A 57,671-nucleotide genomic window follows, 5' to 3' on the forward strand; every position below is an offset into this window, starting at 1 on the left:
TTAAAGAAGCACCTCCTATTAAACCTCCATCTACGTCAGCTTGAGAGAAAATTTCTTGAGCATTGTCAGGTTTAACACTTCCTCCGTATAAAATAGAAAGGTCTTGAGCAACTTCATTTCCGTAGCGTTCTATAATCGTTTCTCGGATATATTTGTGCATTTCTTGTGCCTGTTCAGGTGTGGCTGTTTCTCCTGTACCGATAGCCCAAACGGGTTCGTATGCTAAAATTATATTTTTCCAGTCAGAGGCATTTAAATGAAATAAAGCATCTTTTAATTGATATTCAACCACATTAAAATGCTGTTTGTCTTGGCGATGTTTTAATTCTTCTCCAAAACAAAAAATAATTTTCATTTTATGTTTTAGAGCTGTATTTACTTTATTTGCCAATAAAGCATCTGTTTCATGAAAATAAGCGCGACGTTCAGAATGTCCTAAAATAACAGTTTGAACCCCGATATTTGTTAGCATGTCGGCTGATATTTCGCCTGTAAAAGCTCCTCCTTCTGCCTGATGCATGTTTTGTGCAGCTACTTCTATGGTGGTTTCGTTGGTTTGTTGTACGGCTTGAGCTAAGTTAACAAAAGTAGGAGCTATGATTATTTTAGCGTCTGTTTCTGGAAGGTTTGTAATTAAATCAGCTATCAACTCATTTGTTTGCTTAGCATTTTTGTTCATCTTCCAGTTGCCAGCTACTATTTTTTGTCTCATGTTATATTTGTTAGTATTTTGAAAATACAAAGATATGTTTTTTAATAAGTTAAATATCTTTTAATATTGTATGATTTTATTTGTTTATAAAGTTTTTAAAAGAGTATTGATTTTTTCGTTATCTTTTTCAATTGCTCTGTATAAAACCACTTTGCCCTTTTTGTTTAAAACGATGTATCGAGGAATCCAATCTAGATTTATTGATTTACCGAAATTTCCTTTCATGTTTTCTCCTACAAATAATTGATCTCCTATTAGTTCATGTTTTTCGATTCCTGTTTTCCATGCTTCTGGAGTTTTGTCAAAAGAAATGAAAATGAATTTGGTGTCGGGGTTTTCTTTTTGTAATTTTTTTAAATTAGGCATATTTTTTATACAATCGCCACACCATGAAGCCCAAAATTCTAAAACAATGTTTTTTCCAGTATTTTGAGTTATTATTTCTTTTAAGGTAATCTTTTGATTATCTGTACTGGTTAAAGAATAGTTTAGGGTTTCATCAGAAAGTTGTGTGTCTTGTGCTTTTGTGCATGAAATATTCAGTATCATGGCTAGTATTAATATTATTATTTTTTTCATTTTATTAATTGATTAAATGGTTTGTTAATTAATTCTTTGTAATCCTTAGGGTTAAATTGGTTTTCATTTGTTCCAAAATAACATTTATATTCGTTTCCATTCCATAAGTACTTTACACCAGGGGTGTCTTTTCCTGTTCCTAATAGTTTCCAAAAGGGAATGATTTCTATGATTTTATAAGGATATTCTGCGCCTGTTTCTTTAAAAAAATCGGGAATCTTTTCTGGTTCTTCGTTCATAAATAAAACTAGGATTTCAGGAAAGTTTTTATTTGTACGTTTTAACTCCGTTAATTCTTTTGCTGCTTGACGGCAGTGATCACAACCAGGAACGAAGAAGCATAATGTTTTACGACCGTTATCAATTTTAGTAAAAAATGGTGCATAACCAGATTTCTTTTTGGGAGGTTCATTAATTGTTTCTTCTTCTTTTGTTTTTTCTATTTTTTTTATGGTGTCTAGAATGACTTTTTCTTTGAGAGGGATGTCTTTTTTTATAGAGGAAGAGTCTATGAATGTTGTTTTTGTCGAATCTGTGCTCATTTCAGTTGGCAAAGTTAATTCAGTTGCAGATTTAATAGGGGCTGATATGAAAATTCCTGTAATAGAAACTAAGGTGATAACGACTATTGGCCATAATTTAGAAATTTTTTGATTGTCTTTTGGTAATATAAAAAACAGTAAACCAAGAATGATTATAGCAACAATATTTTTTATTATGGCTTCTATAGGAGTCATAGGAATTAACTCGCCAAAACATCCGCAATTTCCTGAATTACCACCATCAATAAAAGTTTCATAGGATAAGTGAATAATAAAAACGGTAAGTAATGTAATGGTTGCTGGGATGATTATTTTTTTTAGATAATGATTCTGTAAGATTAGTATTCCTAAAGCCATTTCTATACCTATTAATATTCTTGAAAACCAAGGAGCTATGGTTTCAGAAAATCCCAGAGGGTATAATTGTTTTACTTCAAAAGTTGAGATGGCAAAATAAGGCGAAGGATACATTTTTGCTACCGCTGATACGATGAACAGGAGTGCAATTATAATTCGGAATAGGGTGACTAGGTTTTTTTTCATTTTTTTATTTTTAAAAGTAATTAACCTCTAGCAAATGGGTGGGACACCTTAATTGAAGTTGAAATTATTTGATATTGTTTAATAAAATCAATGCAAAAACGGAATAATTAATCATGTCCTGGTAATTAGCGTCAATACCTTCACTAACTAGGGTTTTTCCTTTGTTATCTTCTATTTGTTTTACTCGCAAAATTTTTTGTAAAATAAGATCGGTTAATGAGCTTACTCTCATATCACGCCAAGCTTCACCATAATCATGATTTTTAGCCTCCATTAAATTTTTAGTTATTTGTATTTTTTCATCGTACAATTTTACGGCTTCTTCTGTATTTAAATCGGGTTGTGTTGCAACTCCTTTTTCTAGTTGAATTAAGGCCATGATGGCGTAATTAATGATACCTATGAATTCGGATGTTTCTCCTTCATCTATTTTTCTTACTTCGTTTTCTTGTAGAGAGCGGATGCGTTGTGCTTTTATGAAAATTTGATCTGTTAGTGATGGTAAGCGCAAAATACGCCAAGCACTTCCGTAATCTTGCATTTTTTTACTATATAAATCACGACAGTTATTTATTATTGTATCGTATTGTTGAGATGTATTACCCATTTGTATCCTATATTTGTGTCAAATTTTTTCAAAAATAGGGATTTTAAAATAAAATGTTGTTAATAAAATGCAAATGACTACGATAAATTGTAAGGGGAAACTTATTGATTTGATGATTCCAAAGGTTATGGGGATTTTAAATATAACACCTGATTCTTTTTATGACGGAGGTAAGTTAAAAACAGATGGCTCAGTCTTGAAACAAGCTGAAAAAATGTTGTTAGAGGGGGCTACTTTTTTAGATATAGGAGGACAATCAACAAGACCTAATGCAGAATTTTTGTCTGCCGATGATGAATTAAATCGAATTAGTTCGGTTGTTTCGCTTTTAATAACAGAGTTTCCAGAAATATTAATATCTATTGATACTTTTTATAGTAAGGTAGCGGATGAATGTTTACAACTAGGTGCTTCCCTAATTAATGATATTTCAGCTGGTAGTTTAGATGAAAATATGTTTGATGTAATAGCTAAGTACAAGGTGCCATTTGTTATGATGCACATGCGAGGAAATCCTAGAACAATGCAACAAATGGTAAGTTATGATGATTTAGTTAAAGATATTTTGTTTTATTTTTCGCAAAAAATAATGAAGGCAAGAAGTTATGGAATTAATGATTTGATTCTTGATCCTGGTTTTGGATTTTCTAAAACACTGGAACAAAATTTTGAGTTATTATCTAAAATAGAACTTTTATCTATAGCAGATTTACCTATTCTTATAGGAATATCTAGGAAATCCATGATTTATAAAACATTAGATGTTACAGCACAAGAGGCATTAAATGGGACTACGGTTTTAAATACTATTGCAATAACAAAAGGGGCTAAGATTTTGCGAGTACATGATGTAAAAGAAGCAGTAGAGACTATTCGACTTTGTGAAATGACAAAAAATAATTAAAAAAGGATGTTCATAAATAATTATATGAACATCCTTTTTTACAGCGTATGATACCTGTTGGAGAATATTTTATATAATGTACAATTCTGCTCAAAAGGGATCTTGTTCTTTTTGTAAAAAAAAAAACTTTATTAGTTACAATATTTTAATAATTCTTTTTCTTGAGTTTTTGATTTTTTTATATCGTCACATACTGAATCCGTTTTACCTAATTCAATATTAGCTTTAGCTCGGTAATAATTTAAGAAATTTCCTTCTGGACCAATAACTAAACCTTTAGTACAAGTTTCGATGCACTCTGAATATTGTTTGTTTAAAAAGTAAGCTTGTGCTAAATAGTAATAAGGTGATTTCTGATCTTTAAGGGATGGAATTAGAAGGTTAAATAATTCTATAGCATCAGCATATTTTTTAGAATTTAGTTTTTCTAATGCTTTATCAAAAAGTTTATCCTGTTCAGGAGTAAGAGAATTTGTGTATTTTTCATTATTTTGAGCAGATGTAGCAAGCCCTGTTAAAAAGGTAATAATAAGAATGATTTTTTTCATAATTAGTAGGTTTTGAATATCAAATTTAATCAAATTATTTATAAGTAGCCCTATTAGAGAATAGGTTTAATTATTCAGTAACTACTGTTGTAAATAATTTTGCTATTTGAGGGATAGAATCAGGAGCTACAGGACGACCATTTTTTACAGCTACTCCTGTTACCTTAGCTGATACAATTAGTTTGTTATCAGATAAGCGAATAATATCTTGATGAAATATGACTTTAAGATTACCTTCTTTTTCGGCACTTACTTCTACTTTGAATAGGTCTCGGCTAATGAGCGAATTTTTAAAGTTAATTTCGATATTTTTTACAACTAATAATATGTTATTTTGAGCAAATTCGACAAAATCTACTCCATGATGGTGTAAAAATTGATGTCTGGCATGTTCAAGGTAGTTTTGATAAACAGAATTGTTTACAATTCCTTGTACATCTAATTCATAATTTCGAACAGATAGTTCAATAGAAAATTTTTCCATTTTGTATGTAATTTATTTGATATGATTTGTAAATTGTGCTTCGTATAATTTTCGATAGACTCCTTTTGGATTTTTTAATAAAGTAGTATGAGTGCCTTCTTCTATAATTACTCCTTTTTCTAAAACAATAATTCTATCGGCTTTGGTAATGGTGGCTAGACGATGTGCTATGATTATAGACGTTCTATTTTGAGTTAGAGTTTGTGTGGCTTGTTGTATTTTTTCTTCTAAATAGGTGTCTATAGATGATGTAGCTTCGTCTAGTACTAAAATGCTAGGATTGCTTAGGTAAGCTCTTAAAAAAGCAATTAATTGCCTTTGACCAGATGAGAGGGATGCTCCTCGTTCTTTTACATCGTAATCATAATTGTTTGGTAGTGACATGATAAAATCATGAGCGCCAATAATTTTAGCGGCTTGTATGACTTGTTCTTTATTTATTTTAGGATTTTTTAGCGTAATGTTATGATAAATACTATCTGCAAATAAGAAAACATCTTGAAGGACAATTGCTATTTGTGTTCTTAAACTTTCTATAGTATAGTCTTTTATATTTTGATTATCTATAAAAATAGATCCTGATTGGATATCATAAAATCGGTTGAGTAGGTTGATGATAGTTGATTTTCCTGCACCTGTAGCTCCGACTATGGCAATGGTTTCACCTGGTTTTATGTTTAAATTAAGGTTTTGTAAGATGTATTCATTTGATTTATAACCAAAATATATATTTTTAAAATCTATTTTTCCTTTTAATTTAGCAGCTTTAATAGTTCCATTTTTTTCTATGTCTTCTTTAAAATCAAGAACTTCAAATACTCGTTGGGCAGCAATCATTCCCATTTGCATTTCGTTGAATTTATCAGCAATCTGTCTTAGAGGGGTAAAAAAAATAGAGATATACATTGTATAGGCAAACAAATGTCCTACATTGGTAAAAGGATCATGCTGTAATAATAAATTACAACCAAACCAAATGATGAGACTTAATGTTAAATAGCTTACGATATCTGCAATTGGAAAAAAAATAGAGTTATACCAAACATTTTTTACCCAAGCTTTTCGGTGCAAATTATTTATTTTTTTGAAATTTTCGTATTCAATTTCTTCTCGTGTAAAAAGTTGTACAACTTTCATACCTGTTAGTCTTTCTTGGATGAATGTGTTCATATTGGCAACTTGATTTCGAACATCTTCAAAAGCATTTTTCATTTTTATCTGAAATACGCGAATAAAGTATAGAAGTATTGGCATGGCTATAATTACAACGAGAGTGAGTTTCCAATTCATGTATAGCATAAAAAAAAGTATGGTTCCCATTTTCATTAAATCGCTAATAATCATGAATAATCCTTGACTAAAAATACGAGCTATAGCTTCAATGTCAGAAACGGTACGAGTAATGAGCTTTCCAACAGGTTCTTTGTCAAAGTATTGTATTTTGAAATGACTTAAGTGGGTAAATAATTTTAACCGAATATCTTTAATGATATCTTGTCCTAATATATTAGCCCAATATACAAAGTAAAATTGGGCTAACACTTCAAGTAACAATGTAGTCCCCATGATTCCGAGCATGACTAAAAATCCAGTGAGCTTTTTAGGGATTACATAATCATCTATAATATTTTGTAATAAGTAGGGGCGAAGTGCTGCAAAAATAGATAATAAAACCGACCAAAAAATAACGCCATAAAATCGCCTTTTATGAGGATGGGTATAAGTAAGTATTCTTTTGAATAATGTACGATCAAATGCTTTCATTTATATAAGGGTAGGTTACTTTACTCAAAAACAATCCTTGTGCTGGAACCGAGAAGCCTGCTTTTTTTCGGTCTTTGCTTTCAATTATATGGATTAAATCTTCTTTTGTGATTTTATGAGTGCCAATGTCTACCATAGTTCCAACAATTGCCCTTACCATATTTCGCAGGAAACGATCGGCAGTAATTGTAAAAATTAAATTTTCGTTTTCTTTACGCCAGTAGGCTTCTGTTATCTTACAATTGAAAGTGTGTACATCAGTATGGGTTTTTGAAAAACATTCAAAATCAGTATATTCAAAAAGAATTTTACAGGCCTCATTCATAGTGTTTATATCTAAAGTATGATGGTTATGCCAAGCAAGCTCCGTGTTGAAGACATTTTTTTGGGTACTGATGTAATAATGATAAGTTCTAGATGTGGCATCAAAACGAGCATGTGCCTCCTCATGTACTGGAATGATACGAAATAAAGCGATATCTTTTGGTAAAAAGGAATTAATTCGTTGTTTTAGTTTTGCTAAATCTAGTGTTTTTTGAGTATTAAAGTGACCATACATTTGAGACGCATGTACCCCTGTGTCTGTTCTACCAGCTCCTACAATTTCTATATTTTCTTGTAAGAGTGTTGAAAAAACGTTATTTAGAGTTTCTTGTACAGAAATAGCGTTGGGTTGGTATTGCCAACCATGATAGTGGGTGCCTTTGTAAGCAAATTCTATGAAATATCTCAAAATATAAAAATTTGAAGCAAAGATAAAAAGAAAAAAAATAGATTTGGAATAATCTAATAGGACTAACAAAGAACTTAAAAAAGTATGGTCAAAAGTACCAATTCAGCGGTTATTTTGTTATTACGATAAGATTGGGATCTTTTTATCCCAAATTCCGCATTAGACTTCGTTTTGAAAAATAAAGTGGAATAGATTTTTAATACGGAATTTGGGGTTAAATATCTTTTTTTGACTATTGTATCATAAGAGGTCTAAAATCTTCTACCATGTCCTCGACCTTCTCTACGATCATAATCTCTTTCATCATATTTATATTCTTTTTGATCTCTATGATAAGTATGATTTTCGTCCCTTTCTTCGTAACGATCATCGTTTCGTTTGTAGTAATTATCATGTTCATATTCGCGGTATCGACTTGGGTAAGTTACATAGTCGCCTCTTCTGGAATGAACAGGACCATAATATTCGCTATGATAGTTACGGTAGTTGTTTCTCCAATATTGTTTTTTATGATAATTAAAATGAGTCCAAGGGCAGTTACCTCTATAATCTATTATTACTCTAGGAGCTCTGTGTATATCATATCCTCTTCCATAGTCTGGTAGATAGTTTGAGCGAGACCATCCCCTTGGCCCCCAATAGACATACACTTGGTCAAAATTATCATAATAGCATTCTAGTTCTGGTAAATAGACATATTGAACTCGATTTTCTGAATAATTTGTACACCAATTAGGGGGGGCTCCGATATTTACATTTACTGAAACTTGAGCCGAGGATTGAAAGCTTAGTATAACTAAAAAGATTCCGATTATTAAGGATAGCTTTTTCATATTTTATGCGTTTTATTGATCTGCTTAATTCTTTTTTAGAATACTTTTCAATTACTGTGCCAAAAAATGAAAAAACTATAGGTTAAAAATTTAATAGATATTGGTATACTTTTTCTGTGGGTAATCCAACAACATTAGTATAAGAACCTTCGATTTTTGAAATGCCTATTAGACCTATCCAGTCTTGAATACCATAACTCCCCGCTTTGTCAAAAGGTTTATAATGATTTAAGTAGTAATGTATTGCTTCATCTGTTAGAGGACCAAACGTTACTTTGGTGATATCATTAATAATATCTTCTTTTTCTATGGTTTTAAAGCAAACAGAGGTTATTACTTCATGCGTACTGTTGGATAAGGTTTTGAGCATTGTAAATGCGTTTTCGTAATCTGTAGGTTTTCCTAATGCCTTGTTGTTATGCCATACTAGAGTGTCGCTAGTAATTAGTAATTCATTCGACTCTAATTCACCTTCAAAAGCAGCCGCTTTTAGTTTAGTTAAATAATTTGTGATTTCTAGAAAAAATAATGTATCAGGGTAAATTTCTTCAACTTCTTTTAATTTAATACTAAAATCAATATCAAATTCTTTAAAAAATTGTTGACGACGAGGGGAACCTGAAGCTAATATGATGTGATGATTTTTAAATTTAGTGCGCAGCATAATAATTCATGTTTAAACCTATAATTCCTATAGAAAGACTACCTAATAAAATGATTAATTTTAAAACATTATTTAAATGATTATAGTCTTTTTGTGATTGAGCGTTCCAAGTTTTTATTGCAAAATAAAAAAGAGGCCCTATGATAAAGAATATGATATAAAGTGTGGCATATAATAATTCAAAAAGATTGATATATACATAATATAAAATTAACGTAATAGGGATAAAAGTAAGACCAAAAAGAAGTTTTAAAGTTCTTTGTGTACCTAAAACAATGGGTAAGGTGCGGATACCTTCATTGTAATCACCTTTTATATCTTCAATATCTTTTATGATTTCTCGTAGAAAATTAATCATAAAGGCCATTATTGAAAAATCGACTAATACAGAAAATAAAAAAAATAATTCTCCTTTATCTCCAACAGGTAGTACAGGAAAGAGTGTAAATAATCCAATAATGATAACGCTAAACGACAATAGGAGTGATACGATGATGTTTTTTACTAGTATTATTTGTTTTAGATTTGTTGCGTATAAATAGAGTAGAGAAGCGCAGAGTATAAAAACAATTACAAAATTAGGGTGATTAATAGCGTGTGATAAATAATAGCCTATTATTACCCCTAAAAAAGTAAGGGCAGTGTAGAGATTATATGCTTTAGATTCACTAATTGAGTTACCAATGAGGTTTTTATTAGGTTTGTTGATAGCATCAGTACCTTGATCAAAAATATCATTTATAATATATCCACCAGCAGCAATAAGAAGAGTCGCAATGACCAACAGTATATACTGCCAAGTCTGAATGCCCAAAAGAGTAGGTTGGAGTTTTAGAAAACCAAAATAGCATACAAACTGCATGAGTGCTATTAGGAATAGGTTTTTGTAACGGATTAGATTTAGGAATTTCATGGTTTTTTTATTATAACTGTTTTAAAAAAGCTTTCCATCAAAATAAGTATTCCATTTTTCCTGAACTTTCATTACTTGTTCAATAACATCTCTAACGGCTCCTTTACCTCCGTTTATGTGTGAAATATAGTGTGAAACTTCTTTTATTTCGGGACTAGCATCTTGCGGACAGGTAGGAAGTCCAACTAACTGCATAACATGATAATCAGGTATATCATCACCCATATATAATACATTTTCAGGTTGAATATTATAGATATCGCAATATTCTTTAAATGTTTCAACTTTATTAGGCGATCCAAGATAGATATCTGTAATACCTAAGTTTCGTAATCGGATTCGAACACCTTCATTACTACCTCCAGAAATAATGCATACATTATAGCCTGTTTCGATAGCGGCTTTCATGGCAAAACCATCGCGTATATTCATTTCACGTAGCATTTCACCAGTAGGAGTTACATGTACTGTTCCGTCAGTTAGTACACCATCTACATCCAATACAAAAGTATTGATGTGGTTCATTATTTCTTTATAACTTTTAGACATTGTCGATAATAGATTTTGTTAATAATTTATAAATTTCTTTATGGGTGTCATTTTGTAAAAAATGAAGATGTTCATTAATTGTAATGGTATCTTTTCTTTTAGCAGGTCCTGTTTGTGCTTCTTTAGGATTAAGCGTTTTAATTTTATGAGCGGTTTCTTCTATAAGAGGTTGGAGTATTTCAAAAGGAATCTTGTTTTCAAAGCAAATTTCGCTGCCTATTTGATATAAATGATTTACGAAATTACAAACAAAAACAGCGGATACATGCAATGATTTTCGTTGATTAGAATCAATTTTGTAAACTCGATTGCTAATAGATTGAGCTATTTTTTCTAGTAATAAATAATCTTGTTCGTGTTCTGTTTCTAGGCAAATTGGAATTTCTTTAAATGATATAGCTTTATTTTTTGAAAATGTTTGTAAAGGATAAAAAACACCCTTTCTTGCTGTTTTGGGGAGCAATTGCATACTAATTGTTCCAGAAGTATGAACAATTAATTTATTTTGAAAAGGTATTTTTTCAGCTAACGAATGTATAGCCGCATCCGTAACAGATAAGATGTAAAGATCAGCTTCTTTTAATTCTGATAAGGAATGAACTATATGCTCTTTAGGGAAATCAGGTATTTCAGTTGTTTTATTTCGAGTATATACTTGTGTTACCTTTATTTCTTCAGTTAACTGAAAAGTTTTAATGAGATGTAAGGCCACATTTCCTGAGCCTAAAATTACCACTGTTGTCATAAAGCGAAATTACTAAAAAAGAATTTTCAGCCAAAACTTTCAAATAGAATGCTTAGCTAAGAGGTTTTCAACAAAAAAAGTTAATATATTTTTAACTAAATTGGGAAAAGGAAGAAAAAAAGTTTTATTTTGCTAAAATATTCAATTTCTAAATTAATATTTTATGAGAAAATTATTAAGCTTATCCCTATTTTTTATTTGTTCTTATTCTGGTTTTAGTCAGATAAAAGTAATCCCTACGACTCCTTTAGAGCGTTTAGGAAGAGTAGGGAATAATAGTATATATGTACATAAAGAAGGAAATATCTATACCTTTTTTTATAAAGATATAGAAAACCCAGAAGAATCACCTATACGTAATTTTTCTTTTAAAAATTTAGAAAATGATTATGATAATTTATATAAAATCATTGTAGACGGTTTTAACGCATCACCTATGTATGATATTAAATTAGAATTGCCAAATGATTTTATTTGGTTACATTATGTCAAGTCAACAGCAAAAACAACGGTACAATTTATGACGACCAACAAAGCTACTGCTACTACTGGTATTTCAGAGGCAATGACATTAGAAGAAGTTAAGAAATTATTTGAAAAATCGTAATTTTCTATACAATATTATCCTATAACGAGATCTTTAATAGTAAGGTCTCGTTTTTTATTTATAAAAAAATCTTAAAAAAAGCAAAGATAAAAGCATTAAAGAAACAAAATAAGTACTTTTGTACAGCTTAAAAAAAAATGAATTTCCCAATCATGGATAAAAAGATCTTTTCCTTTCTGTTTTCAACTCGGTTGATGGCTATCTTGTTTTTGGTTTTTGCAGCAGCTATGGCAGCAGGAACATTTATAGAGGATGCCTATAATACAGATACTGCGCGTATTATTATTTATAACGCTTGGTGGTTTGAAGTAATAATGATATTTTTTGTTATTAATTTCTTAGGGAATATAAAACGCTATCAATTATATAAAAAAGAAAAATGGGCTACGTTATTGCTTCACCTTTCTTTTTTGTTTATACTGTTAGGGGCTTTCATTACACGTTATATTAGTTATGAAGGAATTATGCCTATTCGTGAAGGTGCTACTGAAAATCAGTTCTATTCAGATCGTACCTATTTAACTTATTTTGTTGATGGGATGCACAAAAATGAATTTAAAAGAAGAGTGTTTGAAAAACCTCTTTTATTGTCGGCAGCAGTGAATAATCATTTTATAGACGACGAACAATTTGATAAAACTCCTTTCAAAGTAGAGTTAGTAGATTTTATTATGGGAGCAAAAGAAACCATAAAAGAAGATCCAAAAGGGAAATTCTATCTAAAAATGGTTGAAGCCGGAAATGGACAACGCCATGAGCATTATTTGAAAGAAGGAGAAGTAGCAAGTATCCACAACATATTATTTTCATTAAATCATTACACAAAAGGAGCTGTTAATATTACAATTAACGATGAAGAGTCTACAATAGAATCGCCTTTTGATGGTCATTTTATGCGAATGGCAGATCAGCTAAAAGGGACTGTTACAAAAAATAAGAAAACACCTTTAATGTATCGTTCTTTGTATAATGTTGGCGGAACTCAGTTTGTATTTCCTGAAGTAGCTATGAAAGGAGTAAAGGATTATAAATCAAATGGAAACTATAAAGATAAAGAAAGTAATGATGCTTTAGTTTTGAAAGTTACAAATGAAGGAAAAGAAAAAATAATTACATTATTAGGACAAAAAGGAAACCCAGGTGAACCAGTAGCTTTTAAACAAGGCGGTTTAGAATACACGTTTCAGTTTGGAAGCAAAATTTATGAATTACCGTTTAAAGTTAGATTAAATAAATTTATAGCATCAAAATATCCTGGTACTGAAAAGAGCTATTCTGCTTTTGAGAGTCAAGTAACTATATTAGATGAAAAACCATTTGATACACGTATTTACATGAATCATATTTTAGACCATAAAGGGTATCGTTTTTTTCAATCAGGATTTGATCCTGATGAAAAAGGAACAAAATTATCAGTAAATCATGATTTTTGGGGAACTTGGATGACTTACTTAGGTTATACTTTGTTGTATATTGGATTAATAGCTATCTTGTTTTTAGGAGATACCCGTTTTAATGATCTTAAAAAGAAATTAGAAAAAGTACGTAATAAGAAAGCCAGTATGCTAGCCATTGTAGCTATATTTTTTACATTTTCTTTGAATGCTCAAAAAAAACAAACACACGTCATCCCAACAGAACAACAAATAGATTCAATACTAAAACGTTATAAAGTGCCTGAAAATCAAGCAGCCAAATTTGGTCGTTTGGTTATTCAAGATGAAGGAGGACGTATGAAACCAATTAATACCTTTTCTTCAGAATTATTACGTAAAGTGAGTAAAAAAGATACCTATAAGGAAATGAACTCAGATCAAGTTTTCTTGTCGATGACACAATTTCCACAAATATGGTATGAAATTCCGATCATTTTCATGCAAAAAGACAATGATAGTATTCATAAACTACTAGGTATTGAAAAGAAAACGAAATATGCTAAATTAATTGACTTCTTTGATGAAAGAGGAAATTATAAATTGTCTCAACAATTGGATAAAGCGTATAAAGCAACGGTGCCTAATCAATTTGAAAAAGACTTTATAGAAGCCGATAAAAAAGTTAATTTACTCTATTCGGCTATTTCAGGTCAGATTTTAAAGATATTTCCTGTGCCAAGTGATAAAAATAACAAATGGGTTAGCTTTTTAGAAATTAACCATTCTACAGGTACCTCATTAGACACAATTAAAAATGTATTACCTTTTTATCTAAACTCTTTGGATAAAGCAACGACTTCTAAGGACTATACATTGGCAAATAGTTTAGTAATAGGATTAGAAAAGTATCAAAAAAAATATGGAGCTGCTGTAAGACCTTCAGACAAAAAAATTAATGCTGAAATATTATATAATAAATATGATGTTTTTAAAAGATTGTATTCGTGGTATATGTTAGCAGGATTGTTAATGTTTGTTTTTGTAATTGTACAAATATTTAATAAAGCAAAATGGGTATATTTTTCTGTTAAAACATTTCACGTTCTTTTAGGAATATTTTTTTTAATACACACTATAGGACTCATTGCTAGATGGTATATTTCAGGGCATGCGCCGTGGAGTAATGCGTATGAATCGATGATTTATGTAGGTTGGTCTATCATGCTATTTGGTTTGTTTTTTGGTAGAAAGTCAAATTTAACAGTAGCTTCAACAGCTTTTGTGGCTTCTATGATTTTGTGGGTAGCACATCAAAGCTGGTTAGATCCGCAAATAGCGAACCTGCAACCTGTATTAAACTCTTATTGGTTAATGATTCACGTAGCGATAATTGTAGGTAGTTACGGACCATTCGCTCTAGGTGCTATATTAGGATTAGTAGCCATGTTCTTAATGTTATTTACAAACCAAAAGAATCAGAAAGTAATGGATTTAAATATTAAAGAAATTACTTATATCAACGAAATGGCATTAACAGTTGGTTTAGTCATGCTTACAATAGGAAACTTTTTAGGTGGACAATGGGCCAATGAAAGTTGGGGACGTTATTGGGGATGGGATCCTAAGGAAACTTGGGCTTTAATTAGTATTATGGTATATGGTTTCGTAATTCACATGCGTTTTGTTCCTGCGTTAAGAGGAAAATTTATCTATAATTTTTTTAGTGTTTTAGCTTTCGCATCCGTATTAATGACCTATTTTGGAGTTAATTTTCATTTAAGTGGACTTCATTCGTATGCTACAGGAGAACGTCAGAATGTAGAAATTTACATTAGACTGCTTGCAGGCTTTTTATTGTTTTCAATCTTAGTTTATTATAAAATTTTAAAATCTAAAAAAAATGAGTAGAATTATTGCAACTTTATGTATGCTTTTTTGTACTATAATTATTTGGGGGCAAAAAAGTAAATCAAACGATGAGTATATGAATACAATTTATCAATTTAAAGTAAAAGATATAAACGGGAAAGAGTTTGATCTTGCTAAATTAAAAGGAAAAAAAGTACTAATTGTAAATACAGCTTCAGAATGTGGGTTAACGCCACAATATGCACAATTAGAAGAATTGTATAAGACTTTTAAAGATCAAAATTTTATTATAGTAGGATTTCCGGCTAACAATTTTGGGGCTCAAGAGCCAGGAAGTAATGATCAAATTGCTACTTTTTGTAAGAAAAATTATGGTGTTTCTTTTCCTATGATGGAAAAAATATCAGTAAAAGGAAATGATATGCACCCTCTTTATCAGTTTTTAACACAAAAAAAACAAAATGGGGTATCCGATAGTGAGGTAAAATGGAATTTTCAAAAATATTTAATAGATGAAAAGGGAAAATTAGTTCAAGTAATATCCCCTCAAACTTTGCCTAATTCAGATGAAGTTGTTAATTGGGTAAAATCCTAAATAGAAGATGTCTCAAAAGATAAAAACACTATATTATTTCAGTAAAAATAAAAACGTATTATCCTATCATTTTCCTTTTTTCTGGTAATTTTGAACGTGTTAATAAGTTTTTGAGACATTTTTTTATTTAAAAAATATAGGTATAGTTTTAACTTTTTTTTAAATTCGCTACATCCAAAAACAGCTAATTAAAATAAGACTAAAAAATGAGAAAAGAAGTTTTATTATTAATGTCTATACTTGTGTTTTCATGTAAAAATCAAGAAGAGACTTTAAAAAATGATGATTCAAGTAGAGAAGCTAAAGGTTTACAAGAAATTGTTATTGAAAAAAATTTAGAAGGACAAACGATCTATCAATATCAAGTCGTAGATATAAATGGGAAAATTTTTGATTTTTCAAAGTTAAGAGGAAAAAAAATAATAATTGTTAATACCGCTACGGATTGTGGATTTACAGATCAGTTAGAGTTGTTACAAGAAATGTATGCGAAATATCAAGAGGAAGGCCTCGAAATTGTAGCATTCCCTTCTAATGATTTTGGAAATTCAGAACCTTTAGAAAACGCTGGGATTAAAACTTTTTGTAAAACAAAATATGGCGTAACATTTCCTATAATGGGAAAAATGAGTTTAAAAGGAAATAATAAAAATCCAGTATATCAATTTTTGATGAATAAAAAGAAAAATGGATTAAAAGATAATGTACTCCACTGGAATTTTCAAAAATATTTAATTAACGAAAATGGTCATGTTGACCAAGTTTTAGGACCTCATATTCCCCCCGACAGTCCAGCTGTTTTAGAGTGGATAAAATCATAAAATAAATGCGCTATCAATCAGTTGATCAGCGCATTTATTTTATGCCACAATTGTGTGTCAAAATCGGATAATCCAGGATTATTTAAGGTGCTAGATTCCCCCATACGTATAATTACCATCTTTTTGCTAGGAATAACATATATCCTCTGATCTGAAGCCCCCATAGCCATATACATATCAGAAGGAGCATTTGGTATTAATGAACCTGTAAATACATTTTGTGAGTTAGGTAGCATAAAAGAAGCTTTCCCATTTATCCACCAAAAATAGCCATAGGATTTATTAATGTTTTGTGAACTGGTAATACATTCATTAAAGAAAGACTCTTGTATTATAGATTCATCATGCCATTTTCCTTTGTTAAGAGCTAGTAAACCAAAACGCGCCATGCTTCTTGTACTACTATAATAAATTCTATAAATAGCTCCGTGATACCAAGTGCCATCCATTCCTATTCTATTTTTTAATTTTAAATTAAAATAGTTATCAAAACTGGTATTGCTAACATGAGCTATAACATCCATTTGCTTTTGAAAAATATTATGATAAGCCCATCTTGTACCAGCATCCGCTTTATAAATAAGATCAGAAGGAGTGGTTTTATCGCCTTGTGTATCATTAATTCCTGAAGTCATTGTTAGCAGATTCTTACAGGTAATAAGATGCTCTTTGTCAAGAGGAGCACTAGTCCATGCGGTTCCTAAATATTGAGATACTTTATCGTTTATATTTAACAGGTTTTCTTGTTGAGCAATGCCTGTTAGGGCAGAAGTGAGTGTTTTTCCCGCACTATTCCATTGCCATATTTGATTGACCGAATGCCCATTAAAATATTCTTCGATTACAATACGTCCGTTAACTAAAATCATAAATGATTTTGTGTTTGAATCCTTTAAATATGTTTTTAATGATTCTAGATAAAGTGTATTCCAGTTAAGATTACTCATGCTTAGTGTTTCCCAATCACTTGAAAGAGTAGGAGGAAAGTACATTTTCTCTGTAGTAGCTGTTTTTTGAATGTCATTTTCAGATTGACACCCCATTAATCCTAAAAATAAGAATAAAAAAAGAGATAATATATTGATGCTTTTTTTCATCTGCTTATAATTTTGGTTAATCCTATAGAGTATTACTTTACCTGTAAATTATAAGAAAAACCACTTGTTACAATATAAGAATTTATCAGTTTCCTTAGTATTTTAGATACTTCTTTTTTTGAAAACAATTTCATATTCTTTCATATCTGTAAGTCCATCAACGGTTTCAGGATAGAGAAAGTAGTGTTATTAGCACCATGTTATTTGCTTTATCTATTCACTTCGCCCCCTTTTGATCGAATAAGATCACAATCTTTTAAGAAAATCCCAATTGCGGGCAAGGTAAGACTCGAAGAGTAACAAAATCTTAGCTATTAGTAGCTGGTTTTACTTTGCCATCTTATTCGTACTGCTGAAATTTTATCAAGCTCAAGTCTTTCATCTATAAAAATTTTAAAACCACACTTTTCATAAAATTTCAATGGTGAAATGTATTGATCTCCGTTTTTCTTTTTGTCATCATGATGGTCAATTACCCAACCATTTAAACTTTGTTCATGTTTTTTTAGTTCGTCAAGTATTTTTTTGCCTAAACCTTTTCCTTGTATTTTTTGTGATAAAATAAGAGCAAACCATTTTTCATTTTCTCTCTCAAATGTTATAGCCCAGCCTAAAATGAATAGGTCTATACTTGTTAATAAATAATGATTTTTATTTTTTAATTGGAATAAGTATTTATCAAACTCTGTTAAATTATCGTAAGTAAGTTTTTCAGGATATTCATTATTCCACAAATTAAATAGTTGTATTTTTTCTTGTTTTGTTAGCTTCGTTTTCTTTTTTATTTCAATATTAGTCGTCATTTTTTTGAATTTAGTAGAGTTAAGTTTTTCACCAGCTACTTTTTTATTGTTTGTTTTTGACTCGAACGAAACCGTAGTTATGAATGATCAACTGTTTATTTGTAATGTTCGTAAAACTTATTATTAAATATTTCGTATGGATCATATTTTAATTTGAGTTTAAAAAAACGATCTGCATTCGGATATGATTTTCTCATTTTCTCTCTGTTAATATGCAAACGGTAAGGTAAGTAAAATGTTCCCTCATTTTTTAATGCAATGTCTACAAGTTGATTTGTTAAAAATTTCATTTCTTTTTCTTGTTCGTCTGTTTTCTTTTGATTGAATAAAAAAACAAAGCCAAAGACATTTTCTCGTGCGTAAGTCAAATAGCTATCATTATCTTGCTGAACACCGCGAATGGTAATGTTAAGCAAATCAATTTTAGAATTTTTTAATATCGTTTTTATATCGTTAATGTATTGAGTAAAATTTCTTTCAGGAATAAAATACTCGTGAAGTAAGTCAGTTGAAGAAGGATCTTTGTTTTCAATTAGCGAAACGTGGTCATTTAAAAGTTCGTTTCTTGAATAAATGGTGTTTTTAGAAACTTTATTCATTCCTGTTTCTAAGTCCCAACGAAGCCGCTTACCATATTCATTATTTACGCTTCCTCTAAAAACTAATCTTTGTATTTCAGTGCTTCTTTTATTTTTTAGAACGGGAATTTTAGCTTTTACTTTTTCAAAGAAATTTAATGTTGCTTCTTCTAAAAAATGTTTTTTAGAAATTCGGAGTCGTCCAAATACAAGATTCACATTTGGATTTTTAGAAATGTAATTTTTATAATAACTGATATAATGATCTGGTTTTAAACGGATGTATTTATATTGTAAAGCTATATTTTCAACCACTTTTAACTTTATGTCTAAGATGACACCAAATAAGCCATAACCACCAATTACCAAATGAAAAAGCTCCTGATTTTCTTGTCTGCTACAATTTACAATTTTGCCTTCTTGTGTTAGTAATGTAAATGAAATGACGCTTGCTGAAATTGGAGGTGAATTTTTTTGCCAACCGTGCCCATTTACGCTAATAGAACCTCCAATTGAAAATGAACTAAACGCTTGCATTATTGAAATGGATTTGCCGTATTTATCTAAATATTTTAAAGCATCTTCCCACAAAGCACCTGAACCAATTGTTAAAATATTATGTATAGAGTCTAGATGCATTTCCTTGTATGGAAGCATATTTAAAACAATTCCATTTGGATAAATTGTGTGTCCTCCCATACTATGTTTTGCACCTGCAATAGAAATTTTTAATCTATTTTCTTTTGCATATTTCAATATACCTTTCAGTTGAGTTTCAATTTCTGTCTTGTTATTGGGAACTTGAATTATAGTATCAACTTTGGTTAAATTCAATAGACTGGCATCATTTGTATAGCCGTTTGGAATTGTCTGTACGTTGTTACCTTCTTTAAATTTTGTTTTAAGTAGATGAAAGGTTGGAATACATAAAAATAGTAATACTGTCAAAAGACCAATTATCCAAAGATGTTTTTTCTTCATATTTTAGTATGGTATAAACGTTTTAATATTATGATTAACGTTTTATTTCGTTTAATATTTTAATTCCTCAAACTACACATTTTGCTTGTTCGTTTGCTTGCCAAAAGACTTTACTATGGAAGGGATGACAACCCATAATGTAAATTTCTTAAAAGATTGCAATTTTGTTGTTTCGGCTCAAGGGATGTACTGACGGAATGAATAGAAAAAGTAAATGATATAGTGCTAATAATGCGCCTTTTTCCTATTACGAAAGTACAAACTAGATGTTAGGTTATTACTTTAAACCCAGATTTCAAGAAAGTATTGTTCTTTGACAAATGAGAGCTAACTTGCACTTGCGAGCGAAGCCTATGTATAAAATGGTGAATTTATCCCCTCCCAGATTTTGGCTGAAATGTAAAAAGGCTTCCATTTGGAAGCCCTTTGAGACAATCAATGATGAAACACCATGTTATCTCGTATAGAATAATTTAAGCAAAGATATTACATTTCCTCGCATTTTAATAAAAAAATATTTTATGAAAAGTTTCGAAAAAATGCAAATTGTAAATCCCAATGCTGCAGGAATTGATGTTGGGTCACGTTCTCATTTTGTAGCCATAGGACAGGATGAAAATCAAATCAGAGAATTTAATGTTTATCAATCAGGATTATGCGCTTTGGTAGCTTATCTTCAAGAGAACAAGATTCGTAGTGTTGCTTTGGAGTCCACAGGGAGTTATTGGCAATCTTTGTTTATGATCTTGCAGGGAAATGGTTTTGAAGTTCTTTTGGTTCAAGGGACTCAAACAAAAAACCTCAAAGCAAAGACAGATGTGAAAGATGCACAATGGATACAGAAACTTCATTCTTTAGGGCTATTACGAGGTTCTTTTTTGCCCTCTGAAACCACTTTGCAGATAAGAACACTTCATAGACATCGTTCTAGTTTGATTGAACAAAGTTCAAGCTTTGTAAACAAAATGCAAAAAGCATTACGTTTAATGAACTTCAGACTCGACGTTGTGATAAGTGACATCACAGGAGTTTCTGGAATAAGAGTAATTGAGATGATACTATCAGGTGAAACTTCAGGTGAAAAATTAGCTGAATATTGCGACAAACGAGTTAAAAAAAGCAAAGAAGAAATAGCCGACGCTTTACAAGGTAAAATAAACAATGAATACCTACATGAGCTTTCCGATTGTTATGATATTTACAAACTTATTCAAGATAAAATAAAAAACACCGATACTCGTATTGATCAAGTGCTGAAAAATCAAACCAGAGAAATTGTTTTATCAGAAGATATCGAATTGGTAAAGAAACAGAATAAAGGGAAAAACCAACCCAAATTTGATGTACAGAAATATAGTTTAAAACTTTTTGGAGTAGATCTCTTTGCTATAGAATCAGTTTGCTCAGGAACCGTTACTAGTTTTTTAGCCGAAATAGGCACCGATATATATAAATTCAAGACCTCCAAGCAATTTGTGAATTGGCTCAGGTTAGCTCCAAATAATAAAATTAGTGGAGGTAAGGTTTTGAGTAGCAGAACTCCAAAAGGGAAAAATAAATTTGCATTGACATTAAGAAATGCGGCAAATACAATTGAAAGAAAAAAAGAAGGTTACCTCGTTATGTTCTTTAAAAGGATTTCTTTTAAAAAAGGAAGAGGTGCTGCAATTACAGCAACAGCAAGAAAAATAGCAGTTATAATTTGGAATATGATAGTCAAAAAACAACATTATATACCAATAAATACAGACCAATATATTCAAGAAATGAAGAATAAAAAAACGATACAAATTAAAAAAATGATTAAAAAATACGGAATCGAAACTACTTCTTTATCAATTCCTTAAATTAAGTTAGATAGAATTCTACATTAGACTTCGTTGAGAAGAAAAATAAAGAGGAATAGATTTACTTCGTCTATTCGCTACGCTCGGGTCTAATGCGGAATTTGAGTTTAAAGATTCTTTTTGTTAAAGGTAATTTTATGAACTGTTTTTAGACTAAATTGCACGATAGACTTTTTATTTGAAATATATTAGAAGACGTAATCTAGATTAAAAAACGCCAAGAAATGATATGAGAAAATCAAATCAACTCATTAATTTCATCTATATTAGAATCCTTGTGATTAAAATAGACATTAAAATGGAATTCATTTAATTTTTTGAGTAAAGCAAGCAGGTCTGATTTTTCATCTTCCTGTAACCTAGCGGCTAAAACTCTTGAAATTCGGGTTACACCTTCTACTGATTCATTAAAATAGGTTTTCCCTTTTGGTGTAATACGTAATCGGGTTATTCGTTTGTCTTTTTCATCTGGAAGTTCTTCTAATAAATCATTTTTCACTAAACGTTTTATTATTTCTATGCCAGTTTGTTTTTCATGTGCATTTCTTTCTATCAACTGCATTTTGGTAAGCGAATCCTCATCAATCATTCGGTATAAGTAGGTAAACTCTTCATTAGCTAATTGCGGAAAGTCTTTCAGTCCTCTTCTAATCATTTGCTTTGAAAAACGTCCTAACAATATTACTTGTTTCGCTATTTCATTTTCTATATCAAAAACAGTTTTATTTTCTTTTTTAAATAAAGCAGTTGGATTTGTTTCTTGATATGCTTTTTCATTAAGCCACAAACGAAATTCATCGACTGTTACGCTGTTTTTAAAAGGAACTTCCTCTTCAAACTCTTTAACTTTTAGTAATAATTGTATAAAAAAATCGGTATTCATTTTAAATCACAATTTTAAATTGCTCATTCCTCCATCTATTCCTATAATTTGTCCTGTCATCCAAGCAGAAGAATCTGAAAGCAAAAATACAATCATTTTTGCAATATCATCAGGATCTCCAATATTCTCTATAGGATGACGCTTTGCTGCTGCTTCCATTTTCTCTGGAGTGGCTAGTAATGCACCCGAAAGTTTTGTCTTTGTCAATGAAGGTGCTATCGCATTTACACGAATTTTATGTTGGGCAAATTCGGCTGCTAAACTTTTTACTAATCCTTCCACTGCACTTTTACTCGTTGCAATTGATGCATGAAAAGGCATACCCATCTTAGCCGCTACACTGCTAAAAAGTACAATACTTGAAGTATTTGATTTTTTCAAATTAGGCAATACTTTTTGGATCACTTTTACAGCACCTAATACATTAATTTCGAAATCATTTATAAAATCTTCTGCAGTCAAACGATGAAATGGTTTTAAATTAATACTACCAGGAGCGTAAACAAGTCCGTCAATTATTTCAGGAAATTCAATAGTTGTTATATCATCTGTTAGGATATTTTTTTCATAAAATTGGATATCCAAAGCATTTAATTCAGTAGAAAAAGTCTTTGAAATTCCTATGACATTATGTGAAGTATGCAACGCCTTTACTGTAGCAAGTCCTATTCCGTTACCACAACCAACAATTATTATATTTTTCATCTCTTCGATATTTTATTAAGACTAATATTTCGCTGCCTTGTACATTTAAAACGCTTTATTTCTGGATTTCTTTTTTGCAGATGTTTACTACTTATACCAGAATTAACTCTTTTTCTCCATAACTTGAAGGAACTTTCTTTGAGTTCATTTCTCATAAGTGTGATTACTTCCCTCTCAGAAATAGTAAACTGATAGGTAATAGCTTCAAAAGGTGTTCGATCTTCCCAAGCCATTTCAATTATACGATCTATAGAGTTTTGTTCAAAATTGCTAGCACTTTTCATCTTATTTATTTACCAATTTGTTAATCATCCCATTAAAAACAAAAACATGAAAAGGAGAAACAAGATACCAATATATTCTTCCTAACACCCCTTTAGGTCTGAAAACAGCTCGCTGATAGAGTTTATTTTTTTTAATAGAAAACTCTAACCAAGCTTCACCTGGGAGTTTCATTTCGGCAAAAAGCAATAATCTTTTTTGTTTTTCATCGGCCAAAATAACTCTCCAAAAATCTAATGAATCCCCTGCTTCTATATGTGTTTGATGGGTTCTACCTCTACGTAATCCTACCCCGCCAAAAATTTTATCTATATGGCCGCGTAATTCCCACATCCAATTAAATGCGTACCAACCATTTTTTCCTCCTATCGACCAAATTTTTTGCAATGTTGACTTTTCATCAGTGATGGTTCTTACTCGTAAATCTTTAAAACAACCATAAGATGGAACTTGTATGTAATCTTGCAATTGATTTTGAAAAAAACCACTACTCATAGCATCTTTCCAACTAGAAACTACGGCATTTTGTTCAATTTGTTGAAAAGCTAAAGCCACTGCTTTTTTATATGGAATAGGATCCACTCCAAGTAATTCGTTAATATTGCTCGGTTTACCAATAACCTCTACCTTTAAACTATCAACCAAGGCTTTGGCCAAATGGAATGAAATAGAGGTGACAAAGTATAACCAATACGAAGATAATTTTGGTGTTAGGACTGGTAAAGTAAGGATATAGCGTTTTAACCCTCTTACCTCCCCAAATTTTACTAACATTTGTTTGTAGGTTAGTACTTCTGGACCGAAAATATCAAAAGATTTATTAAACGTTTCTTCAACCAAAATTGCTTTTGATAAATAAGCCAAAACATCTCTTATAGCAATAGATTGTGTTTTTGTATTTAACCATTTTGGTGTAACCATTACTGGTAACTTTTCTACTATATCCCGAATAATTTCAAAGGAAGCACTTCCGCTACCCACAATTATTCCAGCTCTAAAAGTCGTAAGTGCATATTTTTGTGATTGCAAGGTTTTTTCAACACAAAAACGGGATTGCAAATGTTTAGAAAGCGTGGTGTTATTAACTATACCACTAAGATAAATAACTTGTTGGCAATTTGTTTTTTCAACTAAACCTTTAAAATTCTCGGCACATAGTTTTTCCATGGTTTCAAAATCACCACCTGAAGCCGACATAGAATGTATCAAATAATAACAAACATCAATATCTATTGGCAATTGCACATGCTCCGTATTTAAAAAATCAACTTTTATAAAAGAAATATTAGGATGATTGTCAAATGTGTTTGGTGTGCGATTTATATCACGAACACAGCATACTAGTTCGTGATTTGATTCTAGTAATAGCGGCACTAAACGTTGCGCTATATACCCTGTTGTTCCTGTAATTAGTATTTTCATAAATTGTTGATTTTATTTACTTCATATACAATTTCAATGTAGAAATCTAACCTTCCTAGCAAAAATGTGATAATCGTTTAAGATATTTTGACACTTGTAGCCAGTAACCGTCTTGTAACATTTTACAATTTAATAGCCTAATTAACATTTCTATTTATTATTGTTGTAACTTTATAAAAAGTTGATTTTTATATAATTATAAAAATTCACTACATCAAAATTAGTAAAATATTTTTCTTTTTACAAAAAAATAGTATAATTTTGTACTAAATCAATTCTAAGAAATGAAAAAAGTAGTAATCATAGGTTCAGGTTTTTCTTCATTAACAGCAGCTTGTTACATGGCAAAGGCAGGATATTCAGTAACCGTCATCGAAAAGAATGAACAATTAGGCGGTAGGGCCTCTATGATGGAAATTGAAGGTTATAAATTTGATATGGGACCAAGTTGGTACTGGATGCCTGATGTATTTGAGCGTTTCTTTGCTGATTTTGGTAAAAATGTAAGCGAATATTATGAATTAGAAAAGTTAACTCCTGCGTATCGTGTATACTTTGGTCAAAATGATTATATAGACATTGAAGATTCCCCAGAAAAAATTATAGCAACTTTTGAACGTATTGAAAAAGGAAGTGGTACGCTGTTAGAAACATTTATAAAAGAGGCAAAAGCTAATTATGAAATAGCGATACACGATTTAGTTTATAACCCAGGTAAATCAGTAACAGAATTAGTTTCAATAGAAACAGCAAAACGCTTACATTTATTTGTTACCACCATTGCCCAACAAATTAGACGCAAAATTAAAAATCCGAAACTACGAAGTATCCTTGAATTCCCTGTGCTTTTTTTAGGGGCAAAACCCAGTAAAACACCAGCATTTTATAACTTTATGAATTATGCAGACTTTGGTTTAGGTACTTGGTATCCTAAAGGTGGTTTTAATGCTGTAGCGATGGGTATGGTAAAATTAGCCAAAGAATTGGGCGTAACTTTTCATACAAATGAAGAAGTAACTACTATAACTACTCAAGCTAATAAAGTCACTAATGTAACTACTAAAAAAGACTCCTATCTAGCAGATATTTTTATTTCTGGTGCTGATTATGCTCACACTGAAAAATTATTACAAGAACATAAAAATTATGCTGAAAGCTACTGGCAAAAGAAAACCTTTGCTCCAAGTTCATTTTTATACTATGTAGCTTTTAATAGAAAGGTTAGCCATTTATTACATCATAATTTATTTTTTGATACTGATTTTGAACAGCATGCCAAAGAGATTTATGACACTTTTGAATATCCTAAAAAGCCTTTGTTTTACGCTAATTTTTCAAGTATAACAGATGAAACACTGGCACCAGAAGGAAAAGAAATTGGTTTTTTCTTGATTCCTGTCGCTGTCGATTTGAATGATAATCCAATTATTCATGAAAAATATTTTGACATTATTCTTGACCGAATTGAAAAATGTACGGGTGAAAATTTGAGAGATGCAGTACTATTCAAAAAATCATTTGGAGTTAATGATTTTAAAGAACGTTATCACTCCTGCCGTGGCAATGCATACGGTTTAGCAAATACACTTTTACAAACCTCTATTTTACGACCTCAAATTGATAATAAAAATTTGACTAATTTTTTCTACACAGGACAACTTACTGTGCCTGGGCCTGGTGTTCCGCCGGCTTTGATTTCTGGAAAAGTAGTAAGCAATTATATTTTAAAGCAACAAAAACAAATTCAAAAATAATAGGCTATGAATAACGAACAACTTTTTGATCATATCTCTGGGCTTACTTCTAAAATGGTAACCCAAAAGTATAGCACTTCTTTTTCTTGGGCTTCAAAATTATTTAAACCTGAAATTAGACAACATATTTATAATATTTATGGATTTGTGCGATTTGCTGATGAAATTGTAGATACTTTTCATCAATATGATAAAGCTAAATTGATGACTATGTTTGAAAATGAATATCGTGCATCTATAGAAAATGGGATTTCGCTAAATCCTATCATTAATTCTTTTTGCAAAACTCAAAGAGAAAAAAAAATACCGCAACATCTGGTCGATGCTTTTTTGCATTCTATGAAGATGGATTTAGGCGAGATTAAAAACCTAAATGATGAAAAATATAATGAATATATTTACGGTAGTGCCGAAGTCGTGGGGCTTATGTGTTTGAAAGTTTTTTTAAACGGTGATGTAAAAGAATATGAACACCTTAAACCTTATGCCCAAAGCTTAGGAGCGGCTTTCCAAAAGATAAATTTCTTACGAGATATTAGTGCCGATTTTAATGATTTAGGAAGAACCTACTTCCCGCAAGTAAATTTTTCGCATTTTACAAAAGCTGACAAATTAATTATTGAAGAAGATATTGCTTATGACTTTGCCAATGCCTTAATTGGAATAAAATTACTACCTATCTCCTCAAAAATTGCTGTTTATATGGCTTATAAGTATTACTTTAACTTATTTAATAAAATTAAACAATGTGAAGCCGAAGTTTTAATCACCAAAAGAATAAGAGTTTCTAATTTAAGAAAAGTGTATCTTTTTGGGGAAATGATGTTTTTTAAAAATTTAAATTTAATTCGATAAAAAAATCAGTTAATTCACTTTACAAAGAGAAGTGCTCATTAAAAATAAATTATGGAAGTAGTTCAATATACACTTATAACATTGGTAGTGTTTGTAATAATGGAAGCAATAACTTGGCTAACCCATAAATACATCATGCACGGGCTAGGATGGTATTTCCATGAAGATCATCATCAACCAGGGTATCCTCATGTTTTTGAAAAAAACGATTTCTTTTTTGTAGTATTTGCAACACCTAGCATTCTATTATTCCTTTTTGGAGCCACAAATGGTATTAATTGGATGTTTTTTATAGGATTAGGAATATTTTTTTATGGGTTGGCTTATTTTTTAATACACGATGTACTCATTCACAGACGATTTAATTGGTTTGAAAATACTAACAATTGGTATTTACGTGCCTTACGAAAAGCGCACAAAATGCATCACAAACATTTAGGTAAAGAAGATGGAGAGTGTTTTGGGATGTTATTTGTTCCTATAAAGTATTTTAAAGAAGCAAAAAAATCAATGCAAAAGAATGAATAGCTTGGAAAAATATTATTATATACTATTAGATGTAGCTAGTTTTCTTATTCCTTTTCTTTTTAGTTTCGAAAAGAAATGGATGTATTTTATACGTTTCTGGAAACCTTATTTTATAAGTATTTTACTTGTAGGATTAGTTTTTATTATTTGGGATATTTATTTCGCTTACCAAAATGTTTGGGGTTTCAATGATACTTATTTACTTGGAATTCGCTGGTGGAAACTACCTCTTGAAGAATGGCTATTTTTCTTATTGATCCCCTACTCAAGTAATTTTATACATTATTCCTTTTGTTATTTTTTACCCTATATCAAATTAAATAAAAAAGCCACACAAAACATTAGTATCCTATTATTTCTTGTTAGTTCAGGAATTTTTATTTTAAATCTCGACAAAATTTATACTGCTTCAAGTTTTGGGCTTTTTGCTTTATTAATGCTTTGCCAATCTATTTATAGATGGAACCATGCACGTCAATTTTACTTGAGTTTTATTATAATCTATCTTCCTTTCTTTCTAGTTAATTCGGTTCTTACAGGTATGTTCACAAACCAACCTATTGTATTTTATAACAATCTTGAAAATTTAGGTATTCGAATTGGAACTATGCCTGTAGAAGACAGTTTTTACTGCTTTAGTATGCTTTATGGAAGTGTAATCTTATTTGAAATACTAAAAAAGAAATGGAATTATTCAACGGAATTGTCATATAATCAATAAAACATGAAAATCGATATAAAAAAACAATCGGGAATATACACATTGACCTCAAAACAAGTGTTACCGCTGAGTTTAGAAGAAGCTTGGCATTTCTTTACCTTGCCCAAAAACTTAGACAAAATCACTCCTAAGGAAATGGAATTTTGTATTACAAACAATCCAGGTGATACCACGTATGCTGGACAAATTATTACATATAAAATTGGTATTTTACCATTCATAAAAAACAATTGGGTAACAGAAATAACTCATTTTCATCACCAAAAATTTTTTGTTGATGAGCAACGTTTTGGTCCCTATGCTATGTGGCACCACGAACATCATTTTGAAACTACATCAGATGGTCATGTCCTAATGACTGATATTGTTAATTTTAAATTACCTATGGGCATAGTTGGTGATTTGCTCCTTGGAAGTTGGGTATCAAGTAAAGTCCGATTTATTTTTGAAAGCCGATTCAATATTTTAAAAGAACTTTTTAAATAATTAAATTTAGAATACATGACTATTTTTTGGTTTAGACGAGATTTACGATTAGAAGACAATACGGCTTTATATTTTGCTTTACTGGAAAATGAAAGTGTAGTCCCTATTTTTATTTTTGATCCCACTATTTTAGATCAACTAGATAAAGATGATGCCCGTGTTACCTTCATCCATCAACAACTAGTAACTATTAATAACCAACTAAAAACAATTGATAAATCTTTGGCCATATTTTACGGAGATCCTTTGGCTATTTTTTCAAAACTTATATTAGAAAATAAAGTTGAAAATGTCTATGCCAATCATGACTATGAACCAGCTGCTAGAAAACGTGACAAAGCTATAAATGAATTACTAAAATCACATAAAATAGCTTTCAAAACCTGTAAAGATCAAGTTATTTTCGAAAAAAGTGAAGTTGTTAAAGATGACCAAAGTCCTTATGTCGTTTATACACCTTATTCAAAAAAATGGAAAGAAAAATTGAGTACTACGGCACTCCCGAATTATCCTTCTGAAACACTTTTACATAAAATAATTTGGCACAGTTATACTTTTTTACCTTTAGAAAACATAGGCTTTAAGCCAACATTAATTTCATTACCAAAATATACAATTACCGAAGAGTTAGTTGCAAATTATGAAGCTACACGAAACTTCCCCAGTATACCAGGAACTTCTTTACTAGGTATACATTTACGCTTTGGGACAATAAGTATTAGGAAACTAGTAAAATACGCCCAACGTTTTGCAAATCCAACCTTTTTGAATGAGCTTATTTGGAGAGAATTTTTTATGCAAATATTATGGCACTTTCCGCATACGGTTACTAAAAGTTTTAAGGAAAAATATGACCAAATTCAATGGGAAAACGACGAAATTAATTTCAAAAAATGGTGCGAAGGAACAACTGGTTACCCATTTGTTGATGCAGGTATGCGCGAACTCAATGCCACCGGACACATGCACAATAGGGTACGTATGATAGTAGCTAGTTTTTTATGCAAACATTTACTAATCGATTGGCGCTGGGGTGAAGCTTACTTTGCCAACAAATTATTAGACTACGAACAGTCGAGCAATGTGGGCAACTGGCAATGGGCAGCTGGAAGCGGAGTAGATGCTGCGCCCTACTTTAGAATATTTAATCCCACTGAACAAATTAAAAAGTTTGATGCTGATTTAAAATACATCAAAAAATGGATTCCTGAACTAGAAACACCTCGCTACCCAAAACCTATAGTAGATCATAAATTAGCCCGAGAGAAATGTCTATTTACCTATAAGATAGCATTGAAGTAAATATAATTTTTATTCTTAAATTATAGATAAAAACAAGTATAATAGTAAAAAATTTTTTCTTTTATCAAAGTTTTCTTTAAAATAGTTTTATTATATTTTTATCCAGTTTTTAAACCATTTTACATTTTAAATATAAAAAAAGATGAAACTATATTATAACATATCATTCCTAGTTTTTTTACTTATTTCATGTTCTAAAAAAATAGAATTAGAAGAATTAAAAAAATTAAACGGTTATTGGCAAATTGAAAAAGTAAAAGTTAAAGAAGGAGAAAACAAAGAATATACAATAAATGAAAATTATGATTATATTGAGCTCAATAAAGAACATGGATTTCATAAAAAAGTACGTTGGCAACCTACAGGTAAATTTTTGATTAACGACTTACAAGAAACGATAAAAGTAATTAAAAAAGAAGACGAAATTTATTTAGAATTTAGTTCAAAGTTTGGAAAACATACAGATAAGCTTTTAAAAATAACGGATAAAGAAATGATTTTAGAAGTAGAAAATGGCAATGAAAATTATTATACTAAAGTAATGGAAGATGGCAAAGCGATTAAATAATGACAGTCCAATAGGAGATATACTAAAGCAAATCATTGAAACCAATAAATTGGAAAAAGGATTAAATCAAATTTCTGTAGTTGACGCTTGGAAAAATTTAATGGGAAATGGAGTGAATCATTACACACGGGCAGTTGTATTAAAAGGATCTGTGTTATATGTGGAGTTGAATTCGGCTGTTTTACGTGAAGAATTAAATTACGGAAAGCAAAAAATTATAAAAATGATAAATGAAGAGTTAGGAGGAGAAATAGTAAAAGACGTTGTATTACGATGATTTTTAGAACATATAAACGATAATAAAAAAATAGGCTTATTGAGAGATAATTACAAATATACATATATGAATTTTTTAAAACTAAATGCTAAATTGACATTACTGGCGGTAATGCAATTGTCCGTTTTGAGTTGTAACAAAGAAGAGGTTACAATCGATGAATCTGGGAAGGAAGGGAAGGATCTTAAAGGGGAAAGCATTTATGCTGGTCCCAAATCAGAATTACAAATTAGTAAAAAAATCCTTTTCCCATCATCAAATGAAAGAGGTTATTCGAGTTGTAAAACAATTGAAGAAGGTTACAATAAAACATTTGATAACTTTTCAAAATTAGGGTCAGGATCTCATTTATTGTGGCCGGGAAACCTTATTCAAGGAGGAACTGTTGTTTCAGGTAACTTAGCATCTATTCCTATTGATGAAAGCGGAAGAAATAAAATAGAAGTAAAAGTAGATGCTTTTTCCTCTAATTTATCAAAGCCATCAAGCTTAGTAATAGAAAATCCAACACCTGGTAAAGTACAAAGTGCTTTAGAAAAAATAATAGACGGATATTATACATCAGGAACTAAATTTTCGGCTAATTATGCAGTTGAAATTCAGAGAACGTATGATAGTAAACAATTACAAGTAGCATTAGGAGTAGGTTATACAGGACCTGCTGTAGGTCTATCAGCTAGTTTGGGTATAAACTTTAAAAAGAACAAGACATATTATGCTGTAACCCTTAAACAAAAATTCTTCAATGTATCAGTATCTGCAAAACCAGGACTTCAAGGAGATTTTGGTTGGATAAAAATGGATTATCCGAAGGCTGAATTTGATAAATATATTGGAGCAAATAATCCAGCCGCTTATATAGCATCTGTAACCTATGGTAGATTATATACTTTAGTTTATGAATCAGATGAAAATTCGTTTGAGATGGAACAAGCTTTAAACTTTGCATATAAAAATCCAGGAGCAAAAATAACAGTTGATCAAAAACTAAAATATGCTAGCACATTACAAAATACAAAAGTATATGCAAAACAATTAGGAGGTAATGCAACAGGCGGATTAGATGCCGCATTTGGAGCTTTTGCAGGAAATTTTGAAAAAGTAAGAGAATTTGTAGTGAATGGAGCAGAGGTTTCTAAAGAGAATCCAGGGTATCCAATAGAATACACAGCGGTAAACATAGAATCTAACCTTGATGTTACCATAAATGTTAATGGAGTGTCTACATATTCAGAATGTCAAGAATCTTTGTACACAACCAAAACTCTTGAAGAAGCTAAAAAAGGAGTAGATAAATTAAAATCAGATTATGGAATAGCCAATTGTGCTAAGATTATCATATTTAATAACACCGATAGAGAAGTTATATTAAAAAATTATACTCCTTGGTATGGTAGTTATTTTTATAATATACCACCAAGCTCTATTCCAGCCGGAAAATATGGATATGTCTTAGCCGTTCATAAAACAGGTGTTGCAACAGGTACATTTAATCAAATTTCGTATTTATTGGATAGTAAAACGGTAAGCTTTGGAACCTACGCACCTTGGGAACAAGCTAGAACCAATAATGTTTTAGTTGGTTTTAAAGAAATAACAGAAAACGAGTTATACAATAATAGTGTAAGACCTTCTATAGAAAAATTAGAAGACAATATTAGAGTTAAAGGAACTATTTCTACAGGAGATTCTCCTTATGTAAATTTTGAAATTAATGGTAAAGGAAATAGTTTTGTAAATTAAGAAAATAAAAAAGAGTTAATTTAAAAAAATCTGTACAAATCTTTTTGTGCAGATTTTTTTGTTTGAACCCAAATTACGCATTAGATTTCGTAGAGAAGATGAAAAAGCAAAGAAAATAGAAATGCACGAAAAATTTTTCTTGAAGATAGGGGGTAAAAGCTATAATCTGACGAACCGTTTGTTACTTCGATTCAACAAAGACATCAAGAGGGAAGAGCGTATTGCTAAGATAAATAAAGAGCTGGTGTATGGTGTTTTTTATATTTTAAAAACCCCTTTTTATTTGTACTAAATGTCTGATGCGTAATTCTATCTAACTTAATTTAAGGAATTGATAAAGAAGTAGTTTCGATTCCGTATTTTTTAATCATTTTTTTAATTTGTATCGTTTTTTTATTCTTCATTTCTTGAATATATTGGTCTGTATTTATTGGTATATAATGTTGTTTTTTGACTATCATATTCCAAATTATAACTGCTATTTTTCTTGCTGTTGCTGTAATTGCAGCACCTCTTCCTTTTTTAAAAGAAATCCTTTTAAAGAACATAACGAGGTAACCTTCTTTTTTTCTTTCAATTGTATTTGCCGCATTTCTTAATGTCAATGCAAATTTATTTTTCCCTTTTGGAGTTCTGCTACTCAAAACCTTACCTCCACTAATTTTATTATTTGGAGCTAACCTGAGCCAATTCACAAATTGCTTGGAGGTCTTGAATTTATATATATCGGTGCCTATTTCGGCTAAAAAACTAGTAACGGTTCCTGAGCAAACTGATTCTATAGCAAAGATATCTACTCCAAAAAGTTTTAAACTATATTTCTGTACATCAAATTTGGGTTGGTTTTTCCCTTTATTCTGTTTCTTTACCAATTCGATATCTTCTGATAAAACAATTTCTCTGGTTTGATTTTTCAGCACTTGATCAATACGAGTATCGGTGTTTTTTATTTTATCTTGAATAAGTCTGTAAATATCATAACAATCGGAAAGCTCATGTAGGTATTCATTGTTTATTTTACCTTGCAAAGCGTCGGCTATTTCTTCTTTGCTTTTTTTAACTCGTTTGTCGCAATATTCAGCTAATTTTTCACCTGAAGTTTCACCTGATAGTATCATCTCAATTACTCTTATTCCAGAAACTCCTGTGATGTCACTTATCACAACGTCGAGTCTGAAGTTCATTAAACGTAATGCTTTTTGCATTTTGTTTACAAAGCTTGAACTTTGTTCAATCAAACTAGAACGATGTCTATGAAGTGTTCTTATCTGCAAAGTGGTTTCAGAGGGCAAAAAAGAACCTCGTAATAGCCCTAAAGAATGAAGTTTCTGTATCCATTGTGCATCTTTCACATCTGTCTTTGCTTTAAGGTTTTTTGTTTGAGTCCCTTGAACCAAAAGAACTTCAAAACCATTTCCCTGCAAGATCATAAACAATGATTGCCAATAACTCCCTGTGGACTCCAAAGCAACACTACGAATCTTGTTCTCTTGAAGATAAGCTACCAAAGCGCATAATCCTGATTGATAAACATTAAATTCTCTAATTTGATTTTCATCCTGTCCTATGGCTACAAAATGAGAACGTGACCCAACATCAATTCCTGCAGCATTGGGATTTACAATTTGCATTTTTTCGAAACTTTTCATAAAATATCTTTTTATTAAAATGCGAGGAAATGTAATATCTTTGCTTAAATTATTCTATACGAGATAACATGGTGTTTCATCATTGATTGTCTCAAAGGGCTTCCAAATGGAAGCCTTTTTACATTTCAGCCAAAATCTGGGAGGGGATAAATTCACCATTTTATACATAGGCTTTGCTCGCAAGTGCAAGTTAGCTCTCATTTGTCAAAGAACAATACTTTCTTGAAATCTGGGTTTAATAAAATGTAAGAAATGATGGGTAATGAAAATAAGGTGTCCTAAAAGTCGAATCCGTTTTCTGATAGCAGTTGAATTTTTAATAAGAAAAAAAAGCTGTCCTTTTGGACAGCCTTTTTTGTAATAATTAGACTATTTTATTACGTTTTCTATCATTTTCATTCAAGTAGATTTTGCGTAAACGTAACGATTTTGGTGTTACCTCAACGTATTCATCTTTTTGGATGTATTCTAAAGCTTCTTCCAATGTAAACTTGATTGCAGGGACAATTCTCGTTTTGTCATCAGCACCTGCACTACGGAAGTTGGTTAATTGTTTTGTTTTGGTGATGTTGATAACCATATCGTCACCTCTTGAATTTTCACCTACTACCTGACCTTCGTATACATCCTCATTTGGATCTACAAAAAACTTACCTCTATCTTGTAACTTGTTAATAGAGTAAGGAATTGCTTTTCCGTTTTCCATACAAATTAATGAACCACTAATACGTCCAGCAATTTCGCCTTTGTATGGTTGGTATTCTAAGAAACGGTGTGCCATGATAGCCTCACCTGCTGTAGCAGTTAATAATTGGTTACGTAATCCAATGATACCACGAGATGGGATGATGAATTTAATAATCATACGTTCTCCTCTCGGTTCCATACTTAGCATTTCACCTTTACGTACTGTTACAAATTCTACAGCTTTACCTGAAACGTTTTCTGGTAAATCAATAGTTAATTCTTCTACAGGTTCGCATTTTACACCATCAATTTCTTTAATGATAACTTGAGGTTGTCCGATTTGTAATTCATAACCTTCGCGACGCATGGTTTCAATTAAAACAGACAAGTGTAATACACCACGACCAAACACCATAAATTTATCAGCAGAATCAGTTTCATTAACACGTAAGGCTAAGTTTTTTTCTAATTCTTTTGTTAAACGATCCTTAATATGACGAGAAGTTACAAATTTACCCTCTTTACCAAAGAAAGGAGAGTCATTAATTGTAAATAACATACTCATCGTTGGTTCATCAATAGCAATAGTTGCTAATGCTTCTGGGTTTTCAAAATCAGCAATTGTATCTCCAATATCAAATCCTTCTAAACCAACAATGGCACAAATGTCACCAGCTGTTACCTGTTGTACTTTTTTTCGTCCAAGACCTTCAAAAGTATGTAATTCTTTAATCTTAGATTTTGTGATGGATCCATCACGTTTAACTAATGAAATATTCATTCCTTCAGCTAAAATACCTCTTTGTAAACGACCAATAGCTATACGACCCGTAAAAGAAGAAAAGTCTAACGAAGTAATTAGCATTTGTGGTGTTCCTTCAGAAACCTTAGGTGCAGGAACATTATTTAATACCATGTCTAATAATGGTTCGATAGATGAAGTTTGAACTTTCCAGTCTTCGCTCATCCAATTATTCTTTGCAGAACCATATACACAAGGGAAGTCTAACTGTTCTTCAGTGGCTCCTAATTCAAACATTAAATCGAAAACTTTTTCGTGTACTTCTTCAGGAGTACAGTTTTCTTTATCTACTTTGTTTATAACCACACATGGTTTTAAACCTAAATCAATTGCTTTTTGTAATACAAAACGAGTCTGTGGCATAGGCCCTTCAAAAGCGTCTACTAATAAGCATACTCCGTCTGCCATGTTTAATACGCGTTCTACTTCTCCACCAAAATCCGCGTGACCAGGAGTGTCAATAATATTAATCTTAGTTCCTTTATAAGTTACGGATACGTTTTTAGAAGTAATTGTGATACCGCGTTCGCGTTCTAAATCATTGTTGTCAAGAATTAAATCTCCTGTATTTTCGTTTTCTCTGAATAATTGACAGTGGTACATAATTTTGTCAACCAAAGTTGTTTTGCCGTGGTCAACGTGTGCGATAATGGCAATATTTCTAATTGATTCCATGTGTGTGATTTTTGAAGGTGCAAAATTACAATTATTTTTTTCTAATTCAATCGTTAACTGTTGATTAGTTTAAAAAGATTTGTTCTCTTTGTGAAAAAATGGAAACTATGGAAGTTAAAACTATTAAATAAGTGATACAAATTTCAGATTTAATTGTTAGAAAATCTGAGGAAAAATGATCTCTTAGGATATTTTGTGGTTGTTTATCGTTATCTTATAATTAGAATATTGAAAAGGATTAAAGAAAATGGGGTTGAGAATAATTACAAGGAGGAGTGTTTGGGTGTGTGGGTGATAAATCGGTATTTTGAAGCTTGTTTTGGTTTAAAGAACAAAAATACCAATAAAAAAGGGCTAGATGCTTTCTGCTCTGCTAAAAAGAATCATTTGGATGTATAATATTTATTACAAAGAGTTGGTGTATATATTAATTTAAATTTAAGGATTGTTATTGTTGTAATTTGCGGACGGCAATATCTAAATGGAATTAAAAAGTATTTTAATAAGATTAATGAAGTGTTAAGAGATGAGGTAGATGGAATATAATAAAAAAATAAGAAGTATTTTGTCTTTATTTAAAAGGTTTAATGTTTTTTGTGAAAAGGTAGAATGATTTATTAGTGCAGTTTAGTGTGAAAATAATAAGAGAAGGAGATTGGAATTATGTAAATATACGAATGGGATATGATGGAAACAAGTGGTTAGTAGCTTTAATAGATTGTAAGGTAATGGGGCTAGGAGAGATATTGGTTCTTGAAAAGAGGTTTTGAGTTAGATTGTAACGATGGTTTTGTTTTTTGAAATGGCTTTTGTGAGGCGGTGAAATAGGGGATTTATAAAAAAGACTATTCCGTTTAAATTCAATTGTTCATAAAGCTTTATTGTGAAAAAACAATAAATTCAATGCTTAAGGAGAATTTTGGAAGAAGAAATAAGAGGTGTTTTGATGATTAAAATTGAAGTATGTGCTTGAATTGTGAGAAAGATAAAAAAGAGATAGTTTTGTTTTGTTCGTCCGCTTTGTTTGAGTTTAATAAGATTTGAATTGATGATATTTATTTTGGAATGAAATAGGGGGAAATAAAAAATCCCGAATTATTCGGGATTTATTTTTTGAACACTTAATTATAAATTATAAAGCAGCTACGTGTCTTGTTAATTTAGACTTTAAGTTAGAAGCTTTATTGTCGTGTATGATATTTTTCTTAGCTAATTTATCAATCATTGAAATAACACTTGGTAATTTAGCAACTGCCTCTGCTTTATCTGTAGCTAAACGAATAGCTTTTATAGCATTACGAGTAGTTTTGTGTTGGTATCTGTTTAATACTCTTTTCTTTTCGTTACTTCTGATTCTTTTTAATGCTGACTTATGATTTGCCATTTTCTTTAATTTTAATTGTAATAATAATTTATAAACTACTAGTTAAAAAAGAAAAACCTCCCATAATCATTTTAATAATTACTTTGGTTTTAACTAATAAAATAATACTTGAGACACTAAGCAATTATTTTATAAAACTTATTTACAACTAATTAGTAGCCCGTAGGGGAATCGAACCCCTCTTGCAAGAATGAAAATCTTGAGTCCTAACCGATAGACGAACGGGCCAAGAAGCCTTATAGTATTTTAAAGTTGTAGCCCGTAGGGGAATCGAACCCCTCTTGCAAGAATGAAAATCTTGAGTCCTAACCGATAGACGAACGGGCCATAAGGCTTTTGTTTTTTTACAGTATTTCAAATTTTGTAGCCCGTAGGGGAATCGAACCCCTCTTGCAAGAATGAAAATCTTGAGTCCTAACCGATAGACGAACGGGCCTTTTTGTACTTTGATTGCTTTTTGTTGAGCGATCATTTCCGTATTGCGAGTGCAAAGATACACACATTTTTTAGTTCTGCAATAGCACTCGCAATTTTTTTTTAATTTTTTTTATCTTTTTTTAGTAAGCCTTTGCAAATAAGACTCTTCCGTTTGAAGGATTTCCTGAAAAAATACAATTCCCATTCTCTTCTTTTCGATCTAGAGGGATACAACGAATGGTTGCTTTCGTTAATTCTTTAATTTTTTCTTCAGTTTCTGGAGTTCCATCCCAATGAGCAGATACAAATCCTCCTTTGTTGTCTAAAATATCTTTAAACTCATCAAATGTATTTACTTCTGTAATATGAGTATTTCTGAAATCTAAAGCTTTGTTAAACATTTCTTTTTGTATTTCCTCTAATAGGTTTTCAATAAAGGCTACTGTTTGATCTTTATTAACTACTTGTTTTGATAAGGTGTCACGACGGGCAATTTCAAAAGTTCCATTTTCTAAATCTTTAGGACCTATGGCAACACGAACTGGAACTCCTTTTAATTCCCATTCAGCAAATTTAAATCCTGGTTTTTGTGTAGTTCGGTTATCAAATTTAATAGAAAGGCCTAGTTTTCTTAATGATTTACTTAGTTCATCGGCTACCTCGGTAATTTTTTCTAGCTCTTCTTCTGATTTGAAAATAGGAACGATAACAACTTGAATAGGAGCTAAATTAGGAGGTAATACTAATCCGTTATCATCTGAATGGGTCATGATTAAAGCTCCCATTAAACGAGTAGAGACTCCCCATGAGGTTCCCCATACGTACTCTTGTTTACCTTCAGCGCTTGTAAATTTTACATCAAAGGCGTTGGCAAAGTTTTGTCCTAAAAAATGCGAAGTTCCCGCTTGTAAAGCTTTACCATCCTGCATTAAAGCCTCTATGCAAAAAGTTTCCTCAGCACCAGCAAAACGCTCATTCGCTGTTTTTACTCCTTTTACCACAGGTATAGCCATAAAGTTTTCAACAAAATCAGCATATACATTCATCATTTGTACTGTTTCGTTCAAAGCTTCTTGTTTGGTGGCATGAGCCGTATGGCCTTCTTGCCATAAAAACTCTGCTGTACGTAAAAATAAGCGAGTACGCATTTCCCAACGTACCACATTTGCCCATTGATTGATCAATAAAGGAAGATCTCTATATGATTGAATCCAGTTTTTGTAGGTACTCCAAATAATCGCTTCAGAAGTAGGGCGTACAATTAGCTCTTCTTCTAGTTTAGCATTAGGATCAACCATTAATTTTCCAGGTCTTTCTTCATCATTTTTTAAACGGTAATGTGTAACTACTGCGCACTCTTTAGCAAAGCCTTCTGCATTTTTTTCTTCCGCTTCAAACATGCTTTTAGGTACAAAAAGAGGAAAATAGGCATTGCTATGTCCTGTTTCTTTAAACATTTTATCTAATTGCGCTTGCATTTTTTCCCAAATTGCATATCCGTAAGGTTTTATAACCATACATCCACGAACTGCTGAATTTTCAGCTAAATCAGCTTTTACTACTAGTTCGTTATACCATTTAGAATAATCGTCTGCGCGCTTTGTTAAGTTCTTGCTCATTATCAGTATTTTGGCACAAAAATTGTGATTTGTTAAAGTTGAAATAATTTGTGCAAAACTAGTTATTTTTGTATTGTCCAACAATAAAAAATTGAGAAATGAAAACAATCTGCCAATATTTAGGAAGTACTGTTGTCAAAATAGTATTAGTAAGCATGGGGATTTTTATCCAAGCTTGTGGTTCTTATCAAAATGTTTCCTATTATGATAATGATGGAATTTACGGTTCAACTCCTAAAGAAGTAGGAGGGGATCAGATAGTTAAAGATTTAAATAATAATGGAGGGCGTTATAAAGAATATTTTGGAGCTAAAACAAATGATTTTCAAAAATCTGATAATGAGGTTTTTACAGATATTTCGAGTTATTCTTCAAGGAAAGATACAACTAAAACGGCAGTGAAACAGAGTTATGCAGGTTGGGGAAATAATGATAAACAATTAACTGTCAATGTGTATAATAGTTCATGGAATAATTGGGGCTGGAACTATGGGACATGGTGGAATCATTGGGGGTATAGACCTTATTATTCAGGATTTAGTTATTGGAATGATTGGTATTACAGCCCGCATTGGGGATATACTTATTATGGACCTCATTGGAGAGCAGGTTGGTATAATAATCCCTATTATTATGATGGATTTTATACTAATAGTTACTACGGTTGGAATGATTCTTATTATCATGGAGGAAGTTATATTTACAGTATGGGAAGAAGATCAAATATGTATGAAGGAACAGGTTATTCAAATTCGTATTTAAATTTTGGAAGAACAACCAATTATAACCTAATCCCCCAAAGGAATTATAATACTAATTCGATTTATACAGGTGCAAGGAGAAGTGGAGGAGAAGTGCAAAATTTAATAAATGATCAGAATCCAAGAACTTACGAATCGCCTAGAAGTTACGAATCACCTAGAAGTTACGAATCGCCTAGAAGTTACGAATCGCCTAGAAGTTACGAATCGCCTAGAAGTTATGAATCACCTAGAAGTTACGAATCACCTAGAAGTTACGAATCACCTAGAAGTTACGAATCGCCTAGAAGTTACGAATCACCTAGAAGTTATGAATCACCTAGAAGTTATGAATCACCTAGGAGTTATGAATCACCTAGAAGTTATGAATCACCTAGAAGTTACGAATCACCTAGAAGTTATGAATCACCTAGAAGTTATGAATCTTCCCCTAGAGCTTATAATAGTGGATCAAATTCAGGAGGAGGGAGACGATAACCTAAGGATTTATTGAAAAAAATATAAAACATGGTTTTTATTTAAAATTTTATAGATAAAAAAATGAAAAAAATTTATATAGCATTTACTATTGTTGTAAACTTTTTAAATAGTAATGCACAAGGAATAAAAGAAGCATTACAGTATTCTATAACAGATATGAACGGAACGGCTCGATTTAGAGCATTAAGTGGTGCTTTTGGTGCCTTAGGAGGCGATTTGTCAGCTATAAGTGTTAATCCTGCAAGTTCTGTTGTATTTGTAAATAATCAATTTGCTTTTACTTTAAGTAATAAATACAATACTGTAAAAAACCAATATCTTGGAATGAATACGACTACTAATACCGCTGGTTTGGATTTTAATCAAATTGGCGGTGTTTTTGTTTTTGAAAATAATAGTAAATATTCAGGATGGAATAAATTTGCTTTAGCTTTAAATTATGATAATCAAGCGAGTTTTAAAAACACTGTGACGATATTGGGAGAAAATCCTTTGAATTCGATTGACCAATATTTTTTAAATCAAGCAACAGGAATGCGTTTTTCAGATATTTCGAGTTTTAATTACAGTCAAATGGGATTTCGTCAAAATCAAGTCGCATTAGGCTATAAATCACAATTGTTAGATTATGATACTTCAAAAAATATATTTTATGCAAATGTTTCACATGCTTCTGATGGAGGAAATTATATTCAAAAAAGTTATATAACTAATACGGGGTATAGTGGAAAACTAGCTTTTAATTTTTCCGCAGAATATGATAAAAAACTAATGTTTGGAATGAATTTAAATGCACATTTTTCAGATTATACTCAACAGAAAACTTTTATTGAAAAAAATAATAAAGCCTATTATTCAATAGGAGCAACAATAAATGATATCTCATTTTATAATGAATTGACAACAAAAGGGTCTGGTTTTTCACTTCAATTAGGAGCGATTTATAAACCTATTGCTGGTTTAAGATTAGGTATTACTTACGAGTCGCCTACTTGGATGGTGTTAGAAGATCAGTTAATACAAAGAATATCCACATCAGGAGTCGTTAAAACTGCTGGAACTAATTATGTACCTGTTAATAATAGAGTGGATCCAAGAACCATTGTTTTATTTGCACCCTATACGATTGTTACTCCGAGTAAATGGAGTTTTAGTGGAGGATACGTTTTTGGAAAACAAGGATTTATTAGTTTTGATTATAGTGTAAAAGATTATTCTGGAATTGTATTCAAACCCTTTAATCAGTTCAATAATCCAGATGATAACAATTCTAATAATATATTTCCTAATTTATTTAAAACAGCCAATGAGTTTAGAGTAGGGATAGAGAAAAAAGTAAAACAATGGAGTTTACGTGGAGGATATAGATACGAAGAATCACCTTATAAAAATAAAAGTTTAATGAGCGATTTAAATGGTTTTTCAGGTGGTTTTGGTTATAATTTTGGAGGAACAAAAATAGATTTTGCTTTTTCTACTTCTAAAAGAAGCTATAAAGAACAAATTTTTGAGGGAATTCCTGATTTAGTTAATACTACAAAAAGAAATAATAGCGCAACTATTACACTTTCATTTGAGTTGTAAATAAATAAAAGAAAGAGAGTATTAAAAAAATAATAGTAAGTTTTATTTATAAATTTAACGATAACAAAGAAAAGTATAAAATGCTCCCTGTTGAATTTTTTAAAGTTTCCTTTTGATTAAAAACGAAGATTAAACGAAGTTAATAGACTTGATTGTGACTCTTTTAGATAATCTCTTTTTGTTTACAAGTAAAGAAGTGTTTTTGGATTAGAGTGCCTTATCTTTCAATTTTTTATCGTAGTTTTGCACTCCAATTTTTTATAGTTATGAGAACCAAGACATTAAAGAAAAATAAAATCAATGTAATTACCCTAGGTTGTTCTAAAAATGTATATGATAGTGAAGTTTTAATGGGGCAGCTAAAGGCGAGTGGAAAAGAAGTAGTACATGAGCAAGAAGGAAATATTGTGGTAATTAATACTTGTGGTTTTATTAATAATGCCAAAGAAGAATCGGTTAATACTATATTAGAGTATGTAGATAAAAAAGAACAAGGTTTAGTAGATAAAATTTTTGTGACAGGTTGTTTGTCAGAAAGATATCGTCCTGATTTAGAAAATGAAATACCAGATGTAGATCAATATTTTGGTACTACAGATTTACCTTTATTATTAAAAGCCTTGGGAGCTGATTATAAACATGAATTATTAGGAGAACGTTTAACTACTACTCCTAAAAATTATGCGTACTTAAAAATTGCAGAAGGATGTGATCGTCCGTGTAGTTTTTGTGCTATTCCTATTATGAGAGGGAAACATGTGTCTCAACCTATAGAAAAATTAGTAAAAGAAGCCCAGAATTTAGCAAAAGAAGGAGTAAAAGAATTGATCTTAATTGCACAAGATTTGACTTATTATGGACTGGATTTATATAAGAAAAGAAATTTAGCCGAATTACTCGAAAACTTAGCTAAAGTAGAAGGTATCGAATGGATTCGTTTGCATTATGCTTTTCCAACAGGTTTTCCTATGGATGTGTTAGAGTTAATGAAACGCGAACCTAAAATTTGCAATTATTTAGATATACCATTACAACATATTTCGGATAGAATATTAAAGTCTATGCGTCGTGGAACTACCTATCAAAAAACAACTCAACTAATAAATGATTTCAGAAAATTAGTTCCAGAAATGACAATCCGAACTACACTTATAGTAGGATATCCAGGTGAAACAGAAGAAGATTTTCAAATACTTAAAAATTGGGTTGAAGAAATGCGATTTGAACGATTAGGATGTTTTGCCTATTCGCATGAAGAAAATACAACCGCTTTTGAATTAGAAGATGATGTGCCAGATGCTGTAAAACAAGCACGAGCTAATGAAATCATGGAGATTCAAGCGCAAATTTCATGGGAACTAAATCAAGAAAAAATAGGCCAAACTTTTAAATGCGTTATAGATCGTAAAGAAGGCGCTTATTTTGTAGGTAGAACAGAGTTTGATAGCCCAGATGTAGATAATGAAGTGTTAATAGACGCATCTAAATTTTACTTAAAAACAGGGGAATTTGCTATGATTAAAATTATTGAAGCAAGTGAATTTGATTTATATGGAGAACCCATCTAAAAAAAATAAATTAAAAATACAAAAAACTATACAAAAAGAGTAGATTATTCATTAAAATTGATTTCAGTTAATAATGAAAAACTCGTAAATAAAAGAAAAAATCTACGATAGAAGTCTAATAATTTGATTTTTTTACCCCAGATTCCGCATTAGACTTTGTTGTGAAACAAAATTTTTCAATAAATTCAAGTGCTCACGGAAAATTTTAGAAGAAGAAATAGTGAACTATTTTGATGATTAAAATTTGAGTACGTGCTTGAATTTGAAGAAAAATAAAGTGGAATAGATTTACTTCGTCTATTCGCTACGCTCGGGTCTAAGGCGTAATCTGGGTTTAATCAACTAGATCGACTAATAAAATGTTATAATATTTCTTTTTGTGTAGTTTTTTATGTAAAAAGTAGGTTCTGTTTATTTTATATTTTCTTAATTACTTCCAAAAAGGAACCATAAAGGGCCATATAGAAGCAATTAATAGAAATTTAGATAGTAAGCAATATTATAAAACTATTAAACAATTTTCTTTGAATATATGAAACGTTTTAGAAAACCAAAATATTTCAAAATCTTCAAAATTTTCTTCAAAACTGCTTTTTATTTGCCCTAAAGTTATAGAAATATTATTTTTTATAGTCAAATTAGTTAATTGTTGATTCAACCAAATAGCCTTTTCTTTTTCTAAATGAATGGAAAAACGATTTGTTTTTGTTTGTAAAATCATTTCAGCCATTTCCCAAGATTTTCCTTTCTTATTTTTTGTAAAATATTTTATTTGCGGAAGATTAGAGATGAAATAAACTTTTTGATTAGGCTTAAAATGAAAAGAATTTTCGCTAGTTAGACAATTTTCAATAAAATTAGCAGGAATTTTAGTTCGAGGAATTTTAAAATCAAACCAATCTTGTAAAGGAAAATCAAAACACAAACCATGCATATAGTTGAAAAGGGATTTTTTTAGACCAAAACTAAATTGATCATGGTTAATACCCGTCTTATCTTCAAATAAGATATCATTATTAGCAAAAGTAATATCTTTTATTTGAGGCGTTACGCCAAATTCTTCTGGATTAAGACCTATAGGGCTATGGGCAGTCATGGCAAATTGATGCCAAAAACCACTTTGTAATATGCCTATTTCAAAAAGTTGACGTACCATTTCTAAACTATCAATCGTTTCCTGGATTGTTTGAGTTGGATATCCATACATTAGATAAGCATGTACCATAATACCAGCTTCGGTGAAATTACGTGTTACACGAGCTACTTGTTCTACTGTTACACCTTTTTTAATTAGGGCTAATAAACGATCAGATGCTACTTCTAATCCGCCTGACACCGCTATACAACCTGAAAGTTTTAGAAGTAAACATAAATCTCTTGTGAAACTTTTTTCAAACCGGATATTAGTCCACCAAGTTACAATTAGATTTCGTCTTAAAATTTCGAGAGCAACCTCTCGCATTAAGGCAGGAGGAGCTGCTTCATCTACAAAATGAAAACCATTTTCACCTGTTTGTTCAATTAATTCTTCCATTCGATCTACGATGATTCGAGCCTGAATAGGTTCGTAAATTTTTATATAATCTAATGAAATATCACAAAACGTACATTTACCCCAATAACAACCATGTGCCATAGTTAATTTATTCCAACGACCATCACTCCATAGACTGTGCATAGGGTTGGCTATTTCTATTACAGAGATGTAGCGATCAAGTAAAAGATCGGAATAATCAGGTGTACCTACTTGACTTTGTTTGTAATCGGGAAGAATAGAGTTGTTTTGAAAGACAACCTCGCCATTTTCAAGAAGAAAAGTCCTTTTCAGTTGTGTTTCTTTAGAACTTGTATGAAAAATATGATGATATAATAATTCTAAAGGCAATTCGCCATCATCAAGTGTAATAAAATCAAAGAATTCAAAAACCCTTTTGTCTTTTAAATCACGGAGTTCGGTGTTTGGAAAACCACCTCCCATAGCGATTTTTACTTCAGGATAATATTTTTTAATGAATTGTGCACAACGAAAAGCACTATATAAATTACCAGGAAAAGGAACCGAAAAACAAATGAGCTTAGGTTGCGTGATTTTAATTTTTTTTAAAAGAATATCAAGTGTAATAATATCAATATGTGTGGGATCTTTTTGTAAAAAACTATAAAGTTCATCAAAAGAATTAGCACTTCGTCCTAATCGTTCAGCATAACGACTAAAACCAAAATTTTCATCCACACATTCTATGATATAATCAGATAAATCCTCAAGATATAAAGTCGCTAAATGTTTAGCTTTATCTTGCATTCCCATATTACCAAAAGCCCATTCCAGATCGTCTAACTGCTCAAAACGAGATGCTTCGGGTAAAAAATTTCCTGCGCATATTTGACGCGCCAGTGAAGGTTTTTTTCCTTGTAAAAAAGCAATAACATTTTCAATGGTTTTTATATATTCTTCTTTTAGTGCATATATTCGTTGCGAGTTTTCCGTTAAATTTTTAGATTGTATATCTTGAATGTCAAATATTTTTTCAAGCCCTTTTTTAGAAAACAATTCTAAAATAACATCAATACCCAAATCTATTTGAAATGAGTCAATAGATTTAGTATTCAAAAAGCCCTTTATATAGGCCGTAGCTGGATACGGAGTATTCAGCTGTGTAAAAGGAGGAGTGATCAGTAGAATATCTTTCAAAGGATTGTTTTTTTGCAAAGGTAAATCTAAAAATGGATTCTGTTGAAATTTTCATTCAGATTCCGCATTAGATTTCGTTGTAAAACGAAAAAAATAAGCGGAAGTATCCACGCAAAAATTTAGAAGAAAATAAGTTAACTATTTTGATGAATAAAAATTAAGTACGCGCTTCAATTTGCGGAATGATAAAAATAGAATAGATTTTTCCGCCAATTAACCTCAATTCAAATCTAATGCGTAATCTGGTTTTAATCATTACCATTATCTTGAAAATATGAAGCAGATCTACTTATGAAATTTGTTGTCATACGAAAAAAAAGAGATCAATTGTATCCCGAGTTTCAAAAAGAGATTCCGATCATATTGTAAGAAGATGTTAAAAACGAAAGAAAGAACCAATCTATTTGCTATTTTTACCCAAAAAAGAACTATGCCAACAGATTGTATTACTTTTCAAAATTCAGGGTATTTTTCCTCATTGATTGTTGATTATTTAAATCAAGAAAAGAAAACGCAATCGTTTTATAATCGCTTCCCTAAGATTGAAAATTTTTTAGATCAAATAGAAGAAAAAAAAAATAACTACAGTGTAAAAAATCGAGCGGTTTTAGTTAATTCACTATTAAAACAAAATAAAGATTTTGATATTAGTGAAACTACTCTGAATAATATTCATTTGCTAAATGAACGAAATACTTTTACAATTACCACAGGACATCAACTTAACTTATTTACAGGGCCACTGTATTTTATTTATAAAATTGTATCTACAATTAATTTGTGTTTGGAGTTAAAATTACAATATCCTGAATATCATTTTGTTCCAATTTATTGGATGGCAACAGAAGATCATGACTTTGAAGAAATTAATTATTTCAAACTAAATAAAGAGAAACTTACTTGGAGCAAACAATCCAAAGGACCAGTAGGAAGATTATCTACTGAAGGATTAGAAGAGATGTTTGAAAAAGTAAAAAAAAGTTTAGGAACCAGCAATTACGCTAAAATACTTACTTCTCTTTTTGAAAAATCTTATTTAGAGCATTCTAATTTAGCAGATGCAACACGTTATTTAGTTAATGAATTATTTAAAGAATATGGATTGGTAATTTTAGATGGAGATGATGGTACTTTAAAACAACTTTTTATACCTGCTGTTAAGGAAGAATTACTTCAGCAAACGGCATATAAAAAAGTAACAGAAACACTTTCTTCTTTTTCTTACGATATTCAGGTAAATCCTAGAACGATCAATCTTTTTTATATAGAAGAAGATTTGCGTGAAAGAATTATTTTTGAAAAAGGAAACTACAGAATTAATAATACTAATTTAATTTTTTCAGAAGTTGAAATTTTAGAATTACTAGAAACAAAACCTGAAAATTTCAGTCCTAATGTTATTTTAAGACCTTTGTATCAAGAGCTAATATTACCTAATTTATCCTATGTTGGAGGAGGAGGAGAAATAGCCTATTGGTTAGAGCTAAAAGCCATGTTTGAAGCATTTAAAATTACATTTCCTATTTTGTTGTTGCGTAATTCCGTTGTTATTGCAAGCGAAAAACAGTTAAAAAAAGCAAATAGTTTACAGTTAACATGGTCCGATTTATTTCTTAAACAATCAGAATTGATTAATAAAAAAACAAAGCAATTTTCAGCTTTTACAATCGATTTTTCAGCACAAAAAGAACATTTGAAGAAACAATTTGAAGGACTTTTAGATATTGCAAATAAAACAGATAAAACATTTCTAAGAGCAGTAAAAGCACAAGAAACAAAACAAATAAAAGGATTAGAAAACTTAGAAAAACGCCTTTTAAAAGCAGAAAAAAGAAATCACGAAGAAAAATTAAAGCGTATTGTTGATCTACAAGAAACCATATTCCCAAATAAAAGTTTACAAGAACGTCAGTTAAACTTTAGTACATTTTATATAGAATATGGAGAAAAGTTTATAATAGAATTGTTTCAAAAACTCCATCCACTTAGTAATCAGTTTAATGTGATTGTTTTTTAAAGGGGGTTTAGAATTTGAATAAATATCAAAAATAAATATTTAAACATTTAAACATTTAAACTAAAGTTTGTACTTTTGACCCCAAATTTAAAAAACAAAAAAATGGCAGGAAATAGAACTTTCACAATGATTAAGCCAGATGCTGTTGAAAAAGGACACATTGGGGGTATTTTAAATATGATTACTGAAGGTGGTTTCAGAATTGTTTCTATGAAATTAACTCAGTTAACAGTTGCTGATGCACAAAAATTTTATGCTGTACATGCTGAAAGACCATTTTATGGAGAATTAGTAGAATTTATGTCTCGTGGTCCTATTGTTGCCGCTATCTTAGAAAAAGATAATGCTGTAGAGGATTTCCGTACTTTAATTGGTGCTACTAACCCAGCTGAAGCTGCTGAAGGAACTATCCGTAAAAAATATGCAACGTCTATTGGTGAAAATGCGGTTCACGGTTCAGATTCTGATGAGAATGCAGCTATTGAAGGTGCTTTTCATTTTGCAGGAAGAGAAATGTTTTAGTTGAAGAAAAATCAAGATAAAAAAAGTCCACATAATTAGTGGACTTTTTTTATTTCTTAAGTTTGAAAAAGGTATTATTAAAACCGTAATTTAAGCCATATTCCGCATTAGACTTCGTTTTGAAATAAAAATTTAAATAAATTCAAGTGTTCACGGAAAATTTTAGAAAATGAAATAATGAACTATTTTGATGAATAAAATTTGAGTACGTGCTTGAATTAGAAGAAAAATAAAGTGGAATAGATTTCTAATGCTAAATTTGGATTTAACGCGTGCTTTATCACTTCGACCAAGGGAGATAGATTCAAATGATCAATAGTATATGATTTCTTCTATTGTATAAATGATTAGATTCTAAATTTTTAAGACAACCTAATTGAGGATAAAAAAATATACTTTTTTAGATTCAAAGTTTTTATCTGTTTGTAATTAATTTCTAACGCATAATCTTAATCTGGGGTTAAATTAAGATCATCTAATTTTTTTTTGTTTGCACTAAATAAAATTGTATTGGATAACTTTTTTTAATGAAATTTTTAAAAAGGGATTATTTTTTTTTATTTAATTCTAGAATCCCTTTAGTTATAAGGAATTGGGCAGTAATGTAAGTTATCATGATAAGAAAACCGGATTTGGGTAATTCTAGTTCTGGATAAAATTTGTTAATGGCTAAAATACTATCAGAACTTACGAAAAATAAAGCACCTATAAGTATTGTTAAATTGTTAGGTTTAGACCAATTAAAATAACCTTTAATAGCCATTAATAGCATGATAGAAATAGTGCTGGCATATATTGTAACAGGTATTTTTAAACCGCCTAGATAAGGAAAAAGAAAATGTAATATTTCGAATAGATAGAGGATTACAAAAATAAAGCCAATCCAAAAGAAGTTGGAGTTTGCTTTGGTTTGATTTTGTTTAGTAAAAAGTAGGATAAAAAGAATATGACTAATTAAGAAAGAAACCAAACCTAGAATAAAAAACAATTCGTCTTTATGGGCAAACATTAAAACGACATCTCCAATCCAGGAAAAAAATAATGCGGAAAGAAGTAGATTTTTTGTACGGAAATCATTGCTTTTGTAAGTTTCTAATACTAAAAAAGGAAGAAGTAATGGTTTAAAATACCAAGCCAAAGCGTCTTGTTTAGTTAGTAATAAAATTAAATAGAATATACTTATACCTGTAAAAATTTTTAAATACTTGCTCATAAAATTAGCTTATATGGAAACGACTTCTTTTTGTTTAAAATCTACTGTTACGAAGTAAAAACTTGCTAAAAGGGAAAATACAAAATAACTCATTATGATGTATGTGCCATAAGGTATTATTTCATCTATTTTAAACCAACCATTAAATAAATAGAGGAAAGTAAATGCTAATACAAAACGAATAGTTTCGTAAATATATGCTAATTTACTTTGGTCCATTAATTCTGTGTAACTATAAACTGTTATAAAAATGAAAAAGCCATAATAAAAAATTTGTGGTAAGCCTATTCTTGCGATGTTATCAAATAAATATGAAATTAGTAATAAAGTGAAAAATAATTGAAATAATGACCAACGAATCAATAGTTTTGAATTATGAGTTCCAAATTTTTCAAAACGGTATACATTTTCAATTTTATTAATGGGGTATTTTTTTTCAAATCCATCAGGTCTCCAACCTGTAGGCATGAACCAAATTTTTAATTTATCAATAAATTTTTCTGCATGCCAAGCATCCTGAATTAAAACGCCCAAATGTTGAAAATTAATTTTAAAAGGATTCCACGTTTTAGCAGGACGTGTAATACCAAAAACAGGAGGAACCTCATCTAATTCTTCCTGAAAAGTTCCAAAAAGCTTATCCCAAATAATGAATATCTGAGCATGATTTTTGTCCATATATTCAGGATTAATTGCATGATGTACCCTGTGGTGAGAGGGCGTTACGATTATTTTTTCTAAAAAACCTAATTTATTGATATATCGTGTGTGGTACCAAAATTGTAAAAAAAATTGCACAGGTAGTGTAATTGCTATTACCTTGGAAGGAACGCCTAGTAGAGCTGCCGGTAGTAGTAAAAAAGTAAAAAGCTTAAAAAAATCAGAAACGGATTGTCTTAATGCACAAGATAGATTAAACTCTTCGCTACTATGATGAATTGCATGTTTGTTCCAAAAAATATTAATTTGATGTGCCCAGCGATGCGTCCAATATCCTTGGAAGTCAATAGCAATAAATGCAATGATATAAGCTAAAGCCGATTCTTTAATATGAAAAATTGCAATTTTAGAAACCATTATTTCATACGAGATAATTGAAATACTTAATCCTAAAACATCTCGAGTAGCATTTGTCATGCCAGAACTTAGGCTTGAAATACTATCCATTATAGGAGCGTAATCTATTCTTTTGTAATATCCATATAGTTTCTCAACTATAATTAAGAATAAGAACACAGGCATTGCAATGATTAGTATTTTACCGTAAGTTTCCATTTTGATGTTTAATTTTAAAATTCAAAAAAATGTTGTCTGTTTAAGTAAAACTAATTATTTTTTTTTAAAATTTATTTAAAAAATTAATATTTTTTATATGAATTATATAATTTCCGCGCTTAATCCTGCGTCAAGAAGGGCGTGATATTGAGGTTTTAAATCGTCAAATGCTCCTGTTTTTACACCGCATTTGCCCGTATAATGTACTAGTATAGCACACTGTTCGGCTTGTAGTTCTTCATGGTTACAAACACGTATAAGGGTATCTATAACATGATCAAATGTGTTAATATCATCGTTGTATAAAATAATTTCATGGTTAATAGAAACTTGTTCTAAAATAGCAATCTCTTCTTGTATTTTTTCTATTGTTGACATAATTGATTTTTTTAGTATAAACCATATAAGCTCCTAAATTTTATACTTCCTATAATTCCTTATATGGTTTGAAAAACTAATTTACATATTTTAAAGATACCCAGTTGTTACGGCTTATTTTTTTAACAAAAGTTAAACCTTTTTCTGTGCAAGAGGCATCAATGTGAGGAATATCTTGTTCGTAAAAACCGCTAAATAAAATAATCCCATTTGGATTTAAACATGTAACATAAGTTTGCATATCATTAAGCAAAATGTTTCGATTGATATTAGCTATAATCAAATCATATTTTTTATCAGTTAGTAAAGAAGCGTCTCCTTCATAAACGGTTATATGCTTACAGTTGTTACGTTCTGCATTTTCAATAGAGTTTAGATAACACCAATTATCGATGTCTATAGCGTCTATAGGTTGTGCTCCTTTCATTTCAGCAAGTATGGCTAAAATAGCCGTTCCACACCCCATATCTAATGTTTTTAATCCTTTTAGATTTAATTCCAGTAAATGTTGTATCATCATGTGTGTCGTTTCATGATGACCTGTTCCAAAGCTCATTTTAGGTTCTATTACAATGTCAAATTCAGCATCTGTTTTAGGATGAAAAGGTGCACGAACGTGACATAAACCATCAACATCAATAGGGGCAAAGTTTTTTTCCCATTCTGCATTCCAATTTTGTTGTTCAATTTCTTCAAAAGTATAGCTAATTTTGAAGTCAGAATTTTGTAATATATAAATGTCGTCTAAAATATTTTCATTCCAGTTTTCTTTAGGAATATAAGCTGAAAAACCATTTTCTGTTTCGATAAAACTATCAAATGGAAGTTCGCCTAACTCCGCTATTAAAATTTCTGAACCTAATTCTTTCGGTTCTACTTCAAAATGATATCCGATGTATATGTTTTGCATTATTTTTTTTTGCAAAGGTAGTTATTTAGTCTTTATATAGTTTGTGGTTTAGAGGTCTTTATTAGATGGAAATCGTAATTTTGCTTGCTTTTTAAAAAACAAACAAACAAAAAGGGAAAATAACAAACGTTTTATTTAAAACGATTATCTGATTTATTTTTGAAACAATATGTATTAAATATTATTAATTAGATAAAAAAACAGATTGTAAAGAGAAATTAATTAAATTTAATAAGAAATAAAATGTAACCTATTGTTTAAAGCAGATTACATCATAAGTCTTGTGATAAAGATAAAAAACTGAGGATTTTTTACCACATTGGTAGTTTTATTGTATTAGAAACAAAGAAAGGCGCTTTTTTAGATTCCAAGTTGTTCTTATCTGTAATATATTTCTAAAACATAATTGAGTTAAAATTATAGATTATGACAGTGTTATTTTTAAGCTTGTCTCAAGCAAGAAGAGTCTTGTTTTTTTAAAAAAACTAAAAAAATGAACAAATAAGAAATCAGTAGTTAAGAATTTATAATAAAATTTGTACAAAAGTAGAATCCAACCATTTGTTAAACTTAAATCCCGCTTCCTTAATATGGCCAACTTCTTGAAATCCGAGTTTTTTGTGGAATGTAATACTTCCTGAATTTTCAGAGTCAATAACACCAATTAAGGTGTGTAATTTTTGTTTTTTTGCAATTTTTATAAGTTCTTTTAAAAGATGAGATCCGATACCATTTCCATGAAAATCTTTATGTACATATACAGAATGTTCTGCGGTAAATTGGTAACCTATTTTAAAACGAAATGAACCGTAAGTCCCAAATCCTACTGTTTTATTTCCTTTTATGGCAACTAAAAAAGGTTGATTATTTAATTTTTTTTCATTAAAAATCTTTTGTTGTTGTTCTAACGTTCTGATATGATATTCCCAAATAGAAGTACTGTTTACAATTTCATAATTCACTATTTCAAGAATATCAGGAAGATCTGTGTACTTAGCCTCTCTTATGTGGATGGACATTTAATTAAAATTAATAAATTAAGGTCATGAAATTACAAAAAATTACCCAACTTTTTGAATTCCTATTTATTTTTAATCTCGTATTGTATGGAATTATGAGTTTGTTACAAGTAAATGCGTTAGAAGAGTATCAGCGTTCTATACGTATTCCGTTACTTTTCATATTATATATAGTTTCTTCTACTAGAATAAATATGAATTTTTTATTATGTCTAATATTATTTCAGATTACATCCTCTTTATTTGCAATAGAAGGAAAAACCGCTTTTAAAATAGCAACACTATTTTCTTTAGCTTCCAAAATAGGACTTATTTATTTAATATTAGAATTTATTAAAAAAAAATACCGAACAGCAATCGGAATTGCTTTAATACCATTATTTGTCTTATATTTATATATGATCTATTTTGTTTTTGATCAGGTAGAAGAATTCTATATTTATTGGGTTTTTAATTGCCTATTAACCGCCTTTTTGGGAGCTGTTGGAGTTGTTACGTATTTAAATGAACCCAAAAAAGAAAATTTGATTTTTCTGATAGCCACTATTTTTTTTCTAGTTCAAATGTCTGTTTTTTTCTTCAACATGTTTCATTATAGATCAATCTTTTTGCACAAAATAATTACGATTTCTACTGCTTTGGCATATTACATGATTTATAAATTTTTAATTTTAAAAGAAAATGCTCAAAATATGACGATAAGTTAATACTTTTGCTACAGAACATGAGTTTATTATAAATTGAAACCTACCGCTATTTACCCCAGAATTCCTTTAGCACAAAGCATAATAGAAATATGTAAAAAAAAAGGATTACAACATATAGTCATTTCTCCAGGTTCGCGAAATGCGCCCTTGACTATAGGATTTTCTAATCAAACAGAGTTTAATTGTTATAGTATAGTAGATGAACGTTGTGCCGGTTTTTTTGCATTAGGTTTAGCTCAACAATTGCAAGAGCCCGTAGTACTAACTTGTACTTCAGGATCTGCATTGTTAAATTATTACCCTGCTATTACAGAGGCTTTTTATAGTCAAATACCTTTAGTGGTTATTTCAGCTGATAGACCAATTGATAAAATAGATATTGGAGATGGACAAACCATTAGGCAAGCCAATGTTTTTGCTAACCACATTTTATATAATGCAAATTTAGAAGAGAATGCTTCTGCTGAAAATGATCGTTTAATACAAGAAGCTCTTTTCTTAAGTATTTCACAAAAAGGCCCTGTTCATATAAATGTTCCTTTTGAAGAACCTTTATATGAAACAATTTTAGCGCCCATTATAGCGCCTGTATGGTTTGATTTTGAAAAAAAAGAAGAAAAAGCCTCCGAAATACAACCTTTTGCAAAACAATGGAATGAAGCACAAAAAAAAATAGTATTAATAGGGGAAAATCAACCGAATACCATTGAAGCAGAATATCTAAACATAATAGCACAAGATCCTTCTGTTATTGTAATGACTGAAGTTACATCTAATGTACATCATGAAAACTTTATTACAAATATAGATACAATTATAACGCCTTTTTCAGAAAAAGAATTCGAACATTACAAACCTGAAATATTACTAACGCTAGGAGGTATGATTGTTTCAAAAAGAATAAAAGCCTTTTTCAGAAAATACAAACCCAAAGCACATTGGCATGTGGACGAATTAAGAGCTTATAATACGTATGGTTGTCTTAGTCATCATTTTAAAGAAACACCCAATGTATTTTTTGAACGTTTTTTAAAGTTAACCAGCTACAAAGAAAGCTCTTTTCAGCAAGAATTATTAGATATTCGTTTACAAAGGGCAGTAGCACACAACGACTATCTAAAAGAGTTGATTTTTTCTGATTTAAAAGTATTTCAAATAATTACAGAATTATTACCTAAAAACCTCCAATTACAAATTAGTAATAGTTCCGCTATACGTTATGCACAACTCTTTTCTATAGATTCGAGTATTTCGGTCTATTGTAATAGAGGAACTAGTGGAATAGAAGGAAGTACCACAACAGCTATTGGCGCAGCTGTAGGAAGTAAAAAAACAACGTATGTAATAACTGGAGATATTAGTTTTTTTTATGATAGTAATGCTTTATGGAATCACTATATACCCAATGATTTTAAAATTATCCTTATAAACAATGGAGGAGGAGGGATTTTTAGAATTTTGCCAGGACATCAGGAAAATGAAACATTTAATACCTTTTTTGAAACCACCCATAATCTAACAGCAGAATATTTAGCCTCTATGTATGGATTTCGCTATTTTAGAGCAACCAATGAAAGACAATTACGGAAAAATTGGAACGATTTTTCATCATTAAATAGACCTGCTATATATGAAATTTTTACGCCAGAAAAACTAAATAATAAAATCCTTTTACAATATTTTAAAGATCTAAATGATTGATTTTTTTAGTCTTAGCTTGTTTGTTCGTATGTTTTTTTTTATATTTGGTAGATATACAATAATCTAACTAAAAAAAATATGAGTAAAAGAGATGAACTGATTGAAAAATATACTGCAGATTTAAAAGAAAAATGTGGTGTAAATCCTGATGTAGAATTGTTAACAAAAGTAGTAATAGGTTGTGGTCCCTCTATTTATAATCAAGATTCTGCTACTGTTTCAGGTTCACAACAATCGGAATTAGATACAGTTAAAAATAACTTTCTAATAAAAAAATTAGGGCTTTCAGATAGTCCAGAGCTAGATGCCGCAATTGATAGTGTAATGGAACAATACGGACGTTCTAACCGAAATAAATACCGTGCAGTTGTATATTATTTATTAACGCTTC

General features: G+C 30.5%; 54 protein-coding genes and 3 tRNA genes (2 of these 57 only partly in view). 24 read left to right on the forward strand and 33 right to left on the reverse strand.

Features of this window, described 5'->3' with window-relative positions; all coding sequences use genetic code 11:
- The 4 genes from tpiA to NAB20_RS09020 form a co-directional block, all read right to left on the reverse strand.
- On the reverse strand, positions 1 to 712 hold the 5' portion of the coding sequence (gene tpiA, locus NAB20_RS09005; RefSeq protein ID WP_088390442.1) for a triose-phosphate isomerase. The gene continues 38 nt to the left of window position 1, outside the view; only the first 712 of its 750 coding nucleotides appear in the window; its start codon is at positions 710 to 712; its stop codon lies beyond the left edge, outside the window.
- A gap of 84 nt (positions 713 to 796) precedes the next feature.
- Entirely contained in the window at positions 797 to 1,291 is a 495-nt protein-coding gene (locus NAB20_RS09010) for a TlpA family protein disulfide reductase (RefSeq protein WP_375605012.1), read from the reverse strand.
- On the reverse strand, positions 1,288 to 2,376 hold the full coding sequence (locus NAB20_RS09015) for a MauE/DoxX family redox-associated membrane protein (protein ID WP_375605013.1): 1,089 nt from the start codon (positions 2,374 to 2,376) through the stop codon (positions 1,288 to 1,290). Before NAB20_RS09015 ends, NAB20_RS09010 begins: the two co-directional genes overlap by 4 nt.
- Before the next feature lie 64 nt (positions 2,377 to 2,440).
- On the reverse strand, positions 2,441 to 2,983 hold the full coding sequence (locus NAB20_RS09020) for a DUF1599 domain-containing protein (protein WP_105196395.1): 543 nt from the start codon (positions 2,981 to 2,983) through the stop codon (positions 2,441 to 2,443).
- Between the two features lie 67 nt (positions 2,984 to 3,050).
- On the opposite strand from NAB20_RS09020, the gene folP reads away from it, so the two are divergent.
- Positions 3,051 to 3,887 carry a dihydropteroate synthase gene (folP, locus tag NAB20_RS09025; protein WP_105196396.1) on the forward strand — a complete coding sequence of 279 codons (837 nt, stop codon included), beginning with the start codon at positions 3,051 to 3,053 and terminating at the stop codon, positions 3,885 to 3,887.
- A 131-nt stretch (positions 3,888 to 4,018) separates the two neighbouring features.
- On the opposite strand, the gene NAB20_RS09030 is transcribed toward folP, so the two are convergent.
- The 9 genes from NAB20_RS09030 to NAB20_RS09070 all read right to left on the reverse strand — a co-directional run bounded on the left by NAB20_RS09030 (position 4,019) and on the right by NAB20_RS09070 (position 11,120).
- Entirely contained in the window at positions 4,019 to 4,435 is a 417-nt protein-coding gene (locus NAB20_RS09030; protein ID WP_375605014.1) for a CDC27 family protein, read from the reverse strand.
- A 70-nt stretch (positions 4,436 to 4,505) separates the two neighbouring features.
- Entirely contained in the window at positions 4,506 to 4,919 is a 414-nt protein-coding gene (locus NAB20_RS09035; RefSeq protein WP_088390430.1) for a thioesterase family protein, read from the reverse strand.
- Positions 4,920 to 4,931: 12 nt separating this feature from the next.
- The gene (locus NAB20_RS09040; protein ID WP_105196398.1) at positions 4,932 to 6,683 is read right to left on the reverse strand and encodes an ABC transporter ATP-binding protein; all 1,752 of its coding nucleotides are present in this window, start codon (positions 6,681 to 6,683) and stop codon (positions 4,932 to 4,934) included.
- The gene (gene truA / locus NAB20_RS09045; RefSeq protein WP_105196425.1) at positions 6,670 to 7,416 is read right to left on the reverse strand and encodes a tRNA pseudouridine(38-40) synthase TruA; all 747 of its coding nucleotides are present in this window, start codon (positions 7,414 to 7,416) and stop codon (positions 6,670 to 6,672) included. The genes NAB20_RS09040 and truA overlap by 14 nt, the downstream gene beginning before the upstream one ends.
- A gap of 251 nt (positions 7,417 to 7,667) precedes the next feature.
- The gene (locus NAB20_RS09050; RefSeq protein WP_375605015.1) at positions 7,668 to 8,249 is read right to left on the reverse strand and encodes a hypothetical protein; all 582 of its coding nucleotides are present in this window, start codon (positions 8,247 to 8,249) and stop codon (positions 7,668 to 7,670) included.
- Between the two features lie 82 nt (positions 8,250 to 8,331).
- Positions 8,332 to 8,913, reverse strand: a complete 582-nt coding sequence (locus tag NAB20_RS09055; protein WP_375605016.1) for a Maf-like protein — start codon at positions 8,911 to 8,913, stop codon at positions 8,332 to 8,334.
- Complete coding sequence (locus NAB20_RS09060) at positions 8,900 to 9,826, reverse strand: geranylgeranylglycerol-phosphate geranylgeranyltransferase (protein ID WP_105196401.1); 927 nt, start codon at positions 9,824 to 9,826, stop codon at positions 8,900 to 8,902. The genes NAB20_RS09055 and NAB20_RS09060 overlap by 14 nt, the downstream gene beginning before the upstream one ends.
- Positions 9,827 to 9,847: 21 nt before the next feature.
- Complete coding sequence (locus NAB20_RS09065) at positions 9,848 to 10,375, reverse strand: HAD family hydrolase (protein WP_105196402.1); 528 nt, start codon at positions 10,373 to 10,375, stop codon at positions 9,848 to 9,850.
- Positions 10,368 to 11,120 carry a Rossmann-like and DUF2520 domain-containing protein gene (locus tag NAB20_RS09070; protein WP_105196403.1) on the reverse strand — a complete coding sequence of 251 codons (753 nt, stop codon included), beginning with the start codon at positions 11,118 to 11,120 and terminating at the stop codon, positions 10,368 to 10,370. The genes NAB20_RS09065 and NAB20_RS09070 overlap by 8 nt, the downstream gene beginning before the upstream one ends.
- 163 nt (positions 11,121 to 11,283) lie before the next feature.
- On the opposite strand from NAB20_RS09070, the gene NAB20_RS09075 reads away from it, so the two are divergent.
- The 4 genes from NAB20_RS09075 (at position 11,284) to NAB20_RS09090 (ending at position 16,388) form a co-directional block, all read left to right on the forward strand.
- A complete protein-coding gene (locus tag NAB20_RS09075; RefSeq protein ID WP_088390416.1) occupies positions 11,284 to 11,727 on the forward strand; it encodes a hypothetical protein in 444 nt (147 codons plus the stop codon).
- Positions 11,728 to 11,879: 152 nt separating this feature from the next.
- On the forward strand, positions 11,880 to 15,011 hold the full coding sequence (gene ccsA / locus NAB20_RS09080; protein ID WP_375605783.1) for a cytochrome c biogenesis protein CcsA: 3,132 nt from the start codon (positions 11,880 to 11,882) through the stop codon (positions 15,009 to 15,011).
- A 76-nt stretch (positions 15,012 to 15,087) separates the two neighbouring features.
- Positions 15,088 to 15,567 carry a glutathione peroxidase gene (locus tag NAB20_RS09085; protein ID WP_240668976.1) on the forward strand — a complete coding sequence of 160 codons (480 nt, stop codon included), beginning with the start codon at positions 15,088 to 15,090 and terminating at the stop codon, positions 15,565 to 15,567.
- Positions 15,568 to 15,773: 206 nt separating this feature from the next.
- Positions 15,774 to 16,388 (forward strand): glutathione peroxidase, encoded by a 615-nt coding sequence (locus NAB20_RS09090; protein WP_105196406.1) that lies wholly within the window; start codon positions 15,774 to 15,776, stop codon positions 16,386 to 16,388.
- A gap of 17 nt (positions 16,389 to 16,405) precedes the next feature.
- Here NAB20_RS09090 and NAB20_RS09095 read toward each other — a convergent pair whose 3' ends face one another.
- The 3 genes from NAB20_RS09095 to NAB20_RS09105 form a co-directional block, all read right to left on the reverse strand.
- Positions 16,406 to 17,485 (reverse strand): serine hydrolase, encoded by a 1,080-nt coding sequence (locus NAB20_RS09095; RefSeq protein WP_127823225.1) that lies wholly within the window; start codon positions 17,483 to 17,485, stop codon positions 16,406 to 16,408.
- Positions 17,486 to 17,799: 314 nt separating this feature from the next.
- On the reverse strand, positions 17,800 to 18,288 hold the full coding sequence (locus NAB20_RS09100; RefSeq protein ID WP_105196408.1) for a GNAT family N-acetyltransferase: 489 nt from the start codon (positions 18,286 to 18,288) through the stop codon (positions 17,800 to 17,802).
- 95 nt (positions 18,289 to 18,383) lie between these two features.
- Positions 18,384 to 19,847, reverse strand: a complete 1,464-nt coding sequence (locus tag NAB20_RS09105; protein WP_375605017.1) for an FAD-binding protein — start codon at positions 19,845 to 19,847, stop codon at positions 18,384 to 18,386.
- A 521-nt stretch (positions 19,848 to 20,368) separates the two neighbouring features.
- Here NAB20_RS09105 and NAB20_RS09110 point away from each other — a divergent pair.
- Positions 20,369 to 21,694: an IS110 family transposase gene (locus tag NAB20_RS09110; RefSeq protein WP_375605018.1), complete on the forward strand. Its 1,326-nt coding sequence runs from the start codon at positions 20,369 to 20,371 to the stop codon at positions 21,692 to 21,694.
- Positions 21,695 to 21,932: 238 nt separating this feature from the next.
- On the opposite strand, the gene NAB20_RS09115 is transcribed toward NAB20_RS09110, so the two are convergent.
- The 4 genes from NAB20_RS09115 to NAB20_RS09130 are packed head-to-tail and all read right to left on the reverse strand — an operon-like array spanning position 21,933 to position 24,986.
- The gene (locus NAB20_RS09115; protein ID WP_127823223.1) at positions 21,933 to 22,577 is read right to left on the reverse strand and encodes a MarR family winged helix-turn-helix transcriptional regulator; all 645 of its coding nucleotides are present in this window, start codon (positions 22,575 to 22,577) and stop codon (positions 21,933 to 21,935) included.
- Between the two features lie 6 nt (positions 22,578 to 22,583).
- Positions 22,584 to 23,282, reverse strand: a complete 699-nt coding sequence (locus tag NAB20_RS09120; RefSeq protein ID WP_375605019.1) for an SDR family NAD(P)-dependent oxidoreductase — start codon at positions 23,280 to 23,282, stop codon at positions 22,584 to 22,586.
- Complete coding sequence (locus NAB20_RS09125) at positions 23,279 to 23,566, reverse strand: TIGR03643 family protein (RefSeq protein WP_375605020.1); 288 nt, start codon at positions 23,564 to 23,566, stop codon at positions 23,279 to 23,281. Before NAB20_RS09125 ends, NAB20_RS09120 begins: the two co-directional genes overlap by 4 nt.
- Position 23,567: 1 nt before the next feature.
- A complete protein-coding gene (locus tag NAB20_RS09130) occupies positions 23,568 to 24,986 on the reverse strand; it encodes an SDR family oxidoreductase (protein WP_375605021.1) in 1,419 nt (472 codons plus the stop codon).
- A 284-nt stretch (positions 24,987 to 25,270) separates the two neighbouring features.
- Between NAB20_RS09130 and NAB20_RS09135 the strand changes: the two genes are divergently transcribed.
- From NAB20_RS09135 to NAB20_RS09175, 9 genes are all read left to right on the forward strand, one after another.
- On the forward strand, positions 25,271 to 26,740 hold the full coding sequence (locus NAB20_RS09135) for a phytoene desaturase family protein (RefSeq protein ID WP_375605022.1): 1,470 nt from the start codon (positions 25,271 to 25,273) through the stop codon (positions 26,738 to 26,740).
- 6 nt (positions 26,741 to 26,746) lie between these two features.
- Entirely contained in the window at positions 26,747 to 27,595 is an 849-nt protein-coding gene (locus tag NAB20_RS09140) for a phytoene/squalene synthase family protein (protein WP_375605023.1), read from the forward strand.
- Between the two features lie 51 nt (positions 27,596 to 27,646).
- Entirely contained in the window at positions 27,647 to 28,123 is a 477-nt protein-coding gene (locus tag NAB20_RS09145; RefSeq protein ID WP_375605024.1) for a sterol desaturase family protein, read from the forward strand.
- The gene (locus NAB20_RS09150) at positions 28,116 to 28,844 is read left to right on the forward strand and encodes a lycopene cyclase domain-containing protein (RefSeq protein WP_375605025.1); all 729 of its coding nucleotides are present in this window, start codon (positions 28,116 to 28,118) and stop codon (positions 28,842 to 28,844) included. The genes NAB20_RS09145 and NAB20_RS09150 overlap by 8 nt, the downstream gene beginning before the upstream one ends.
- Positions 28,845 to 28,847: 3 nt before the next feature.
- Positions 28,848 to 29,330, forward strand: coding sequence for a hypothetical protein (locus NAB20_RS09155; protein WP_375605026.1), 483 nt, complete (start codon positions 28,848 to 28,850; stop codon positions 29,328 to 29,330).
- A gap of 15 nt (positions 29,331 to 29,345) precedes the next feature.
- Positions 29,346 to 30,632, forward strand: coding sequence for a cryptochrome/photolyase family protein (locus NAB20_RS09160; RefSeq protein ID WP_375605027.1), 1,287 nt, complete (start codon positions 29,346 to 29,348; stop codon positions 30,630 to 30,632).
- Between the two features lie 142 nt (positions 30,633 to 30,774).
- Entirely contained in the window at positions 30,775 to 31,200 is a 426-nt protein-coding gene (locus tag NAB20_RS09165) for a lipocalin family protein (RefSeq protein WP_105196421.1), read from the forward strand.
- A complete protein-coding gene (locus NAB20_RS09170) occupies positions 31,181 to 31,477 on the forward strand; it encodes a DUF721 domain-containing protein (RefSeq protein WP_088394441.1) in 297 nt (98 codons plus the stop codon). The genes NAB20_RS09165 and NAB20_RS09170 overlap by 20 nt, the downstream gene beginning before the upstream one ends.
- A gap of 66 nt (positions 31,478 to 31,543) precedes the next feature.
- The gene (locus tag NAB20_RS09175; protein ID WP_375605028.1) at positions 31,544 to 33,220 is read left to right on the forward strand and encodes a thiol-activated cytolysin family protein; all 1,677 of its coding nucleotides are present in this window, start codon (positions 31,544 to 31,546) and stop codon (positions 33,218 to 33,220) included.
- Positions 33,221 to 33,543: 323 nt separating this feature from the next.
- On the opposite strand, the gene NAB20_RS09180 is transcribed toward NAB20_RS09175, so the two are convergent.
- Both NAB20_RS09180 and typA read right to left on the reverse strand, forming a co-directional pair.
- A complete protein-coding gene (locus NAB20_RS09180; protein WP_375605029.1) occupies positions 33,544 to 34,869 on the reverse strand; it encodes an IS110 family transposase in 1,326 nt (441 codons plus the stop codon).
- Between the two features lie 364 nt (positions 34,870 to 35,233).
- Positions 35,234 to 37,033 (reverse strand): translational GTPase TypA, encoded by a 1,800-nt coding sequence (gene typA / locus NAB20_RS09185; protein WP_088394447.1) that lies wholly within the window; start codon positions 37,031 to 37,033, stop codon positions 35,234 to 35,236.
- 632 nt (positions 37,034 to 37,665) lie between these two features.
- On the opposite strand from typA, the gene NAB20_RS09190 reads away from it, so the two are divergent.
- A complete protein-coding gene (locus NAB20_RS09190) occupies positions 37,666 to 37,803 on the forward strand; it encodes a hypothetical protein (protein WP_181142895.1) in 138 nt (45 codons plus the stop codon).
- 362 nt (positions 37,804 to 38,165) lie between these two features.
- Here NAB20_RS09190 and rpsT read toward each other — a convergent pair whose 3' ends face one another.
- The 5 genes from rpsT to proS form a co-directional block, all read right to left on the reverse strand.
- Positions 38,166 to 38,417, reverse strand: coding sequence for a 30S ribosomal protein S20 (gene rpsT, locus NAB20_RS09195; protein ID WP_088394559.1), 252 nt, complete (start codon positions 38,415 to 38,417; stop codon positions 38,166 to 38,168).
- 156 nt (positions 38,418 to 38,573) lie between these two features.
- A tRNA-Glu gene (locus NAB20_RS09200) sits at positions 38,574 to 38,645 on the reverse strand.
- A gap of 27 nt (positions 38,646 to 38,672) precedes the next feature.
- Positions 38,673 to 38,744 (reverse strand) — tRNA-Glu (locus tag NAB20_RS09205).
- Between the two features lie 37 nt (positions 38,745 to 38,781).
- A tRNA-Glu gene (locus NAB20_RS09210) sits at positions 38,782 to 38,853 on the reverse strand.
- A gap of 121 nt (positions 38,854 to 38,974) precedes the next feature.
- Positions 38,975 to 40,453, reverse strand: a complete 1,479-nt coding sequence (gene proS / locus NAB20_RS09215) for a proline--tRNA ligase (RefSeq protein WP_375605030.1) — start codon at positions 40,451 to 40,453, stop codon at positions 38,975 to 38,977.
- 98 nt (positions 40,454 to 40,551) lie between these two features.
- Between proS and NAB20_RS09220 the strand changes: the two genes are divergently transcribed.
- The 3 genes from NAB20_RS09220 (at position 40,552) to rimO (ending at position 44,846) form a co-directional block, all read left to right on the forward strand.
- Positions 40,552 to 41,691: a hypothetical protein gene (locus tag NAB20_RS09220; protein ID WP_375605031.1), complete on the forward strand. Its 1,140-nt coding sequence runs from the start codon at positions 40,552 to 40,554 to the stop codon at positions 41,689 to 41,691.
- Positions 41,692 to 41,754: 63 nt separating this feature from the next.
- Positions 41,755 to 43,278: an OmpP1/FadL family transporter gene (locus NAB20_RS09225; protein WP_375605032.1), complete on the forward strand. Its 1,524-nt coding sequence runs from the start codon at positions 41,755 to 41,757 to the stop codon at positions 43,276 to 43,278.
- Between the two features lie 266 nt (positions 43,279 to 43,544).
- A complete protein-coding gene (gene rimO / locus NAB20_RS09230) occupies positions 43,545 to 44,846 on the forward strand; it encodes a 30S ribosomal protein S12 methylthiotransferase RimO (RefSeq protein ID WP_088394690.1) in 1,302 nt (433 codons plus the stop codon).
- A gap of 499 nt (positions 44,847 to 45,345) precedes the next feature.
- Here rimO and NAB20_RS09235 read toward each other — a convergent pair whose 3' ends face one another.
- Positions 45,346 to 47,538, reverse strand: a complete 2,193-nt coding sequence (locus NAB20_RS09235) for a radical SAM protein (RefSeq protein WP_127823212.1) — start codon at positions 47,536 to 47,538, stop codon at positions 45,346 to 45,348.
- A 430-nt stretch (positions 47,539 to 47,968) separates the two neighbouring features.
- On the opposite strand from NAB20_RS09235, the gene bshC reads away from it, so the two are divergent.
- Both bshC and NAB20_RS09245 read left to right on the forward strand, forming a co-directional pair.
- A complete protein-coding gene (gene bshC, locus NAB20_RS09240; protein ID WP_088392047.1) occupies positions 47,969 to 49,555 on the forward strand; it encodes a bacillithiol biosynthesis cysteine-adding enzyme BshC in 1,587 nt (528 codons plus the stop codon).
- Between the two features lie 102 nt (positions 49,556 to 49,657).
- The gene (locus tag NAB20_RS09245; protein ID WP_063744076.1) at positions 49,658 to 50,077 is read left to right on the forward strand and encodes a nucleoside-diphosphate kinase; all 420 of its coding nucleotides are present in this window, start codon (positions 49,658 to 49,660) and stop codon (positions 50,075 to 50,077) included.
- Between the two features lie 547 nt (positions 50,078 to 50,624).
- On the opposite strand, the gene NAB20_RS09250 is transcribed toward NAB20_RS09245, so the two are convergent.
- The 5 genes from NAB20_RS09250 to NAB20_RS09270 all read right to left on the reverse strand — a co-directional run bounded on the left by NAB20_RS09250 (position 50,625) and on the right by NAB20_RS09270 (position 54,872).
- Positions 50,625 to 51,290 (reverse strand): lysoplasmalogenase, encoded by a 666-nt coding sequence (locus NAB20_RS09250; RefSeq protein WP_105196746.1) that lies wholly within the window; start codon positions 51,288 to 51,290, stop codon positions 50,625 to 50,627.
- Positions 51,291 to 51,299: 9 nt separating this feature from the next.
- Complete coding sequence (locus NAB20_RS09255) at positions 51,300 to 52,565, reverse strand: sterol desaturase family protein (RefSeq protein ID WP_105196745.1); 1,266 nt, start codon at positions 52,563 to 52,565, stop codon at positions 51,300 to 51,302.
- Between the two features lie 102 nt (positions 52,566 to 52,667).
- Positions 52,668 to 52,943, reverse strand: coding sequence for an ATP-dependent Clp protease adaptor ClpS (locus tag NAB20_RS09260; protein WP_088392018.1), 276 nt, complete (start codon positions 52,941 to 52,943; stop codon positions 52,668 to 52,670).
- A 76-nt stretch (positions 52,944 to 53,019) separates the two neighbouring features.
- Positions 53,020 to 53,853 carry a 50S ribosomal protein L11 methyltransferase gene (gene prmA / locus NAB20_RS09265; protein ID WP_105196744.1) on the reverse strand — a complete coding sequence of 278 codons (834 nt, stop codon included), beginning with the start codon at positions 53,851 to 53,853 and terminating at the stop codon, positions 53,020 to 53,022.
- Between the two features lie 524 nt (positions 53,854 to 54,377).
- Positions 54,378 to 54,872: a GNAT family N-acetyltransferase gene (locus tag NAB20_RS09270; protein ID WP_105196743.1), complete on the reverse strand. Its 495-nt coding sequence runs from the start codon at positions 54,870 to 54,872 to the stop codon at positions 54,378 to 54,380.
- A 26-nt stretch (positions 54,873 to 54,898) separates the two neighbouring features.
- Between NAB20_RS09270 and NAB20_RS09275 the strand changes: the two genes are divergently transcribed.
- From NAB20_RS09275 to NAB20_RS09285, 3 genes are all read left to right on the forward strand, one after another.
- Positions 54,899 to 55,579, forward strand: a complete 681-nt coding sequence (locus NAB20_RS09275) for a hypothetical protein (protein ID WP_127823209.1) — start codon at positions 54,899 to 54,901, stop codon at positions 55,577 to 55,579.
- Between the two features lie 33 nt (positions 55,580 to 55,612).
- On the forward strand, positions 55,613 to 57,280 hold the full coding sequence (gene menD, locus NAB20_RS09280; RefSeq protein WP_105196741.1) for a 2-succinyl-5-enolpyruvyl-6-hydroxy-3-cyclohexene-1-carboxylic-acid synthase: 1,668 nt from the start codon (positions 55,613 to 55,615) through the stop codon (positions 57,278 to 57,280).
- A gap of 78 nt (positions 57,281 to 57,358) precedes the next feature.
- Positions 57,359 to 57,671: the 5' portion of a DUF2853 family protein gene (locus NAB20_RS09285; protein WP_105196740.1), read on the forward strand. The gene runs 29 nt beyond the window's last position; the window shows 313 of its 342 coding nt (coding positions 1-313); its start codon is at positions 57,359 to 57,361; its stop codon lies beyond the right edge, outside the window.

This window comes from Flavobacterium davisii (assembly GCF_042182265.1).
Classification (GTDB): Bacteria; Bacteroidota; Bacteroidia; order Flavobacteriales; family Flavobacteriaceae; genus Flavobacterium; species Flavobacterium davisii.

Excerpts from the sequence above, each read along its gene's own strand:
- NAB20_RS09010 (WP_375605012.1), bottom strand. The coding sequence starts at position 1,291 with ATGAAAAAAATAATAATATTAATACTAGCCATGATACTGAATATTTCA.
- NAB20_RS09015 (WP_375605013.1), bottom strand. The coding sequence starts at position 2,376 with ATGAAAAAAAACCTAGTCACCCTATTCCGAATTATAATTGCACTCCTG.
- NAB20_RS09020 (WP_105196395.1), bottom strand. The coding sequence starts at position 2,983 with ATGGGTAATACATCTCAACAATACGATACAATAATAAATAACTGTCGT.
- folP (WP_105196396.1), top strand. The coding sequence starts at position 3,051 with ATGCAAATGACTACGATAAATTGTAAGGGGAAACTTATTGATTTGATG.
- NAB20_RS09030 (WP_375605014.1), bottom strand. The coding sequence starts at position 4,435 with ATGAAAAAAATCATTCTTATTATTACCTTTTTAACAGGGCTTGCTACA.
- NAB20_RS09035 (WP_088390430.1), bottom strand. The coding sequence starts at position 4,919 with ATGGAAAAATTTTCTATTGAACTATCTGTTCGAAATTATGAATTAGAT.
- NAB20_RS09040 (WP_105196398.1), bottom strand. The coding sequence starts at position 6,683 with ATGAAAGCATTTGATCGTACATTATTCAAAAGAATACTTACTTATACC.
- NAB20_RS09050 (WP_375605015.1), bottom strand. The coding sequence starts at position 8,249 with ATGAAAAAGCTATCCTTAATAATCGGAATCTTTTTAGTTATACTAAGC.
- NAB20_RS09055 (WP_375605016.1), bottom strand. The coding sequence starts at position 8,913 with ATGCTGCGCACTAAATTTAAAAATCATCACATCATATTAGCTTCAGGT.
- NAB20_RS09060 (WP_105196401.1), bottom strand. The coding sequence starts at position 9,826 with ATGAAATTCCTAAATCTAATCCGTTACAAAAACCTATTCCTAATAGCA.
- NAB20_RS09065 (WP_105196402.1), bottom strand. The coding sequence starts at position 10,375 with ATGTCTAAAAGTTATAAAGAAATAATGAACCACATCAATACTTTTGTA.
- NAB20_RS09070 (WP_105196403.1), bottom strand. The coding sequence starts at position 11,120 with ATGACAACAGTGGTAATTTTAGGCTCAGGAAATGTGGCCTTACATCTC.
- NAB20_RS09075 (WP_088390416.1), top strand. The coding sequence starts at position 11,284 with ATGAGAAAATTATTAAGCTTATCCCTATTTTTTATTTGTTCTTATTCT.
- ccsA (WP_375605783.1), top strand. The coding sequence starts at position 11,880 with ATGGATAAAAAGATCTTTTCCTTTCTGTTTTCAACTCGGTTGATGGCT.
- NAB20_RS09085 (WP_240668976.1), top strand. The coding sequence starts at position 15,088 with ATGAATACAATTTATCAATTTAAAGTAAAAGATATAAACGGGAAAGAG.
- NAB20_RS09090 (WP_105196406.1), top strand. The coding sequence starts at position 15,774 with ATGAGAAAAGAAGTTTTATTATTAATGTCTATACTTGTGTTTTCATGT.
- NAB20_RS09095 (WP_127823225.1), bottom strand. The coding sequence starts at position 17,485 with ATGAAAAAAAGCATCAATATATTATCTCTTTTTTTATTCTTATTTTTA.
- NAB20_RS09100 (WP_105196408.1), bottom strand. The coding sequence starts at position 18,288 with ATGACGACTAATATTGAAATAAAAAAGAAAACGAAGCTAACAAAACAA.
- NAB20_RS09105 (WP_375605017.1), bottom strand. The coding sequence starts at position 19,847 with ATGAAGAAAAAACATCTTTGGATAATTGGTCTTTTGACAGTATTACTA.
- NAB20_RS09110 (WP_375605018.1), top strand. The coding sequence starts at position 20,369 with ATGAAAAGTTTCGAAAAAATGCAAATTGTAAATCCCAATGCTGCAGGA.
- NAB20_RS09115 (WP_127823223.1), bottom strand. The coding sequence starts at position 22,577 with ATGAATACCGATTTTTTTATACAATTATTACTAAAAGTTAAAGAGTTT.
- NAB20_RS09120 (WP_375605019.1), bottom strand. The coding sequence starts at position 23,282 with ATGAAAAATATAATAATTGTTGGTTGTGGTAACGGAATAGGACTTGCT.
- NAB20_RS09125 (WP_375605020.1), bottom strand. The coding sequence starts at position 23,566 with ATGAAAAGTGCTAGCAATTTTGAACAAAACTCTATAGATCGTATAATT.
- NAB20_RS09130 (WP_375605021.1), bottom strand. The coding sequence starts at position 24,986 with ATGAAAATACTAATTACAGGAACAACAGGGTATATAGCGCAACGTTTA.
- NAB20_RS09135 (WP_375605022.1), top strand. The coding sequence starts at position 25,271 with ATGAAAAAAGTAGTAATCATAGGTTCAGGTTTTTCTTCATTAACAGCA.
- NAB20_RS09140 (WP_375605023.1), top strand. The coding sequence starts at position 26,747 with ATGAATAACGAACAACTTTTTGATCATATCTCTGGGCTTACTTCTAAA.
- NAB20_RS09145 (WP_375605024.1), top strand. The coding sequence starts at position 27,647 with ATGGAAGTAGTTCAATATACACTTATAACATTGGTAGTGTTTGTAATA.
- NAB20_RS09150 (WP_375605025.1), top strand. The coding sequence starts at position 28,116 with ATGAATAGCTTGGAAAAATATTATTATATACTATTAGATGTAGCTAGT.
- NAB20_RS09155 (WP_375605026.1), top strand. The coding sequence starts at position 28,848 with ATGAAAATCGATATAAAAAAACAATCGGGAATATACACATTGACCTCA.
- NAB20_RS09160 (WP_375605027.1), top strand. The coding sequence starts at position 29,346 with ATGACTATTTTTTGGTTTAGACGAGATTTACGATTAGAAGACAATACG.
- NAB20_RS09165 (WP_105196421.1), top strand. The coding sequence starts at position 30,775 with ATGAAACTATATTATAACATATCATTCCTAGTTTTTTTACTTATTTCA.
- NAB20_RS09170 (WP_088394441.1), top strand. The coding sequence starts at position 31,181 with ATGGCAAAGCGATTAAATAATGACAGTCCAATAGGAGATATACTAAAG.
- NAB20_RS09175 (WP_375605028.1), top strand. The coding sequence starts at position 31,544 with ATGAATTTTTTAAAACTAAATGCTAAATTGACATTACTGGCGGTAATG.
- NAB20_RS09180 (WP_375605029.1), bottom strand. The coding sequence starts at position 34,869 with ATGAAAAGTTTCGAAAAAATGCAAATTGTAAATCCCAATGCTGCAGGA.
- typA (WP_088394447.1), bottom strand. The coding sequence starts at position 37,033 with ATGGAATCAATTAGAAATATTGCCATTATCGCACACGTTGACCACGGC.
- rpsT (WP_088394559.1), bottom strand. The coding sequence starts at position 38,417 with ATGGCAAATCATAAGTCAGCATTAAAAAGAATCAGAAGTAACGAAAAG.
- proS (WP_375605030.1), bottom strand. The coding sequence starts at position 40,453 with ATGAGCAAGAACTTAACAAAGCGCGCAGACGATTATTCTAAATGGTAT.
- NAB20_RS09220 (WP_375605031.1), top strand. The coding sequence starts at position 40,552 with ATGAAAACAATCTGCCAATATTTAGGAAGTACTGTTGTCAAAATAGTA.
- NAB20_RS09225 (WP_375605032.1), top strand. The coding sequence starts at position 41,755 with ATGAAAAAAATTTATATAGCATTTACTATTGTTGTAAACTTTTTAAAT.
- rimO (WP_088394690.1), top strand. The coding sequence starts at position 43,545 with ATGAGAACCAAGACATTAAAGAAAAATAAAATCAATGTAATTACCCTA.
- bshC (WP_088392047.1), top strand. The coding sequence starts at position 47,969 with ATGCCAACAGATTGTATTACTTTTCAAAATTCAGGGTATTTTTCCTCA.
- NAB20_RS09245 (WP_063744076.1), top strand. The coding sequence starts at position 49,658 with ATGGCAGGAAATAGAACTTTCACAATGATTAAGCCAGATGCTGTTGAA.
- NAB20_RS09250 (WP_105196746.1), bottom strand. The coding sequence starts at position 51,290 with ATGAGCAAGTATTTAAAAATTTTTACAGGTATAAGTATATTCTATTTA.
- NAB20_RS09255 (WP_105196745.1), bottom strand. The coding sequence starts at position 52,565 with ATGGAAACTTACGGTAAAATACTAATCATTGCAATGCCTGTGTTCTTA.
- NAB20_RS09260 (WP_088392018.1), bottom strand. The coding sequence starts at position 52,943 with ATGTCAACAATAGAAAAAATACAAGAAGAGATTGCTATTTTAGAACAA.
- prmA (WP_105196744.1), bottom strand. The coding sequence starts at position 53,853 with ATGCAAAACATATACATCGGATATCATTTTGAAGTAGAACCGAAAGAA.
- NAB20_RS09270 (WP_105196743.1), bottom strand. The coding sequence starts at position 54,872 with ATGTCCATCCACATAAGAGAGGCTAAGTACACAGATCTTCCTGATATT.
- NAB20_RS09275 (WP_127823209.1), top strand. The coding sequence starts at position 54,899 with ATGAAATTACAAAAAATTACCCAACTTTTTGAATTCCTATTTATTTTT.